Annotated in this window: 55 protein-coding genes, 2 tRNA genes, 3 pseudogenes and 1 riboswitch (1 of these 61 running past the window's edge); of the genes and pseudogenes, 17 read left to right on the forward strand and 43 right to left on the reverse strand. The window is 72.0% G+C overall.

Annotated features, from left to right (window positions below; all coding sequences use genetic code 11):
* On the reverse strand, positions 1 to 818 hold the 5' portion of the coding sequence (locus ACFWJX_RS19860; protein WP_383244601.1) for a serine hydrolase domain-containing protein. It extends 430 nt beyond the left edge of the window; 818 of the gene's 1248 nt are visible here — the first part of the coding sequence; it begins with the start codon at positions 816 to 818; the stop codon falls past the left edge of the window.
* A gap of 143 nt (positions 819 to 961) precedes the next feature.
* Here ACFWJX_RS19860 and ACFWJX_RS19865 point away from each other — a divergent pair.
* Positions 962 to 1393 (forward strand): annotated as a pseudogene (locus ACFWJX_RS19865) (GNAT family N-acetyltransferase); the annotation flags it as partial.
* Here ACFWJX_RS19865 and ACFWJX_RS19870 read toward each other — a convergent pair.
* From ACFWJX_RS19870 to ACFWJX_RS19885, 4 genes are read right to left on the reverse strand one after another with little or no spacing between them, the layout of a single operon-like run.
* Positions 1383 to 1961, reverse strand: a complete 579-nt coding sequence (locus ACFWJX_RS19870) for a GNAT family N-acetyltransferase (RefSeq protein WP_383244604.1) — start codon at positions 1959 to 1961, stop codon at positions 1383 to 1385. The pseudogene ACFWJX_RS19865 and the gene ACFWJX_RS19870 sit on opposite strands and share 11 nt — an antisense overlap.
* Positions 1962 to 1986: 25 nt before the next feature.
* Positions 1987 to 2901 carry an ATP-binding cassette domain-containing protein gene (locus tag ACFWJX_RS19875; RefSeq protein ID WP_383244607.1) on the reverse strand — a complete coding sequence of 305 codons (915 nt, stop codon included), beginning with the start codon at positions 2899 to 2901 and terminating at the stop codon, positions 1987 to 1989.
* Between the two features lie 5 nt (positions 2902 to 2906).
* Positions 2907 to 3983 carry an ABC transporter permease gene (locus ACFWJX_RS19880; protein WP_383244610.1) on the reverse strand — a complete coding sequence of 359 codons (1077 nt, stop codon included), beginning with the start codon at positions 3981 to 3983 and terminating at the stop codon, positions 2907 to 2909.
* Positions 3983 to 5002, reverse strand: a complete 1020-nt coding sequence (locus ACFWJX_RS19885; protein ID WP_383244613.1) for a sugar ABC transporter substrate-binding protein — start codon at positions 5000 to 5002, stop codon at positions 3983 to 3985. Before ACFWJX_RS19885 ends, ACFWJX_RS19880 begins: the two co-directional genes overlap by 1 nt.
* 302 nt (positions 5003 to 5304) lie before the next feature.
* Here ACFWJX_RS19885 and ACFWJX_RS19890 point away from each other — a divergent pair, with 302 nt between their 5' ends.
* Complete coding sequence (locus ACFWJX_RS19890) at positions 5305 to 6090, forward strand: GntR family transcriptional regulator (RefSeq protein ID WP_383245028.1); 786 nt, start codon at positions 5305 to 5307, stop codon at positions 6088 to 6090.
* A 37-nt stretch (positions 6091 to 6127) separates the two neighbouring features.
* On the opposite strand, the gene ACFWJX_RS19895 is transcribed toward ACFWJX_RS19890, so the two are convergent.
* The 4 genes from ACFWJX_RS19895 to ACFWJX_RS19910 all read right to left on the reverse strand — a co-directional run bounded on the left by ACFWJX_RS19895 (position 6128) and on the right by ACFWJX_RS19910 (position 8950).
* Entirely contained in the window at positions 6128 to 6886 is a 759-nt protein-coding gene (locus ACFWJX_RS19895; RefSeq protein WP_383245031.1) for an SDR family NAD(P)-dependent oxidoreductase, read from the reverse strand.
* 2 nt (positions 6887 to 6888) lie between these two features.
* The gene (locus tag ACFWJX_RS19900) at positions 6889 to 8067 is read right to left on the reverse strand and encodes an acyl-CoA dehydrogenase family protein (protein WP_383244615.1); all 1179 of its coding nucleotides are present in this window, start codon (positions 8065 to 8067) and stop codon (positions 6889 to 6891) included.
* 115 nt (positions 8068 to 8182) lie between these two features.
* Positions 8183 to 8755, reverse strand: a complete 573-nt coding sequence (locus tag ACFWJX_RS19905) for a TetR/AcrR family transcriptional regulator (RefSeq protein ID WP_383244618.1) — start codon at positions 8753 to 8755, stop codon at positions 8183 to 8185.
* Positions 8756 to 8873: 118 nt separating this feature from the next.
* Positions 8874 to 8950, reverse strand: a tRNA-Pro gene (locus tag ACFWJX_RS19910).
* Between the two features lie 97 nt (positions 8951 to 9047).
* Between ACFWJX_RS19910 and ACFWJX_RS19915 the strand changes: the two genes are divergently transcribed.
* The 4 genes from ACFWJX_RS19915 (at position 9048) to ACFWJX_RS19930 (ending at position 13008) form a co-directional block, all read left to right on the forward strand.
* Positions 9048 to 9554 carry a DUF309 domain-containing protein gene (locus tag ACFWJX_RS19915; protein ID WP_383244621.1) on the forward strand — a complete coding sequence of 169 codons (507 nt, stop codon included), beginning with the start codon at positions 9048 to 9050 and terminating at the stop codon, positions 9552 to 9554.
* Between the two features lie 45 nt (positions 9555 to 9599).
* A complete protein-coding gene (gene cobF, locus ACFWJX_RS19920; protein ID WP_383244624.1) occupies positions 9600 to 10373 on the forward strand; it encodes a precorrin-6A synthase (deacetylating) in 774 nt (257 codons plus the stop codon).
* Positions 10374 to 10444: 71 nt separating this feature from the next.
* Positions 10445 to 12544, forward strand: a complete 2100-nt coding sequence (locus ACFWJX_RS19925; RefSeq protein ID WP_383244627.1) for an MDR family MFS transporter — start codon at positions 10445 to 10447, stop codon at positions 12542 to 12544.
* Between the two features lie 44 nt (positions 12545 to 12588).
* Positions 12589 to 13008, forward strand: coding sequence for a hypothetical protein (locus tag ACFWJX_RS19930; RefSeq protein WP_383244630.1), 420 nt, complete (start codon positions 12589 to 12591; stop codon positions 13006 to 13008).
* Here ACFWJX_RS19930 and ACFWJX_RS19935 read toward each other — a convergent pair.
* The 3 genes from ACFWJX_RS19935 to ACFWJX_RS19945 all read right to left on the reverse strand — a co-directional run bounded on the left by ACFWJX_RS19935 (position 12995) and on the right by ACFWJX_RS19945 (position 15951).
* On the reverse strand, positions 12995 to 13741 hold the full coding sequence (locus ACFWJX_RS19935; protein WP_383244633.1) for a cobalt-precorrin-6A reductase: 747 nt from the start codon (positions 13739 to 13741) through the stop codon (positions 12995 to 12997). The two genes, ACFWJX_RS19930 and ACFWJX_RS19935, sit on opposite strands and share 14 nt — an antisense overlap.
* Before the next feature lie 73 nt (positions 13742 to 13814).
* Positions 13815 to 14588 (reverse strand): sulfite exporter TauE/SafE family protein, encoded by a 774-nt coding sequence (locus ACFWJX_RS19940; protein WP_383244636.1) that lies wholly within the window; start codon positions 14586 to 14588, stop codon positions 13815 to 13817.
* 175 nt (positions 14589 to 14763) lie between these two features.
* The gene (locus tag ACFWJX_RS19945) at positions 14764 to 15951 is read right to left on the reverse strand and encodes a thiolase family protein (protein ID WP_383244639.1); all 1188 of its coding nucleotides are present in this window, start codon (positions 15949 to 15951) and stop codon (positions 14764 to 14766) included.
* A 188-nt stretch (positions 15952 to 16139) separates the two neighbouring features.
* Between ACFWJX_RS19945 and ACFWJX_RS19950 the strand changes: the two genes are divergently transcribed.
* Genes ACFWJX_RS19950 through ACFWJX_RS19960 form a run of 3 tightly spaced genes read left to right on the forward strand, consistent with a single transcriptional unit; the run spans position 16140 to position 17241 of the window.
* A complete protein-coding gene (locus tag ACFWJX_RS19950; protein WP_383245034.1) occupies positions 16140 to 16397 on the forward strand; it encodes a WhiB family transcriptional regulator in 258 nt (85 codons plus the stop codon).
* On the forward strand, positions 16394 to 16876 hold the full coding sequence (locus tag ACFWJX_RS19955; RefSeq protein WP_383244642.1) for a Dps family protein: 483 nt from the start codon (positions 16394 to 16396) through the stop codon (positions 16874 to 16876). Before ACFWJX_RS19950 ends, ACFWJX_RS19955 begins: the two co-directional genes overlap by 4 nt.
* 32 nt (positions 16877 to 16908) lie before the next feature.
* On the forward strand, positions 16909 to 17241 hold the full coding sequence (locus tag ACFWJX_RS19960; protein ID WP_383244645.1) for a DUF3140 domain-containing protein: 333 nt from the start codon (positions 16909 to 16911) through the stop codon (positions 17239 to 17241).
* Between the two features lie 21 nt (positions 17242 to 17262).
* On the opposite strand, the gene ACFWJX_RS19965 is transcribed toward ACFWJX_RS19960, so the two are convergent.
* Together ACFWJX_RS19965 and ACFWJX_RS19970 are read right to left on the reverse strand one after the other, a co-directional pair.
* Positions 17263 to 17454 (reverse strand): hypothetical protein, encoded by a 192-nt coding sequence (locus tag ACFWJX_RS19965; RefSeq protein ID WP_383244648.1) that lies wholly within the window; start codon positions 17452 to 17454, stop codon positions 17263 to 17265.
* Between the two features lie 52 nt (positions 17455 to 17506).
* A complete protein-coding gene (locus ACFWJX_RS19970; RefSeq protein WP_383244651.1) occupies positions 17507 to 18376 on the reverse strand; it encodes a Cof-type HAD-IIB family hydrolase in 870 nt (289 codons plus the stop codon).
* Positions 18377 to 18851: 475 nt separating this feature from the next.
* On the opposite strand from ACFWJX_RS19970, the gene ACFWJX_RS19975 reads away from it, so the two are divergent.
* Positions 18852 to 19391, forward strand: coding sequence for an NUDIX hydrolase family protein (locus ACFWJX_RS19975; RefSeq protein WP_383244654.1), 540 nt, complete (start codon positions 18852 to 18854; stop codon positions 19389 to 19391).
* A 46-nt stretch (positions 19392 to 19437) separates the two neighbouring features.
* The gene (locus ACFWJX_RS19980) at positions 19438 to 19824 is read left to right on the forward strand and encodes a (2Fe-2S) ferredoxin domain-containing protein (RefSeq protein ID WP_383245036.1); all 387 of its coding nucleotides are present in this window, start codon (positions 19438 to 19440) and stop codon (positions 19822 to 19824) included.
* A gap of 177 nt (positions 19825 to 20001) precedes the next feature.
* Here ACFWJX_RS19980 and ACFWJX_RS19985 read toward each other — a convergent pair.
* Positions 20002 to 20400, reverse strand: a pseudogene (locus ACFWJX_RS19985) (ABC transporter ATP-binding protein); the annotation flags it as partial.
* Between the two features lie 239 nt (positions 20401 to 20639).
* Between ACFWJX_RS19985 and ACFWJX_RS19990 the strand changes: the two are divergent.
* Positions 20640 to 21278, forward strand: a complete 639-nt coding sequence (locus ACFWJX_RS19990) for a DedA family protein (protein ID WP_383245039.1) — start codon at positions 20640 to 20642, stop codon at positions 21276 to 21278.
* Positions 21279 to 21387: 109 nt separating this feature from the next.
* Positions 21388 to 22038 (forward strand): endonuclease, encoded by a 651-nt coding sequence (locus ACFWJX_RS19995; protein ID WP_383244657.1) that lies wholly within the window; start codon positions 21388 to 21390, stop codon positions 22036 to 22038.
* 113 nt (positions 22039 to 22151) lie between these two features.
* Here ACFWJX_RS19995 and ACFWJX_RS20000 read toward each other — a convergent pair.
* The 7 genes from ACFWJX_RS20000 to tdh form a co-directional block, all read right to left on the reverse strand.
* A tRNA-Pro gene (locus ACFWJX_RS20000) sits at positions 22152 to 22225 on the reverse strand.
* Positions 22226 to 22306: 81 nt separating this feature from the next.
* Complete coding sequence (locus tag ACFWJX_RS20005; protein WP_383244660.1) at positions 22307 to 22672, reverse strand: MmcQ/YjbR family DNA-binding protein; 366 nt, start codon at positions 22670 to 22672, stop codon at positions 22307 to 22309.
* A 30-nt stretch (positions 22673 to 22702) separates the two neighbouring features.
* Complete coding sequence (locus ACFWJX_RS20010) at positions 22703 to 23224, reverse strand: GNAT family N-acetyltransferase (RefSeq protein WP_383244663.1); 522 nt, start codon at positions 23222 to 23224, stop codon at positions 22703 to 22705.
* Positions 23221 to 23799, reverse strand: a complete 579-nt coding sequence (locus ACFWJX_RS20015) for a helix-turn-helix domain-containing protein (protein ID WP_383244666.1) — start codon at positions 23797 to 23799, stop codon at positions 23221 to 23223. Before ACFWJX_RS20015 ends, ACFWJX_RS20010 begins: the two co-directional genes overlap by 4 nt.
* 40 nt (positions 23800 to 23839) lie before the next feature.
* A complete protein-coding gene (locus tag ACFWJX_RS20020) occupies positions 23840 to 24742 on the reverse strand; it encodes a LysR family transcriptional regulator (RefSeq protein WP_383244670.1) in 903 nt (300 codons plus the stop codon).
* 36 nt (positions 24743 to 24778) lie between these two features.
* Positions 24779 to 25978: a glycine C-acetyltransferase gene (locus ACFWJX_RS20025; RefSeq protein WP_383244673.1), complete on the reverse strand. Its 1200-nt coding sequence runs from the start codon at positions 25976 to 25978 to the stop codon at positions 24779 to 24781.
* 35 nt (positions 25979 to 26013) lie between these two features.
* On the reverse strand, positions 26014 to 27042 hold the full coding sequence (gene tdh, locus ACFWJX_RS20030; protein WP_383244676.1) for an L-threonine 3-dehydrogenase: 1029 nt from the start codon (positions 27040 to 27042) through the stop codon (positions 26014 to 26016).
* Between the two features lie 202 nt (positions 27043 to 27244).
* Here tdh and ACFWJX_RS20035 point away from each other — a divergent pair, with 202 nt between their 5' ends.
* Entirely contained in the window at positions 27245 to 27850 is a 606-nt protein-coding gene (locus ACFWJX_RS20035; RefSeq protein ID WP_383244678.1) for a GPP34 family phosphoprotein, read from the forward strand.
* 18 nt (positions 27851 to 27868) lie between these two features.
* Here the strand turns inward: ACFWJX_RS20035 and ACFWJX_RS20040 are convergent, their stop codons facing one another.
* From ACFWJX_RS20040 to ACFWJX_RS20065, 6 genes are all read right to left on the reverse strand, one after another.
* Positions 27869 to 28438 (reverse strand): GAF domain-containing protein, encoded by a 570-nt coding sequence (locus tag ACFWJX_RS20040; RefSeq protein ID WP_383244681.1) that lies wholly within the window; start codon positions 28436 to 28438, stop codon positions 27869 to 27871.
* A gap of 61 nt (positions 28439 to 28499) precedes the next feature.
* The gene (locus ACFWJX_RS20045; RefSeq protein ID WP_383244684.1) at positions 28500 to 29120 is read right to left on the reverse strand and encodes an ATP/GTP-binding protein; all 621 of its coding nucleotides are present in this window, start codon (positions 29118 to 29120) and stop codon (positions 28500 to 28502) included.
* Positions 29098 to 29469: a DUF742 domain-containing protein gene (locus ACFWJX_RS20050; RefSeq protein WP_383244686.1), complete on the reverse strand. Its 372-nt coding sequence runs from the start codon at positions 29467 to 29469 to the stop codon at positions 29098 to 29100. The genes ACFWJX_RS20045 and ACFWJX_RS20050 overlap by 23 nt, the downstream gene beginning before the upstream one ends.
* 2 nt (positions 29470 to 29471) lie before the next feature.
* A complete protein-coding gene (locus ACFWJX_RS20055) occupies positions 29472 to 29906 on the reverse strand; it encodes a roadblock/LC7 domain-containing protein (RefSeq protein WP_073491709.1) in 435 nt (144 codons plus the stop codon).
* Between the two features lie 68 nt (positions 29907 to 29974).
* On the reverse strand, positions 29975 to 32092 hold the full coding sequence (locus ACFWJX_RS20060) for an ATP-binding protein (protein WP_383244689.1): 2118 nt from the start codon (positions 32090 to 32092) through the stop codon (positions 29975 to 29977).
* Positions 32093 to 32456: 364 nt separating this feature from the next.
* Positions 32457 to 33686, reverse strand: a complete 1230-nt coding sequence (locus tag ACFWJX_RS20065; protein ID WP_383244692.1) for an MBL fold metallo-hydrolase — start codon at positions 33684 to 33686, stop codon at positions 32457 to 32459.
* A gap of 163 nt (positions 33687 to 33849) precedes the next feature.
* Between ACFWJX_RS20065 and ACFWJX_RS20070 the strand changes: the two genes are divergently transcribed.
* Together ACFWJX_RS20070 and ACFWJX_RS20075 are read left to right on the forward strand one after the other, a co-directional pair.
* Entirely contained in the window at positions 33850 to 35028 is a 1179-nt protein-coding gene (locus ACFWJX_RS20070; RefSeq protein ID WP_383244695.1) for a Glu/Leu/Phe/Val dehydrogenase dimerization domain-containing protein, read from the forward strand.
* 41 nt (positions 35029 to 35069) lie between these two features.
* On the forward strand, positions 35070 to 35690 hold the full coding sequence (locus ACFWJX_RS20075; protein WP_383244697.1) for a TetR family transcriptional regulator C-terminal domain-containing protein: 621 nt from the start codon (positions 35070 to 35072) through the stop codon (positions 35688 to 35690).
* Positions 35691 to 36061: 371 nt separating this feature from the next.
* Here the strand turns inward: ACFWJX_RS20075 and ACFWJX_RS20080 are convergent, their stop codons facing one another.
* The 6 genes and pseudogenes from ACFWJX_RS20080 to ACFWJX_RS20105 all read right to left on the reverse strand — a co-directional run.
* Entirely contained in the window at positions 36062 to 36847 is a 786-nt protein-coding gene (locus tag ACFWJX_RS20080; protein WP_383245042.1) for an SGNH/GDSL hydrolase family protein, read from the reverse strand.
* A 145-nt stretch (positions 36848 to 36992) separates the two neighbouring features.
* Positions 36993 to 37706, reverse strand: coding sequence for a DUF6250 domain-containing protein (locus ACFWJX_RS20085; RefSeq protein ID WP_383244700.1), 714 nt, complete (start codon positions 37704 to 37706; stop codon positions 36993 to 36995).
* A 14-nt stretch (positions 37707 to 37720) separates the two neighbouring features.
* On the reverse strand, positions 37721 to 39643 hold the full coding sequence (locus ACFWJX_RS20090; RefSeq protein WP_383244703.1) for a hypothetical protein: 1923 nt from the start codon (positions 39641 to 39643) through the stop codon (positions 37721 to 37723).
* Positions 39644 to 39976: 333 nt separating this feature from the next.
* Positions 39977 to 40978: a peptidoglycan DD-metalloendopeptidase family protein gene (locus ACFWJX_RS20095; protein WP_383244706.1), complete on the reverse strand. Its 1002-nt coding sequence runs from the start codon at positions 40976 to 40978 to the stop codon at positions 39977 to 39979.
* Positions 40979 to 40982: 4 nt separating this feature from the next.
* Positions 40983 to 41140, reverse strand: a riboswitch (cyclic di-AMP (ydaO/yuaA leader).
* A 232-nt stretch (positions 41141 to 41372) separates the two neighbouring features.
* The gene (locus ACFWJX_RS20100) at positions 41373 to 42137 is read right to left on the reverse strand and encodes an alpha-galactosidase (protein WP_383244709.1); all 765 of its coding nucleotides are present in this window, start codon (positions 42135 to 42137) and stop codon (positions 41373 to 41375) included.
* A 91-nt stretch (positions 42138 to 42228) separates the two neighbouring features.
* Positions 42229 to 42393, reverse strand: a pseudogene (locus ACFWJX_RS20105) (alpha-galactosidase); the annotation flags it as partial.
* A gap of 650 nt (positions 42394 to 43043) precedes the next feature.
* On the opposite strand from ACFWJX_RS20105, the gene ACFWJX_RS20110 reads away from it, so the two are divergent.
* Positions 43044 to 43841 (forward strand): tyrosine-protein phosphatase, encoded by a 798-nt coding sequence (locus ACFWJX_RS20110; RefSeq protein ID WP_383244712.1) that lies wholly within the window; start codon positions 43044 to 43046, stop codon positions 43839 to 43841.
* Between the two features lie 24 nt (positions 43842 to 43865).
* Here the strand turns inward: ACFWJX_RS20110 and ACFWJX_RS20115 are convergent, their stop codons facing one another.
* The 9 genes from ACFWJX_RS20115 to ACFWJX_RS20155 form a co-directional block, all read right to left on the reverse strand.
* Positions 43866 to 43988 (reverse strand): DUF6126 family protein, encoded by a 123-nt coding sequence (locus ACFWJX_RS20115; RefSeq protein WP_383244714.1) that lies wholly within the window; start codon positions 43986 to 43988, stop codon positions 43866 to 43868.
* Positions 43985 to 44602 (reverse strand): helix-turn-helix domain-containing protein, encoded by a 618-nt coding sequence (locus tag ACFWJX_RS20120; protein ID WP_383244717.1) that lies wholly within the window; start codon positions 44600 to 44602, stop codon positions 43985 to 43987. The genes ACFWJX_RS20115 and ACFWJX_RS20120 overlap by 4 nt, the downstream gene beginning before the upstream one ends.
* An 86-nt stretch (positions 44603 to 44688) precedes the next feature.
* A complete protein-coding gene (locus ACFWJX_RS20125; RefSeq protein WP_383244720.1) occupies positions 44689 to 46074 on the reverse strand; it encodes an aspartate aminotransferase family protein in 1386 nt (461 codons plus the stop codon).
* On the reverse strand, positions 46071 to 48020 hold the full coding sequence (gene dxs / locus ACFWJX_RS20130) for a 1-deoxy-D-xylulose-5-phosphate synthase (RefSeq protein WP_383244723.1): 1950 nt from the start codon (positions 48018 to 48020) through the stop codon (positions 46071 to 46073). Before dxs ends, ACFWJX_RS20125 begins: the two co-directional genes overlap by 4 nt.
* A 28-nt stretch (positions 48021 to 48048) precedes the next feature.
* Entirely contained in the window at positions 48049 to 49206 is a 1158-nt protein-coding gene (gene ispG / locus ACFWJX_RS20135; RefSeq protein ID WP_383244725.1) for a flavodoxin-dependent (E)-4-hydroxy-3-methylbut-2-enyl-diphosphate synthase, read from the reverse strand.
* Positions 49207 to 49210: 4 nt separating this feature from the next.
* Positions 49211 to 50233, reverse strand: a complete 1023-nt coding sequence (gene hpnH, locus ACFWJX_RS20140; RefSeq protein ID WP_383244728.1) for an adenosyl-hopene transferase HpnH — start codon at positions 50231 to 50233, stop codon at positions 49211 to 49213.
* A gap of 5 nt (positions 50234 to 50238) precedes the next feature.
* Positions 50239 to 50880: a 1-hydroxy-2-methyl-2-butenyl 4-diphosphate reductase gene (locus ACFWJX_RS20145; protein ID WP_383244731.1), complete on the reverse strand. Its 642-nt coding sequence runs from the start codon at positions 50878 to 50880 to the stop codon at positions 50239 to 50241.
* Positions 50880 to 52892 (reverse strand): squalene--hopene cyclase, encoded by a 2013-nt coding sequence (shc, locus tag ACFWJX_RS20150; RefSeq protein WP_383244734.1) that lies wholly within the window; start codon positions 52890 to 52892, stop codon positions 50880 to 50882. Before shc ends, ACFWJX_RS20145 begins: the two co-directional genes overlap by 1 nt.
* Before the next feature lie 119 nt (positions 52893 to 53011).
* Complete coding sequence (locus ACFWJX_RS20155) at positions 53012 to 54076, reverse strand: polyprenyl synthetase family protein (RefSeq protein ID WP_383245045.1); 1065 nt, start codon at positions 54074 to 54076, stop codon at positions 53012 to 53014.
* Between the last annotated feature and the right edge of the window lie 46 nt (positions 54077 to 54122).

Below are 54122 nucleotides of genomic sequence, written 5' to 3' on the forward strand. Positions count from 1 at the left end.
CCGGTCGCGGTCTGGTTCGTGTAACCCTGCGCGTGCGGCTGCGGGAACTCGTTCCCGGCGGGGAAGCTCGTGTCGTCCAGGCCGGCCGGATCGAGGATGTGCTCCTGGATGTAGTCCGCGAGGGTCTGCCCGCTGATCTTCTCGACGACCATGCCGAGCAGGATCAGATTGGTGTTGGAGTAGAAGAACTCCGCGCCGGGCTGGAACATCACGGGGTGCTTGAAGGAGTAGTCGAGCAACTGCTGCGGGGCGAACGGCCGTTGCGGATCGGACGTCAGCGCCTTGAAGAAGTCCTCGTCCTGCGAGTAGTTGAACAGCCCGCTGCGCATGCCGGCCAGCTGCCGCAGGGTGATCCTGTCGCCGTTCGGTACACCGTCGACGTACTCGTCGATGGTGTCGTCGAGGCCGATCCTCTTCTCGTCGACCAGTTCCAGCACGGCCGTGACGGTGAACGTCTTGGTCTCGCTGCCGATCCGCATGAAGAGGTCCGGGGTCATCTTCCGGCCGGTGTCCTTGTCGGCGACGCCGAAGGACTTCACGTGCTCGCCCTTGTCGGGGGTCCAGACGCCGACGGAGACGCCGGGGACGTTCGCCTGTTCCATCACCCGCCGCACGGCCTGGTCGATCCGCTGCTTCACCTCCGGCGTGAGGTCGCGCACCTCGTCACCGGAGGGGGTCGGGGAGGGCGCCGCGGCGACGGTCGCCCCGGCGAGGGGCGCCGCCGCCCCCGCCGTACCGCCCAGGGCCGGCAGTACCAGGGCCCCCACCGCGGACGCGACGACGGCCCCTCTGCACAGGCGGACACACGGATGCGTCATGGCTCACTCCCACCAGGAGACTTCGCCGCGGGCCACAGCCGCACCAGGGGCACGGGCCGCGCGCGGCCCATCAGCACCAGCATAGGAGCGGGGGCGGACCGTCGCCTCTCGGCGGCACGGGGCCCGTGCGCCATGGTCGGCCCATGCAGGCGCAGATCCCTGCCGCCCGGGTGACCGGCATCCGGGAGGTCCTCGCCGACCACCCCGCTACCGGGGCGAGCGCGACCTTCGCGCCCTCCACCTCCGGCCCCTGGTGCGCGAGTTGGCTCCACCTGCCTGGTCGCGCGCTCCGCGGACGGCGTGCTCGGCCATCTCATGGGCTTCGTCACCCCCGACCGCACCGGCTGCGTCCACCTGTCGCCACCCGCGACGACGCCCGCGGCACGGGCCTCGGCCGCGCGCTGCACGACGCCTTCACGGACGCGGCCCGCGCCCAGGGAGCCGTCCGGCTCAAGGCCGTCACGAGGCCCGGCAACAAGGTCTCCGTCGCCTTCCACCGCAGCCTCGGCCTCGCCGTCCGGCTGGACGCGGAGTACAACGGTCCCGGTCAGGCCCGGGTGGTGTTCACGCGCGAGCCTGCCCGGTGGCGAACCGTACGTGGAGGTGGCCGTCGTTCGGGAACTCCGGTGGCGCGGCGGGCAGCACGGTGTCGAAGCCGTAGCCGGTCTTCTCCGCGACCCGGCAGGAGGCGGTGTTCTCGGCCTCGTGCATCAGCCGGAGCCGGGTCATCCCGGGGAAGGCGGTGAAGGCCCAGTCCGTCAGCGTGGCGAGCGCCCGCGGAGCCACGCCGCGGCCGCGCGCGTGTGCCGCGGTCCAGTAGCCGACCTCCGGCTCCGCGCCGTGCGGCGCCTTCAGCACGACGTGCCCCGCCAACCGCCCCTCGCCACCGCCCGGTCGCGCCTCCAGAACGGCGAAGGCGAGGCGCTCCTCCTTCGCCCACTGGTCGCCCTGGTGCCGCACCCAGCGCAGCGCCTCCGCCTCGTCCCGCACGGTCACGGCGGCCCAGCGGCGCAGTACCGGGTCCCGGTACGCCTCGGCCACGCCGGCGGCGTCCTCGGGACGCCACGGGCGCAGCAACAGCGCGGGCGCCGAGCCGGTGGCACCGGCCTCCAGTCGTACCTGTCGTACGGCGCTCTCGTCCATGCCCGTCAGCCTAGGTGACGCGCCCTCAGGCCTTGCCCCCACCCGACCCCGCCACGGGTGCGGTGAGGTCCTGCTCCTCGGGGAGCTTGTCGACGTCGACACCGCTGACCTGCGCCAACTCGTGCTTGAGGGCGGCGAGTTCGGTGCCGCCGGCCATGTGGTTGGTGAGTTCTTCGAGGCTGACCCGGTCGCGGTCGGCGGAGAGTTCCATGGTGCCGAGGCGCAGGACGCTGAAGTGGTCGCCGACCATGTAGGCGTGGTGGGGGTTGTGGGTGATGAAGATGACGCCGAGGCCGCGGTCGCGGGCGGCGGCGATGTACTTGAGGACGACGCCGGACTGTTTGACGCCGAGCGCCGCGGTGGGCTCGTCCAGGATGAGGACGCGGGCGCCGAAGTGGACGGCGCGGGCGATGGCGACGCACTGGCGCTGGCCGCCGGAGAGCGTGCCGATGGGCTGTTCGAGGTCGTCGAGGACGATGCCCATGTTGCGCAGTTCCTCGTCGGCGGTCCGCTTCATCGTCTCGATGTCGAGGCGCCGCACGGGCCAGGGGCCCTTGGTGATCTCGGAGCCGAGGAAGAAGTTGCGCCAGACGGGCATGAGGGGAACGGTGGCGAGGTCCTGGTAGACGGTCGCGATACCGCGGTCGAGGGCCTCGCGCGGGGTGGAGAAGCGCACCGGTTCGCCGTCGACGAGGAACTCGCCCTCGGTGTGCTGGTGCAGCCCCGAGACGATCTTGATGAGGGTGGACTTGCCGGCGCCGTTGTCGCCCAGCACGCAGGCGACCTTGCCGGGACGGACGGTCAGGTCCACGCCGTGCAGGGCGCGGATGTTGCCGTAGGACTTGCCCGCGTCGCGCAGTTCCACCAGCGGGCGGTCGGCGTCGGCCGGGGGGATGTCCGCGAGGACGGCACCGTGGGTGCCGGTGTTGTCGTTCGTCATGGGGGTCACCTCCGGGTGGCCGTGCGCTGGACCCACAGATTGATCAGGACGGCGCCCAGGAGCATGACGCCGAGGAAGGCCTTGAACCAGTCGGGGTTCCAGCCGGCGTAGACGATGCCCTGCTGGACCATGCCGAACATGAAGGCGCCGAAGACCGGGCCGATCGCCGAGCCGTAGCCGCCGGTCAGCAGACAGCCGCCGATGACCGCCGCCGCGATGTAGATCAGCTCCTGGCCGACGCCCTCGCCGGACTGCACCGTGTTGAACGTGAACAGCTGGTGCATGCCGACGAACCAGGCGCCGAAACCGACCAGCATGAACAGCGAGATCTTGGTGAACGTCACCGGGACACCGACGGCCCGCGCGGACTCCTTGTTGCCGCCGACGGCGAAGATCCAGTTGCCGTACTTGGTACGCAGCAGCACCCAGGTGGCGATGGCGGCGAAGACCAGCCACCACACGACCGTGATCTTCACCTGGACGCCGCCGACGTCGAAGGACGAGGCGAAGATCTTCTTCGCCTGGCCGAAGCCGTCCATGTTGCTGATGTCGTCGGTGGCGACGTTCCCGGTGACCAGCTTGGTCACAGCGAGGTTGACGCCCTGGAGGATCAGGAAGGTGCCGAGGGTGACCAGGAAGCTGGGCAGGCCGGTCTTGACCAGCATCCAGCCGTTCAACGCGCCGATCCCGAGGGACACGACCAGCGCGACGACCACACCGACCCAGATGTTCATGGTCAGTTGGTAGCTGAGCATGCTCGCCGTGAGCGCCGAGGTGATCACCGCGACACCGGCCGACAGGTCGAACTCGCCGCCGATCATCAGCAGCGCGACCGGCAGCGCCATGATCCCGATGGTCGAGGACTGGTACAGGACGTTCGCCATCGAGCTGCCGTCGCGCACCGGCGGAGCCGTGATCAGGAAGAAGACGAACACCGCGACGGCACCGAGGAAGACACCCACCTCGGGCCGGGCCAGCAGCCGCAGGGCCGGCGAGCGTCGGGAGGTCCGGCCGTCGGTCTCCTTACGGCCGGGGGCCGGCGGTGTGGTCACCGCCGGCTCGGCGTGCTGGGTCATGCTCATCACCGGGTGCCCTTCGCGGCGTACGCGGCGACCGCGTCGACGTTGGACTTGTCGACGAAGGCCGGACCGGTCAGCACCGGCTGCTCCCCGCCGCCCATGTAGTTGCCGTTGTTCTTGTAGAGCCACATCGAGTCGATCGCCAAGTAGCCCTGGAGGTAGGGCTGCTGGTCGACGGCGAACTGGATGGTGCCCTGGCTGATGGCGCCCGTCAGGTTCTTGTTCAGGTCGAAGGTGGCGATCTTCGCCTTGCTGCCCGCCTCCGACACCGACTGGACCGCGGTCAGCGCGTACGGGGCGCCCAGGGTCACGACGTAGTCGATGGCGCTGTCCTGCTTGAGCTTGGCGGTGATCGTCGACTTCACCGACGGCATGTCGGTGCCGTTGACGTACACGGTCTCCGTGGAGCCGGAGAAGGTCTTCTTCACCCCGTCGCAGCGCTGGGTGAGACCGATGTTGCCCTGCTCCTGGACCACACAGGCGACCTTCTTGGCGCCCTCGGAGTTCAGCCTGTTGCCGAGCGCTTCGCCGGCCACCGTCTCGTCCTGGCCGAAGAACTGCAGCAGACCGAGGTTCTTCCACTCGCTGACACCGGAGTTGAGGCCGACGACGGGTATGTTCGCGGCCTTCGCCTTGGCGATGACGTCCTTGAGGGCGTCCGGCTTGGCGAGGGTGACGGCGATGCCGTCGACCTTCTGGTCGATCGCGTTCTGCACCAGGGTGGACTGGTTTCCGGCGTTGGGGTCGGCGGAGTAGATCAGTTCGACGTTGTCCTTGGCGGCGGCGGCCTCGGCGCCCTTGCGGACGATGTCCCAGAAGGTGTCGCCGGGCGACTGGTGGGTCACCAGCGCGACGGTCATCCGGGGTGTCGTGGCCTTGCCGGCGGAGGCCTCACCCGCTCCGTCCTCGGACTTCTTGCCGCCGGAGCTGCTGGAGCAGCCCGCGAGGGTCAGGGCGACCGCCGCGGCCATGGCCACGACCGGGGCGATTCTGCGGGGACGGGAGGGAGAAGAGCTGTCCATCTTTCCTGCACCTCACTGTGCGACAGGGGAACGACGGGGAAAGGGGAGTCGATCACGAGGATCCGGGCCCGGACCTGGAGGTCGGGAACTGCGACGCTGCTGGGACGGGATCCAATCCCCCGGAGGCGCCCGCTGTCAATACTTTGTTAAGACATCATTTCACGATCAGGTCCGAATGTAAGAACAAATCATTGACACCGGGGCCGGGCGGGCCCTACACCTGAGGGGGCGATCTCTACCCCGCGTACAGGGGGGTCACCCCCCGCCCGAGGAGGTGCCCGATGCCGAGGACCGGTGACCGTTTGCCGAGGACCGGTGACCGTACCCGTGCCGCGTCGGGGTCGGCGCTGGACGCGCTGGACTTCACGCTGGACCGCACCAGCCCGGTGCCGCTCTACCACCAGCTCGCCCAGCAGCTCGAGGCGGCCGTCGAGCGCGGGGCACTCGCCCCCGGCAACCTGCTCGGCAACGAGATCGACCTGTCGACCCGGCTCGGCCTGTCCCGCCCGACGGTCCGTCAGGCCATCCAGTCACTGGTCGACAAGGGCCTGCTGGTGCGCCGCCGCGGCGTCGGCACCCAGGTGGTGCACAGCCAGGTGAAACGGCCGCTGGAACTGAGCAGCCTCTACGACGACCTGGAGGCGGCCGGGCAGGGACCGACCACGCACGTCGTCCGCAACGAACGCGTCCCGGCGACGGCCGATGTCGCCGCCGCGCTGGGGATACCGGAGGGCGCCGAGGTCACGCTCCTGGAGCGGCTGCGCTCGACGCACGGACAGCCGGTGGCGTTCCTGTGCAACTACCTGCCCCCGGCCCTGCTGGACCTCGACACGGCACGGCTGGAGGGGACCGGACTGTACCGGCTGCTGCGCGCGGCGGGCGTCACGCTGCACAGCGCCCGGCAGACCATCGGCGCCCGCTCCGCCACCGCCGAGGAGGCCGCCCTGCTCGCGGAGAGGGCGGGGGCGGCCCTGCTGACCATGCAGCGCACGGCGTACGACGACACGGGGCGCGCGGTCGAGTACGGGACGCACGTCTACCGTGCGTCCCGGTACGCGTTCGACTTCCGGCTGCTGGTCAGACCGTGAGGGCTACCGGCCCCTGAGAGCCACGGGCCCCTGAGAGCTACCGGGGCGCCATCCGCAGCGCGCCGTCCATGCGGATGGTCTCGCCGTTGAGGTAGTCGTGGTCGACGATCGCCAGGGCGAGCTTGGCGTACTCCTCGGGCTGGGCCAGTCGCTGCGGGAAGGGCACTCCGGCGGCGAGCGAGGCGCGGAACTCCTCGGAGACGGTGGCCAGCATCGGCGTCTCCACGATGCCCGGGGCGATGGTGCAGACCCGGATGCCGTACTGCGCGAGGTCGCGGGCGGCCGGCAGGGTCAGTCCGACGACGCCGCCCTTGGAGGAGGAGTAGGCGGCCTGGCCGATCTGGCCGTCGTAGGCGGCGATGGAGGCGGTGTTGACGATGACGCCCCGCTGGCCGTTCTCGTCGGCCTCGGTGCCGGCGATGGCCTCCGAGGCGAGCGCGAGGACGTTGAAGGTGCCGACCAGGTTGATCTGGATGACCTTCGCGTAGAGGGCGAGGTCGTGGACGCCCTTCTTGCCGAGGATCCGCATGGACGGGCCGATGCCCGCACAGTTGACGACCGTGCGCAGCGGCACGCCCGAGCCGGCCGCGGTGGCGACGGCGGCCCGCACCTGCTCGGGGTCGGTGACGTCGGCGGGCACCCAGGTCACGCCGGGGACCTCGGGCGCCTTGTCGATGCCGTCCTTGAGGTCGAGGGCGAAGACCCGCGCACCGCCCTCGGCGAGGGCCTTCGCGGTGGCCGCGCCGAGGCCGGACGCACCGCCGGTGACAAGGGCGGCGGTGTTCTCGAGCTGCATCATCACTCCTTGCCGAGGACGGTGAGCGCACCGCCCTCGTTCCGGTCCAGCGCACGGGAGATGATCACGCGCTGGATCTGATTGGTTCCTTCGAAGATCTGCATGACCTTCGCCTCGCGCATGTAGCGCTCGACGGGGAAGTCACGGGTGTATCCGTACCCGCCGAGGACCTGTACCGCGTCCGTGGTCACCTTCATCGCGTTGTCGGTGGCCACGAGCTTGGCGATGGAGGCCTCCCGGGTGAAGGGGAGACCGGCGTCCTTGAGCCGGGCGGCCGCGAGGGCCGTGGCGCGCGCCGACTCGGTCGCCGCGCCCATGTCGGCGAGGACGAAGGCCAGGCCCTGGTGTTCGATGATCGGCTTGCCGAAGGTCTCCCGCTCGCGGGCGTAGCGTACGGCGTGGTCCAGGGCGCCCTGGCCGAGGCCGGTGGCGACGGCGGCGATGCCGAGACGGCCGCAGTCCAGGGAGGCGAGCGCGATCCTCAAGCCCTGCCCCTCCTCCCCGATGCGCCGCTCGACGGGGACCCGCACGTCGTCGAGCCGCACGGTGGCCGTCGCCGAGCCGGTCAGCCCCATCTTCCGCTCCGGCGGGTCGACGCTGAGCCCCGGGGTGTCCGCCGGGACGAGGAAGCAGGAGATGCCGTGGGCACGGTCGTCGGAGGTGCGGGCCATCACCGTGTAGAAGTCGGCGTACCCGCCGTGCGTGGTCCAGGCCTTGGCGCCGTTCAGGACGTACTGGTCGCCTTCACGCACCGCACGCGTGAGCATGGCCGCCGGGTCGGAGCCGGCGTGCGGCTCGGAGAGGCAGTACGCGCCGAGCAGTTCCCCGCCCAGCATCTCGGGCAGCCACTTGCCCCGCTGCTCCTCGGTGCCGAAGCGGGCCAGCGGGAAGCAGGACAGCGCGTGCACCGAGATGCCCACGGCCACGCTGGCCCAGACGGCGGCGACCTCCTCGACGACCTGGAGGTACACCTCGTACGGCTGTCCCGCCCCGCCGTGCTCCTCGGCGAAGGGCAGTCCGAGCAGTCCGCTGCGCCCGAGGGTGCGGAAGACGTCCCGGGGGAACACCCCGTCCGCCTCCGCGTCGGCGACCCGGGGTGCGAGTTCCCTGGCGGCCAGGGTGCGCGTCAGCTGGATGAGGTCGACGGCTTCCTCGGTCGGCAGGGCGCGAGTGGCAGGCATGTCGACCTCCACGAAGTGATACTGGAAAGAGTACGAACGTATCATTCAGAGTACGGCATGCGGGCACGGCAAGGCATCCGCACGCTGGGGAGGATGCCGGGGCCGCGGGCCTCTCTCAGGAGGAAACGGCGTGCACGATGAGCGACGCGAGCTGCTCGTACGCCTCTGCGTCGGTCAGCCCGGTGCGCGCCTTCAGCTCGCCCTGCTGGATCTGGCGCATGGTGGCGGCGGCGACCTCGCCGACGAACGCGGTGTGCACCTCGCGGAAGGCGCCGTCGGAGACGCCCTCCGCGATCAGCCGCCGCACCCGCTCCGCCGCCATGCGCGTGTTGGCCTCGTACACCTCGCGCGCGGGCGGGAACTCGGCCACGTCGTCGAGGAAGCGGCGGGAGAGCGGCCGTAGCTGCTCGGCGACCGCCGTCAGGTAGACGCGGACACGGTCCGAGGGGTCGTCGGTCTGCGCCACCCGCTTCTCGACGGCCTCGGTGGCACCGCGGAAGTAGTGCTTGACGGCCTCCACGACCAGCCCCTGCTTGCTGCGGGCCAGCTGGTACAGCGTGGTCTTGGAACAGCGCAGCCGCTCGGCGAGATCATCCAGGGTGAGGTCGGAGAACCCCTCCGCCGTCAACAGCACGACAAGTCGCTCCAGCAGGTCGGCCTGTCGGGCGGTGCGGCGGGAGGACGGCATGATCCCAGAATATCCACGCCCACGCCCCCGCCCGGCCGCCCGGTGGCCGACCGCGCCCCGAACGCACCGAAGCCGCCCCCTCACGAGTGAGAAAGCGGCTTCCGACCTGCGATGACGCTGGTCGGGACGACAGGATTTGAACCTGCGACCCCTTGACCCCCAGTCAAGTGCGCTACCAAGCTGCGCCACGTCCCGGTGCGCTCCCGCGGATTTCCGCGTGATCGCGCGAACAGCACTTTACCCCACGCCGGGCGGTGCGCCGAAAGGGGCACCGGCGCGGGAGAATCGCCCCATGAGCAGCACGAGGAGCGGCGAGGACGCGCGGGACCGGGACGAGGAAGGGCGGGCACGCAGCGCACGGCCGCGGGACGGGCTGGGGCGGCCCCTGCCGTACGGGACGGCCGGGGTGGAGCGCCAGCCCGAGGGGGTCGTACGGCGCCCGCAGGACAGTGTCACCGAGGCGCAGGCGCTGCTGGACGCCGGGAAGCCGTTCCACGCGCACGAGGTGTTCGAGGACGCCTGGAAGTCGGGTCCGGAGGAGGAGCGCGCGCTGTGGCGGGGGCTGGCCCAGCTCGCGGTGGGTCTCACCCATGCCGCCCGCGGCAACCTCACGGGCGGGCCGCGGCTGCTGGGGCGCGGAGCGGCGGCCGTGGAGGAGTGGGCCGGCGACACCGGGCGGTGGCGGCCGTACGGGATGGACCTCGCCGGGCTGGCCGGCTGGGCGCGGCGGCTGGCCGCGGAGGTGGAGGAGTCGGGTACGGCGGTGGACGCGGGGGCCGCGGCGCCGAGACTGCGCTGACACCCGCCACCGTCACTGTCAGTGGCGTACGGCAGACTCGTGGTCGTGCGAGAGATTCATGTCATCGGTATCGGCGCGGGCGACCCCGACCAGCTGACCCTTCAGGCGGTCCGGGCGCTGCGGAGCACGGACGTGTTCTTCGTCCTGGACAAGGGCGAGGTGAAGAGCGACCTCACGCAACTGCGCCGGGACATGCTGGACACGCACGTACCGGAGGGCGGCTACCGGGTGGTGGAGGCCCGCGACCCGGAGCGGGACCGCCGCGCGGGCGGCGCCGCCTACTCCCCCGCCGTAGGCGACTGGCGCAGCGCCCGCGCCGGGATCTACGAGCGGCTGATCGCCGAGGAACTCGGTGAGGACGAGAGCGGCGCGTTCCTGGTGTGGGGCGACCCCGCGCTGTACGACAGCACGCTCGGCATCCTGGAGGAGGTGCTGGCGCGGGGCACGGTGGCCTTCGAGTACGACGTGGTGCCCGGCATCAGCAGCGTCTCGGCGCTCGTCGCCCGGCACCGCACGGGCCTGAACCGGGTGGCCCGGCCGGTGCAGATCACCACCGGGCGGCGGCTCGCCGAGGGCTTCCCGGAGGGGGTGGACGACGTGGTGGTGATGCTCGACGCCCACCAGACCTTCCGGCAGTACGCCGGTCAGGACGTCGACATCTACTGGGGCGCCTACATCGGCACCCCGGACGAGATCCTCGTCTCGGGCCCGCTCGCCGAGGCCGGCCCCCGCATCGAGCGCCTGCGCGCCGAGGCCCGCGAGCGCAAGGGCTGGATCATGGACACGTATCTGCTGCGCCGCAACCCCCGGGACGCGTAGGGCGGGTCGCCCCGCACCCGGCCGGACCGCATCCACATGCGGGGCGGGGCGGCCGGTGTGATCGTGACCTCGTGACAGTCACCGAAGGATCGGCGGGGTCCGGGGGATCCACGGGGTCCGTGCCGGCCGCGACACAGCCACCCGTGCTCGACCCGCGCCGGCGGAACATCGTCTTCGTGACGATCGTGCTGGGCATGCTGCTGGCGGCGCTGGACCAGACGATCGTGGGCACCGCGCTGCCGACGATCGTGTCGGACCTCGGCGGCGCCGAGCACATGTCGTGGGTGGTCACCGCCTATCTCCTCGCGGAGACCGTCGCGACCGTCCTGGTCGGCAAGTTCGGCGACCTGTTCGGCCGCAAGGTGGTCTTCCAGGTCTCCGCGATCGTCTTCATCACCGGGTCGTTCCTGTGCGGCCTGGCCACCGACATGACGCTGCTGATCCTCTGGCGGGCGATGCAGGGCATCGGCGCGGGCGGCCTGATGGTGACCTCGATGGCCCTGATCGCCGACGTCATCCCGCTGCGCGAGCGCGGCAAGTACCAGGGCGCGATCGGCGCCGTGTTCGGTGTGGCCACCGTCATCGGGCCGCTGCTGGGCGGCCTGTTCACCGACCACCTGTCGTGGCGGTGGGCGTTCTACATCAACGTCCCCATCGCGGTCGTCGTCGTGTTCGCGGCCGCCCGCACCATCCCGGTGGTGAAGTCGGCGGCCCGCCCGGTCATCGACTATCTGGGCATCGCGCTGATCGCGGTCGGCGCGAGCGCCCTGATCCTGGCGACGAGTTGGGGCGGCAACGAGTACGCGTGGGGTTCGGGCGTCATCGTCGGCCTGTTCGTCGGCGGCCTGCTCGCCCTCGCCGGATTCTGCTGGGTGGAGACCCGGGCGAAGCAGCCGATGCTGCCGATGCGGCTGTTCCTCAGCCCGGTCTTCACGGTCTGCTCGATCCTCAGTTTCATCGTCGGCTTCGCGATGCTCGGCGCCCTGACGTACCTGCCGACCTATCTCCAGTACGTCGACGGCGACTCGGCGACCGTGTCCGGCGTGCGCACCCTGCCGATGGTGCTGGGGCTGCTGATCGCGTCGGTGTTCAGCGGCAACATGGTCAGCAGGACGGGCAGGTACCGCCTGTTCCCGATCATCGGCTCGCTGGTGATGGGCGTCGGGCTGTACCTGATGTCCCTCATGGACCCGTCCACGGGCGCCTGGCTGGAGTCGCTGTACATGTTCGTGCTCGGCACCGGCATCGGTCTGTGCATGCAGGTGCTGACGATCGCCGTGCAGAACACCGTCGAATACGCCGACCTGGGCACCGCCACCTCCGGCGTCACCTTCTTCCGCACCCTGGGCAGTGCCTTCGGCACAGCCGTCTTCGGCACGATCTACGCCAACGCACTCGCCCCCAACCTCGAGGACGGCATCGCGTCCGCCACGGCGGCCGGCGGCGCCGACCCGGCGACCGTCTCCCGGGCCGCGACCAGCCCGGAGGGCCTGCACCGACTGCCCCCGGACACCGCCGCCCCGCTCGTCGAGGCGTACGCCGACACCATCCAGACGGTGTTCCTGTGGACCGTGCCGGTCGCCGTCCTCGGCTTCCTCGTCGCGCTGTTCCTCAAGCAGGTCCCGCTGCGCGACAGCGCCCGCAGGACCTCCACCGACCTCGGTGAGGGGTTCGGCTCGCCGCACGACGCGAACGCGCAGCGGCTGCTGGAGACAGCCGTGGCGAAGATCATCGGCAGGACGGACGTGGACACCGCACGCCGGATCGTGGCGGAGTCCGACACCCGGCTCGACGTGGCCGGGGCGTGGGCGGTGATGCAGGTCGAGCTGTTCGACCGGCTGGTCGGCCACGCGAGCCTCGGGCTGATCGCCGCCCGCCGTCACATGCCGCCGGAGGTGCTGCTGCCCGTGTTCGACCGCATGGTCGACGAGGGGTTCCTGACCCGTCACGGTTCGCTGATCGGCCACACGGAGGCGGGGGCGCGCGAGGCCCGCGTGATCACCCGGGCGTGGGGCGACTGGCTGGAGGAGCGGGTCCGGCAGGACTTCGGCCGCCCGGCCGGCAGCGACCTGCGGGCCGCCGTGGACACCATCGCCAAGCGGCTCGTGGTGGAGGACCTCAGCGCCGGCCTGACCCAGCGGTCGCCGGCGCTCGCCCCGGCCGCCCCCTGAAAACGGGATGCCCGCCGGGGTCCGCGGACCGCATACTCGACGCCATGTCGCCCGCCCCGGTCCGCTTCCGCGATCCCGCCACCACCCTCGGCGACCACGCCGCGTCGGCGCTGGTCAGGTGCCCGCGCTGCGCGCGCCTCGCCCACTACGAGCGGCGGGCGGGGCACACGCCCGTACACCGGCTGGTGTGCCGCTCGTGCGGCCTGTCCCGGCCCGCGGGGAGGCCGGCGCTGTGGCTGTCGACCCGTACCCGGCACGGCGAGGTGTGGGCGTACAACCTCGAACACCTCGATCTGCTCCGGCGGTTCGTGGCCGCCTCCCTGCGAGAGCGGGACCCCTGGTACGAGCACGGCCGCAAGATGACCTATATCGCCCGGCTGCCCGCCTGGATCAAGAGCGCCAAGAACCGCACCGAGGTGCTCCGCGCGATCGACCGGCTGCGCGCCTCCGTCACGGTTCGCTGAACCCCAGCCGTTCCAGCGCCCCCGCCACGTCCGGGACCGCCGTCACGCCGTCCGGCAGCGGCGGCCGCCGCACGACCACGACGGGCAGGCCGAGCCGGCGGGCGGCCGCCAGTTTCGCGGCCGTGGCCTCTCCCCCGCTGTCCTTGGTGACCAGCACGTCGATGCGGTGCTCCCGCAGCAGCGCCAGCTCGTCGGTGACGGTGAACGGGCCGCGCGCCAGGACGAGTTCGGTGTCCGGCGGCATCGGCGGATCGGGCGGCTCCACCGAACGGACGACGAAGTGCGGACCGGCGAGGTGCGCGAAGGCCGCCAGGCCCAGGCGTCCCGTCGTCAGGAACACGCGCCGGCCCACACCGGGCAGCAGTTCCGCCGCCTCGGCCAGGGAGCCGACCGGGTGCCAGCGGTCCCCGGGTCCGGGCCGCCAGCCGGGCCGGCGCAGCACGACCAGGGGCCGTCCGGCGGCCGTCGCGGCCCGCGCCGCGTTCGCGGTGATGCCGGAGGCGAAGGGATGGGTGGCGTCGACCACGGCGTCCACACCGTGCTCGCCCACCCAGGCCGCGAGCCCTTCCGCCCCGCCGAACCCGCCGATGCGTACGTCCCCCGCGAGGGCCCCCGGCCGGGACACCCGCCCCGCCAGCGACGAGGTCACCCGGACACCGGGGCGTGCCGCCAGGACGGCGGCCAGTTCACGGGCCTCGGCGGTGCCACCGAGGACCAGCACATGGGGGGACATGCCGTCGAGCGTACGAGGTGGGCGGGCCGGGGGGGCGGGGGGACCGGTGTTGTCGTCCCCGTACGGAGGGCGGTCAGCGCACCAGCAGCTGGACGCCGCCCACCACCGTCGCCGCGATGACGAGCCGTTCGAACAGCCGCTGGTTGATGCGGTGCACCGCCCACCGGCCGAGCAGCGCGCCGGGGACGACGAACGCGACGAGCGCGGCGTCCAGGAGCAGCGAGCTGCCGTCGATCAGGCCGAGGCCCACGCTGAACGGCACCTTCGAGACGTTCACGATGAGGAAGAAGAACGCTGAGGTGCCGAGGAAGCCGAGTTTGCGGAAGCCGGCCGAGAGCAGGTACATCGACATCACCGGGCCGCCCGCGTTGGCGACCATCGTGGTGAAGCCGCCGAGGACGCCGTAGGAGCGGGCCTTCAGGCGGCCGGCGCGGGTGACCACGGCGTCGGGGTCGTCGGCCGCCTCCGCGGTGCGCCGCCGCCACACCGTGACCCCGGCCATGAACAGCAGGATCGCGCCGATCGAGGTGCGGACGGCCGCGTCGTCGGCCCACATCAGGAACAGCGTGCCGACGACGACACCGGCCGCGACCGCCGGGAACAGCCGCCACAACGTGGGCCAGTGGGCGTGCCGGCGGTAGGTGAGGACGGCCAGCACGTCCCCGGCGATCAGGATCGGCAGCAGGACGCCGGTGGAGGCGCGGGCGGGCAGGACCGCGGCGAAGATCGCCAGGCTGACCGTGTTGGCCCCGCTGACGGCCGTCTTGGAGAAGCCGACCAGCAGGGCCGCGAGGGCGAGGACGGCGAACTCCCAGCCGGTGATGTGCCACAACGTCATCGTGTTCATGCGGGAACCGATGCTACGCACACCTAACGGGCCCCGGTGAGGCGGTCTCGCCTGATGGCTCCGCGAACGCCGCTGCGGTCCCGGCGTCCTGGGGGCTGTCGTCACGTTCCCGTCCGCCCAGCGACGCCTGCACCTCCCCGCCCTCCGGGCGGACGACGGGAAGGTGCGCCAGACCCTAGTGCCGCTCCACCAGCACCGCGCTCCCCTGCCCCACGCCGACGCACATCGTCGCCAGGCCCCGCTCCGCCCCTGTGCGCCGCATCCGGTGCAGCAGGGTGGTGAGGATGCGGGCCCCGGAGCAGCCGAGCGGATGGCCGAGGGCGATCGCGCCGCCGCTGGGGTTGACCAGCTCGGGGTCGATGCCCAGCTGGTCCACGCAGGCCAGCGCCTGCGCGGCGAACGCCTCGTTGAACTCCGCCTCCTGGAGGTCGCCGACGCTCCACCCGGCGCGGTCGAGCGCCTTGCGGGTCGCGGGGACCGGGCCGATGCCCATCACGTCGGGGTGGACACCGGCGGAGGCGCCGGCGACGTAACGGCCGAGGGATTCCAGGCCCAGGGCGTTCAGGGCCTCCTCGCTGACCAGGAGGAGACCGGCGGCGCCGTCGTTCATCGGGGAGGCGTTGCCCGCGGTGACCGTGCCGCCCTGCCGGAAGACGGGTTTCAGCGCGGCGAGCCTGTCGTGGGAGGTGTCGTCACGGATGCACTCGTCGGCGTCGACGACCACGCCGTCCGGGCGCCGTACGGGCAGGAGTTCGTCGTCGAAGTGGCCGTTCTTGCGGGCCAGCGCGGCGCGTCGGTGGCTGCGGAGCGCGAAGTCGTCCTGGCGCTCGCGGGGGATGCCGTACCGCTCGGCGACCTCCTCGGCGGTCTCGCCCATCGACAGCAGGCCGTGGAGGTCCTGCATGGCGGGGTTGACCAGGCGCCAGCCGAGCCGGGTGTCGACGGTCTCCACGCGGTGCGGGAGGGCCTCGTCGGGGCGGGCGAGCACGAAGGGGGCGCGGCTCATCGACTCGGAGCCGCCCGCGAGCACGATCTCGGCCTCGCCCGCGGCGATCGTGCGGGCCGCGGCGGTGACGGCCTCCATGCCCGAGGCGCACAGCCGGTTCACCGTGGCGCCGGGCACGGTCTCGGGGAGTCCGGCGAGCAGGGCGGCCATGCGGGCGACGTTGCGGTTGTCCTCGCCTGCCTGGTTGGCGGCGCCCCAGTACACGTCGTCGATCAGGGCGGGGTCGAGCGCGGGCAGGTCGGCGACCAGGCCGCGGATGACGGCGGCGGCGAGGTCGTCGGGACGGACGGCGGACAGGGCGCCGCGCAGCTTTCCGATGGGGGTGCGGCGGGCGGCCGCGAAGTGGACGGGACGCACGACTGGGGTCTCCTGACCGACGACGACGCTGTGGACCGGAAGATCAGCTGGGGATCGACAGATTAATTAGCACTGCTAGTTTCGGACTATAGACCGCGGCCAGGTCCCCTGGGAAGGTCCCCGGAGCCGTGTCCCCACCCCGCCGCGAGCCGTGTTTGCGGCGATTCGAGCTGGGCACCCGCGCCCCCATGGAGTGGTTGCGCAGTGCCGCCTGCGTCGGTGAGGATCCCGAACTGTTCTTCCCGGTGGGCACGTCCGGACCGGCCCTGCGGGAGATCGCGGACGCGAAGCGGGTGTGCGCCCGCTGCCCGGTGACCGCCGACTGCCTGGACTACGCCCTCGTCAGCGGGCAGACGTCCGGGGTGTGGGGCGGGACCGGTGAGGCGGAACGTGCCGGCCTGCTCCGTACCGCACGAGATGACGTGAGAAGGAGGACCTCCGTATGACAGTCGTGAAGAGTCCGCTCCCCGAACCGGCCCGTCAGGTCACCTTCGACGCCCTCCAGAACACCCTGGTCGATCTGCTGGGGATCTCCCTGATCGGGAAGCAGGCGCACTGGAACATCGTCGGCCCCCGCTTCCGCTCGATCCATCTCCAGCTCGACGAGGTGGTCTCCATGGCCCGCTCGTACGCCGACACGGTCGCCGAGCGCGCCGCCGCCCTCGGCCTGCCGCCGGACGGCCGACCGGAGACGATCGCCTCGGCGTTCACGCTGCCCGCCCCGAAGGACGGCTGGCTGCGCGACGAGGACGTGGTCGAGGTGATCGCGGAGACACTGGGCGCGGCCATCGGCCGGCTGCGGGAACGCATCGACGCGACCGCGCAGCCCGACCCGGTCACCCAGGACCTGCTGATCGGCATCACCGCCGAGCTGGAGAAGCAGCGGTGGATGTTCGAGGCGGAGAACTGGCCGCGCGAGAGCTGACCGCCTGCACGACAACGACGGAAGGGCATGCCATGACCGACGCCCTCGAACTCGACGCGCTCTGGGAGGACTTCCACCGCGTGGTGAACATGACCTCGCAGGAGCTGGCCGCCTGGCTCCGGGTGCGCGACGCCGACGAGACCACCGAGGCACTGCCCGACGAGGCGGGCTCCCCGACCGGCCGGCATGTGCTGGCCATCCTCCAGAAACGGCGCACCGACCTCACGGAGGACGACCTCCGCGTGATGCGGCAGGTGGTGGACACGGTCGCCGACCGGACCGACATGGCGGACGAGCCCGCGGCCGAGGACACCGCCCTGCGCCACCGGCTGATGACGCTGGGCCACGATCCGCTCAAGCCCTGAGCCCGGTCAGCCCGGTCTCGCTCAGGCCTTGGGCCTGACCCCCGCGCGGCGGCGGCTCAGGGCCGCGGCCACGAGCGTCCGCACACCCGTCACGACCACCGACAGGTCCGGGGCGGACAGCGGGCTGTGGTCGCCGGGCACCGCATCGATCTTCGTCCGCGCCAGTGCCTGGCCCGGCGACGCCTCCCACACCTCGGCCGGCGTCGAGGTCACGTACCAGTAGTCGCAGTGCGGCCACGTCCGGCCGGCGTCCTGAGGACGCCGGTCAGAGTCCGGTCACCGGCAGGTCGAGGAGGCGGACCAGGGTGCGCAGGACCCCGTTGTCGTTGTTGGAGGGGGCCCGGTGGCGGGCCCGCCGGACGACCTCGGGATGGGCGTTGGCCATGGCGAAGGACCAGTCGGCGGCGTCCAGCATCTCCAGGTCGTTCAGGTAGTCGCCGAACACGACGGTCTGCGCGGGCGTGATGCCCAGCTCCCGCTGGAGCCGGCGCAGGGCGGCACCCTTGTTTGCGGTGCGGTTCATGACGTCGACCCAGTGTTCGCCGGAGACGACGACCTGGTGGGTGTCCGCGAACGGCGCGAGGGCCGGCGCGGTGCTCTCCTCGACCGACCCGAAGTCGAACAGGGCGACCTTGATGACGTCGTCCTCGACGGCGGCGGCGTCCTCGACGACCTGGTGGCTCAGGTAGTAGCGGCCGACCTCGGCCAGGAAGGCCTCGTCGGCCCGCTCGACGTAGGCGGACCGCTTCCCGCAGACGACGGCCCCGACGTCGGCACCGCCCGCCACGAGCCTCCGTACGGCCTCGACGACGCGGGTGACCACGGCGGGGTCCAGCGGGTCGGAGCTGAGTTCCTCGCCGTCGCGGACGACGTAGGTGCCGTTCTCCGCTATGAAGACCATGCCGTCGGCGACCTCGGCGAACTCCCGCGCCAGCGTGGCGTACTGCCGGCCGCTGGCGGGGCTGAACAGCACGCCCCGCTCCCGCAGCAGCGCGAGGACCTCCCAGAGCCCGTCGGGTGTCCGCTTGTCGTCGTCGAGCAGCGTGCCGTCCATGTCGGTGACGACGAGACGGATGTCGGCACTGCCGGCCGACGGCTCGGGAGCGGTCAGCTGAGGGGCGTGGGAGTAGGGCATGTCCTGCTTCCTGTACGGGGGTGACCGGATTGTCACCCTACCGGGGGCCCCGGAGCCGGCCTCGGGCCCGGGGGCGCGTCCCGCCCGTTCCACGTCGCCGGGGCGGCCGCCGGGCAGGGGATCGGCAAGGGCGGTCACATCGGCCTCCAGGGGCGCGTCCCGCACGCGTGGGCCGCGCCGGTCAGGGACGTCCCCGGCGCAGCCCACGGTGTACCCGGGCGCCCGTCGACCGGATCAGCCGCACACCGGCTGCGGCGGCAACGGCATCCGCCCGCACCGGGTGGGTCCGGCCCGTCCGGCGGACTGGCCGGCCCTCACCGCGGGAACGATCCTTCTGCACTGCCGGCGCGGACGGTCCTGGAGGAGACGCTGGAGATCACACCGTTCCGCGAACCGCTCCACGGCTCCGACGCCTGCGGTGCCGACGCCCGCCGGGTCTACCGGCTTCCCGACGGACTGAAAGTATGATCAAGCAATGTCTGACTTGACCGATACCACGCCCGGCTGGCTGAGCCAGGACGAACTCGAATCCGCTCGCTCCCGCATGCCGATCCTGTACGTCGAGGCCGTGCCCGTGCGCGTCGACGACAGCGGCGAAGTCACCAAGATCGGCCTGCTGCTCCGGATAGGACCGGACGGCAACGTCAGCCGGACCCTGGTCTCGGGCCGCGTCCTGCACCACGAGCGGGTCCGCGACGCGCTGCTGCGGCACCTGGAGAAGGACCTCGGCCCCATGGCGCTGCCCCGCGTCCCGGCGTCCCTCCAGCCCTTCACGGTCGCGGAGTACTTCCCGACACAGGGCATCACGCCGTACCACGACCCGCGTCAGCACGCGGTGTCGCTGGCGTACATCGTGCCGGTGACCGGTGACTGCCGGCCCCGGCAGGACGCCCTGGACCTGGTGTGGTTCGACCCGCAGGAGGCGGTCTCGCCCGAGGTGCAGACCGAGATGCCGGGCGGACACGGCTTCCTGGTACGGCAGGCGCTGGCCCACGTCGGCCAGTCGGCGTCCTGACGGCGTGGGACGCCGTACCGCCCTGCCGGCCCAGCGCGTGGTGTCGATCGGCGCCGCCGCACGCAGGCCCTGCACCCTCGTGGTCTGCCGGGGCTGCTGCTGCGGCGACGCCCGCAAGCACCCCGGCTACGACCACGCCTGGCAACTGGAGCGCCTGCGCGCGGCGGCCGCCGCGTCGGCGGGCGGCTTCGAGGTCCGTACGACCGACTGTCTGGGCCCGTGCGACCAGGCGAACGTGATCGTCGTCCAGCCGTCCGGCGCGGGCCGCCGGGCGGGCGGCCGTGCCACCTGGGTCGGTTTCGCCATGGACGACGACTGCACCGAGGACATCCTGTCCTGGGCGGCGGCGGGCGGTCCGGGCGTCGCCGCGCCGTCGGCCACCCTGGAACTCCAGTTCATCAACCCACCCCGCCCGGCCCGCACCCGCAGGTGATCAGTCGGCCGGGCGGGTGGTCCGGAGCGCCCGCCGCTCAGAGCAGGCCGGCCGCCCGCGTCGGGCTGTCGTCGAGGAAGCCGCCCGACTGGTGCTGCCACGGCTCGGCGTAGGCGCCCCGCGACGCCGGCAGTTCCTGGTGGCTGCCCTGCTCGACGATCCGTCCGCGGTCCAGGGCGACCCGGCGAAGTCGTCGTGGAAGGAGCGGCTTCCTTGGCGAACAGCCCGTCCATGCCGATCACGTACGGATGCTCGATGCCGAGCGCGTCGAGACGGTTCGGACAGTGCGGCCCGGCCCGCCACAGCGCCTCCGCGGCCAGCAGCACACCGGCGAGGCCGAGCACATACGGCAACGCCGGGCCGACCCCGATGTCCGGGTCACCCGCGAGCCGCCCGACGAGCTTGGCGACGACCGGCGGAGCGAGGTGGTTGATGCCGCTGTTGCCGAGCGCCGGCAACAGCATGGCGGGAACGGTCAGCCACCGGAAGGCGGGCCGACTCCCGTCCGTAGCAACCAAGTGCGAGCAGTACGGAGCCCTTGCCGGGCATGACCTCGCGCGATGCAGACGGTCCCATCCCCAGCCCGTGCGGTCGTCCGGCAACCGGCCGGGCCGGCCTTCGCACTGTCCCGCGACGGCTCCGACGGAGTCCGAGGATGTACGCACCGGACGGCACGGGTACGCCTGTGCGCTCCCCGAAAATCTCCGGCAGCGCCACGTCCACTGGATGTGCGAGGACAGGGAACCCGGTCGGCGGGACCGGTGACAACGGCTCGACGACGACGGCTCGACGCGAACGGCCGGGAGGCGATGACCGTGATCGCCGTCAATCCGATGGACAGCGCCTCGCTGCTGGCCGCCTTCGGCGCCCTGGGCGTGCTGGTGGTGATCTTCGCGGAGTCGGGCCTGCTGGTGATCGGCTTCTTCCTGCCCGGTGACGCGCTGCTCCTCCCGGCCGGCGTGCTGTGCGCGGGGAGCGGCCACCAGGCGCCACGGCTGGAGCTGTGGCAGGTGCTGGTGTGCGCGGCCGTCGGCGCCGTGGCGGGCGCGCAGATCGGGTTCCTGCTCGGGCGGCGCGGCGGGCGGGCGCTGCTGGCCCGCACCTCGAACCGGCGCCTGGAAGAGGGCATGACACGGGCGGAGAAGCTCCTGGCCCGCTACGGCTACGGCAAGGCCCTCGTGATCGGCCGCTTCGTCCCGATGCTGCGGACGGTGCTGCACCCGGCGGCCGGTGCGCTCGGTGTGCCCACGCGAACCTTCACCGTCTGGCAGGCCGTCGGCGGCCTGCTCTGGTCGCAGAGTCTCGTCCTGGCCGGGTACACCCTCGGCTCGTCCGTTCCCCACATCGAGGCCTATCTGCTGCCGCTCGTCGCCGTGGTCGTCGCGCTCTCCCTGCTGCCCGTGCTGGTGGAGGCTCGCCGCGCACGGCGCGACCGGCGGTCGCCCTCGCGGTGAGCAGGGGCCCACCCCGGCTTTGTACGGTTTCTTCCCGTTTACCGCGGGCACTCGTCACGCAGAGGGGCTCTGAGGGCTCTCACTCCCAGGCCGAGGACGGGCTCGCACCATGAGCGACAAGCAGCAGCACGTCATCAAGGAACTCGTCTCCTCTTACGGCCGCACCTACGCGGAGGAGGCGGGCATCCGGCTGACGAACACCCCGCAGCCGCTGTACCGCACCCTGGTCCTGGCCCACCTGCTCAGCGCACGTATCCGCGCCTCCACCGCCGTCGCGGCAACCCGCGCCCTGTACGACGCGGGCATGCGCGACCCCCGAAGCATGGCCGAAGCGACCTGGCAGCAGCGGGTCGACGCCCTGGGCCGCGGCGGCTACCGGCGCTACGACGAACGCACGGCGGCCCAACTGGGCGAGGCGGCCGAGCTGTTGATCGAGCGGTGGGGCAGTGACCTGCGACGCCTGCGGGAGGAAGCCGACGGGGACGTCTCCCGCCTGCGCCGCCTGCTCCAGGAGGTGACGGGGATCGGGCCCACCGGAGCGGACATCTTCCTGCGCGAGGTCCAGAGCGTCTGGCCGGAGGCGGCACCGTACATCGACGCGAAGGCCCTGGACGGCGCGCGCCGGCTCGGCCTCCCGGACGAGCCGGACCAACTGGTGAAGGGAGCAGGGCCCATCGAACCGGCCGAACTCGCCGCGGCGTTGGTGCGGGCCGCACTGGACAAGAAGCTGGTCGACGAGGTGCTCGCCAAGGCCGGCTGACCCCGCACGACGACCGGCCGCCGGCCGGCCTCGCGCCATGGCCGCCGCTCGGACACGACAGAGACCGCCTCCTCATCGCTGAGAAGGACGGCCTCTGATCCGACTTCGTAAAGTCGGGACGACAGGATTTGAACCTGCGACCCCTTGACCCCCAGTCAAGTGCGCTACCAAGCTGCGCCACGTCCCGCTGCCCGTCTGACCTGGGGTTTCGCCCGGCCGGACCCGCAGGGAAACAATACCGCACTCGGGTCGGTGATCGCGCACGCCTTTACGGCGCTCCCTCCCCCGGCACCCCCAGTCCCGGATGCGTCTCCAGCAGGTGGGCCGGGGCGGCCTGGCGCCAGGAGTCGGCGAGGATGTCCCTCAGCTCGGCCTCGTCCTCCAGGGCGGCCAGCCGGACCCGGACCCAGGCGAACTGGGCCTCGTGGTCGGCGATCCAGAACTTCCGCGGTTCGGCGAGGGCCAGCTCGTCGCGCTCCTCCTTGGGGCAGCGCACCGCGAGGGAGGTCTCGTCCTCGGGCAGGGTGGCGAACATCTTTCCCGCGACCCGGAACGTGGGCATGCTCCAGGCGGTCTTCTCCGTCGTGTCCGGCAGGGACAGGGCGACACGGCGTACGTCTTCGGCGTCCGGCATGCTTCGCACGGTAGCGGCAGACACTGACAGTCACCGCGCGGCGAGGTGTTTGTAGTAGAGGGTCGTCGGGCGCAGGACACCGGACGGGTCGGCTGCGTAGTCGGGGATGATGCCCGCTCTCGTCCATCCAGCCGTGCGGTAGAGGTGTTCGGCTGGGCTGTCGGTCTCGGTGTCGAGGTGCAGCAGGGTGACACCGGCCGCGGCGGCGGCCTCCTCGGCCGTGGTCAGGAGCCGACGGCCCAGGCCCTGCCCCCGGGCGTCCCGGTGGACCATGAGCTTGACGAGTTCGGCGCGGTGGCGACTGTTGGGCTTGTCGGGGAACGCCAGGGTGACGGTCCCGGTGACCCGGTCGCCGTCCAGGGCCACCCAGACCGCCAGGTGCCCGGCGGCGACCCCGGCCGCGCGCCCCTCCCACCAGGCAAGGGCGTCCGTACGGTCGAGCGGGGTGAGGAAGCCGACGGAGGCACCGCCGGCCACCGTGTCGACCAGCAGGTCGGCCAGCTCCCCCGCGCGGCCGAGGAGTCCGGCGGCGTCGAGCCCGGTCGCCGTCATGGCAGCACCACCGCCAGCACGTACCGCGCCTCCTCGGCCCCCGCGCACCGGAACCTCGTCGGTCCCCACACCCGCAGCCGCAGGCAGTCACCGGCGTCCAGGCGGTGCTCCACGTCCTGCGCCGTGACCGCGAGGGCGCCCTCCAGGACCCAGATGTGCTGTTCCAGGCCGGGCACGGGCGGCCGGTCGTAGGCGAGGTCGGCGCCCACGGCGAGCCGGCCCTCGACGAGTTCGCCGCGCAGTCCCGGGTGCGGCGGCGACACGGACCGCCGGACGAACCCGGAGGCGCGGTCCTCCCAGACGCCCTGCTCACCGGCCCGCACCAGCGGGACCGGCCCGGCATCCGCCTCGACCTCGCTGAGCAGCCGGGACATGGTCCGGCCGTAGACATGGCACAGGCGGTTGAGCAGGGCGGCGGTCGGGCTGATCTCGGCGCGCTCGGCGCGGGACAGGGTGGAGCGGCTCACCCCGCTGCGCTCGGCCAGCTCCCCCAGCGACCAGCCGCGCTCGGCGCGCAGCTCGGCCAGGCGGGCGGCCAGCCGGGCGTCGACCTCGTCCTCGACAGACTGTTTCATATTCGGGATGTTATCCCAGATATGAAACAGCATCGGAGGCTCAGGTCGGCGTGACCTCTTCCAGCGCGTCCAGCACCGGGCGGATCAGTGGATGCTCCTCCGCCCCGCGGCGTACGGCCGCGAAGACGCGGCGGGTAGGGGCCGCCCCGTCGACCGGGCGGACGACCACGCCGGTCAGGTCCATGCCGCGCAGCGCCGAGCGCGGCACCAGCGCCACGCCCGCGTCGGCCGAGGCCAGCGCCACGACGGCGCGGAAGTCGTCCGAGGAGTGCTCCAGGCGGGGCTGGAAGCCGGCGTGCTCGCAGGCCAGGACGACCACGTCGTGGCAGGGGTTGCCGGGATAGGGACCGATCCACGGATCCTTGGCCAGCTCGGCCAGCGGCACCTCGGCGCACCCGGCGAGGCGGTGGGTGACCGGGACGACCGCGTCGAAGGGCTCGGCGTAGAGCGGGACGTGCGCGAGGCGCGGGTCGTCGGCGGCGGGTGCCCCGCGGTACTCGACGGCCACGGCGATGTCGACCTGCCGGTCGAGGACCATCGGCAGGCTGGCGTCGCCCTCGGCGTCCTGGACACGGATCCGGATCCCCGGGTCGGTGCCGGCGAGCCGGGCCACGGCGGGCGCGACGACCAGGGCGATGCCGGTCGCGAAGGCGGCGACGGTGACCGTGCCTGCCGTGCCCGCGTCGTAGGCGGCGAGTTCCGCCTCCGCCCGCTCCAGCTGGGCGAGGACCGCGTGGGTGTGGGTGAGCAGGATCTCGCCGGCCGGGGTGAGGCGTACCCCCCTGGCCCCGCGCTCCACCAGGCGGTGGCCGGTCTCCTGTTCCAGGGCGGTGAGCTGCTGGGAGACCGCGGACGGGGTGAGGTACAGCGCGGCGGCAGCCGCCGTCACCGTGCGGTGGTCGGCCACCGCACGGAGGATGTGGAGCCGCCGCGCTTCGATCATGGGATCGATTATCGCAATATGTCCGGGGTGGCCGGCTCAGGCCTCCAGTTCCGCCCGCGCCGCCACGAAGGCGTCCACGGCACGGTCGACGTCGGCCGTGGAGTGCGCGGCGGACAGCTGGACCCGGATGCGGGCCCGGCCCTGCGGGACGACCGGGTAGGAGAAGCCGATCACGTACACCCCGCGCTCCAGCAGCAGCTCCGCCATCCGGCTCGCCCGCGCCGCGTCACCGATCATCACGGGCGCGATGGCGTGGTCGCCGGGGAGGACGTCGAAGCCCTCGTCCGTCATCCGGCGGCGGAACAGGGCGGTGTTCTCGGCCAGCCGGAGCCGCAGGTCGTCGGCCGACTCCAGCAGGTCGAGGACCTTGAGGGAGGCGGCGGCGATGACCGGCGCGAGGGTGTTGGAGAACAGGTAGGGGCGGGAGCGCTGGCGCAGGAGCGCCACGATCTCGGCGCGGGCGGCGACATAGCCGCCGGACGCCCCGCCCAGCGCCTTGCCGAGGGTGCCGGTGATGATGTCGACGCGGTCCATCACGCCGTGCAGCTCGGGGGTGCCTCGGCCGCCGGGGCCGACGAAGCCGACGGCGTGGGAGTCGTCGACCATGACCATCGCGTCGTAGCGGTCGGCGAGGTCGCAGATCTCGGCGAGGGGGGCGACGTAGCCGTCCATGGAGAAGACGCCGTCGGTGACGACCAGCCGGCGGCGGGCGCCCCCTTCGACGGCCTCCTTCAACTGCCGTTCCAGGTCTGCCAGATCACGGTTGGCGTAGCGGAAGCGGCGGGCCTTGGACAGCCGGATGCCGTCGATGATGGAGGCGTGGTTGAGGGCGTCGGAGATCACCGCGTCCTCGGGGCCGAGCAGCGTCTCGAAGACACCGCCGTTGGCGTCGAAGCAGGAGGAGTACAGGATCGTGTCCTCCTGGCCGAGGAACGCCGACAGCCGCGCCTCCAGCTCCTTGTGGACCTCCTGGGTGCCGCAGATGAACCGCACGGACGCCATGCCGTAGCCCCAGCGGTCCAGGGCCTCGTGGGCGGCGGCGATCACCTCGGGGTGGTCGGCGAGGCCCAGGTAGTTGTTGGCGCAGAAGTTGAGGACCTCGCCGGGCCGGCCGCCCGCGGTGACGGCGACGGCCCTGGACTGCGGGCTGCCGATGACCCGCTCGGGCTTGTGCAGGCCGGCGGCGCGGATCTCGTCGAGGGTGGCGCGCAGGTCGTCGCGCACGGAGTCGAACATGGGGAAGCTCCTAGAGTGCTTGCGCCGAAAGGGAGTTACGCGGTCCAGTCGAGGATGACCTTGCCGCCGGTGCCGCTCGCCGCGTCGGCGAACGCCGCCTCGAAGTCGCGGTAGCCGTAGCGGCCGGTGATCACGGGGGCGAGGTCGAGGCCGCCCTCCAGCAGGACCGACATCGCGTACCAGGTCTCGAACATCTCGCGGCCGTAGATGCCCTTGATGGTGATCATCGAGGTGACGATGCGGGCCCAGTCGACCGGGAACTCCTCGGCGGGCAGGCCGAGCATGGCGATCCGGCCGCCGTGCGTCATGTTGGCGATCATGTCGCGCATCGCCTCGGGGCGGCCGGACATCTCCAGGCCGATGTCGAAGCCCTCGCGCAGGCCCAGTTCACGCTGTCCGTCGGCGATGGTCGCGCGGGAGACGTTCAGGGCGAGGCTCGCGCCGATCTTGCGGGCGAGTTCCAGGCGCTCCTCGCTGACATCGGTGACGACCACGTTGCGGGCGCCCGCGTGCCGGGCGACGGCGGCGGCCATCAGGCCGATCGGGCCGGCCCCGGTGATCAGCACGTCCTCCCCGACCAGCGGGAAGGACAGCGCGGTGTGGACGGCGTTGCCGAACGGGTCGAAGATCGCCGCCACGTCGAGGTCCACCGGGACACGGTGCACCCAGACGTTGGCGGCGGGCAGTGTCACGTACTCGGCGAACGCGCCGTCGCGGCCGACGCCCAGCCCGACGGTGGCCCGGCACAGGTGGCGTCGCCCGGCGAGGCAGTTGCGGCACCTGCCGCAGACCAGGTGTCCCTCGCCGCTCACCCGGTCACCGGCCTTGATGTCGCCGACGTCCCGGCCGGTCTCGACGACCTCGCCCACGAACTCGTGCCCGAGGACGAGGGGGGTGCGGATCGTCTGCCGCGCCCAGCCGTCCCAGGACCGGATGTGCAGATCGGTGCCGCAGATGCCGGTATGCAGCACCTTGATCAGTACGTCACCGGGTCCGACGGCGGGCTCCGGCACGTCCGCGAGCCACAGTCCTGGCTCCGCCTTCTCCTTGACCAGCGCCTTCACGCTACGGCTCCTGACGGTGAGACCCCCGCGCCGGGCATGCCGGAGCGGCCCGCGGCGGGGGAAGGGGGGTGGAATCCGGTAGCAATCTGCCGTACGGCGGCGCCGCGGTCCATCGAGACTTTCTTAAGCGGCGCCACAGCTCCGCTTCACGCCCCGGCCCGACGTGCCACTCTGGAGGGGGACCGACGACGGGAAGCCGCTCATGACCACAGCGCAGGACCTCATGATCGTCTCGCTGGACGTGGCGCCCCCGCGCCCCGTCGAGCAGGGTGAACTCTCCCTCGCTCTCGCGGGGGCCGAGCTGATCGACCTGACGGAGGCCGGCGTGGTCGTCCTCGACGGCGAGCGGGTGACGCCCGGCCGGGCCTCGGCTCCGGCCGACCGCCTGCTGGCGGACGCGGCGTCCTCGCTGGTACGGCGGGAGCCGTACGAGTCGGTCGAGGAGTGGCTGTGGCGCCGCGGCCGTGGCCTCGCGTCGGCCTACACCGCCCGGATGGAGGCCGACGGGCTGCTGACCCACCCGCGCGGCCGCTGGCTCGCCGCGCGGTCCGACCGGAGCGAGGCCGTGGACTCACCGGCCCGGCGCCGCGCCGCCGAACGCTGGGCGTCGGCCGAGCCCGTCCTCGCCGGCCTGGCCACCACGGCCGGTCTGCGCGAGGAACCGGGCGACGGCTTCCCGGGTCCCCTCACCGACCCGGTGGCGACGGTTCTGGCCGCGGTCGGCGACGCGGTGACGGAACTGACGGCCGTACAGCAGCGGCGGTCCGTCGAGGACTCCGCCTTCGACAACGTCTGGCGGGGCCTGTGACGGACGCGCGACGTCGGGTCACAGGGGCGGCCCGCCGGCCTCCCGGTGCTCCAGCCGCCCGGCGAGATCCGCCGCGGTCGCCTTGATGGTCTCCAGTCCCGCCTTCCCCCACGGCCGGGGCGCCAGATCGGCCACCGACACCGTGCCGAGGACCAGGCCGGCCGTGTCGATCAGCGGGGCGCCGAGGTACGCGTGGATGCCGTACTCGTCGACGACCGGGTTGCCCGCGAACCGCGGGTAGTCGCGGACGTCCTCCAGCACCAGCGCCTTGCGCCGCACGACGACGTACGGGCAGTAGCCGTACTCACGGGGCAGCCGGCGGCCCACCTCCGGCTTGCCGCCGCGGACGGCCCGGCCGCCGGGCGGGGTGTGCAGCCCGGCGAAGAACTGCCGCTCCTCGCCGATGAAGTTGACCATCGCGTACGGCGCGTCGGTCACCTCGGCGAGGCGGTCCGCGAAGGCGTCCAGGGAGGGCTCCGCCCGCTCCCCGAGGCCGAGTCGGCGCAGCCTCCGGGTGCGGGCGGGAGCTTCCTTGTCCTCGGGGGTGAGCAACAGTCGACCGGCCGTGCGGGGCGGGTCGTAGCTCATGGGCGGACTCCGTCGCTGTGGGCGTACGGCATGTGCGGCTCCGGTGTGTGGTGTGCGGGGATCACATGTGGGCGCCGCGGCTCGGCCGGGGTGCCGCCGGTGCGTGGGCGATGAGGTGGCGGACGAGGGTGAGCAGGGTCTGCACGCCCGACGCGGAGATGCGGGCGTCGCAGCGGACGATGGGGACGGCCGGGTCCAGGTCGATGGCGGCGCGCACCTCCTCCGGGTCGTAGCGGTGGGCGCCGTCGAACTCGTTGATCGCCACGATGAAGCCGAGGCCGCGTTCCTCGAAGAAGTCGACGGCCGCGAAGCACTCCTCCAGGCGGCGCGTGTCGGCGATGACGACCGCGCCGAGGGCGCCCTCGGACAGTTCGTCCCACATGAACCAGAACCGTTCCTGTCCGGGGGTGCCGAACAGGTACAGCACATGCTGCGGGTCGAGGCTGATGCGGCCGAAGTCCATGGCCACGGTCGTCTCGACCTTGTTCTCGATGCCGTCGAGGTTGTCGGTCGCGGCGCCGACGGTGGTGAGCAGCTCCTCGGTACTCAGGGGCGCGATCTCGCTGACCGCGCCGACGAACGTGGTCTTGCCGACCCCGAACCCGCCCGCGACCAGGATCTTCAGCGCGGTCGGGAAGGCGGCCTGGCCGTCGTCGTGTTCAGAGCTGTCGTCGTAGTCCATCGAGCACTGCCTCCAGTAGGGCCCGGTCGGTGGGGTTGTGGTGGAGCTCGGGGGGCTTGGTGGTCAGCGCCCCGCAGTCCACGAGGTCCGCCAGCAGCACCTTGGTGACGGCTGCCGGCAACCTCAGATGGGCGGCGACCTCGGCGACCGGGACGGGGGCACGGCACAGGTCCAGTGCCTGCGCGTGCTCGGGGCCGAGATAGCCGAGGGGGGTGGACCCGGTCGCCCGCACCTGTGACATGAGGTCGAGGGCGACGGTGGGCTTGGTGCGGCCGTTGCTGACCGTGAACGGGCGCACCAGCCGTCCGGCCGCGTCGTCGAGCCAGGGTCCGTCGCCGGCCGCCGCCACCCTCAAGGCCCCATCACCGAGGGTTCGACGGCGTGCTGCCGGGGCGCGGTGACCAGGTACGGCCGCACACTCTTGACGAGCATCGCCATCTCGTAGCCGAGTACGGCGGCGTCGGCCTCGCGCCCGGCCAGCACCGCGAGACAGGTGCCCGAGCCCGCGGTGGTGACGAACAGCAGCGTCGAGTCGAGTTCGACGACGACCTGCCGTACGTCCCCGCCGTCGCCGAAGCGGAGACCGGCGCTGCGGCCGAGGGAGTACAGCCCGGAGGCCAGGGCCGCCATGTGGTCGGCGCTGTCGTGGTCGAGGCCGTGGACGGACTTCACGAGGCCGTCGCAGGAGAGGAGGACCGCGCTGGTGGTGTGCGGTACGCGCTGCACGAGGCCGCTCATCAGCCAGTCGAGATCGGATACCTGGCCGGTCGGCGCATCGCTCGCCATGGTGGATCGACTCCTTGGGGTACGAAGGTCAGCGGGAGCGGGTGCGGTGGGGGTGGTGAGGGGGGTGCTCATCCGGCTGGTGTGCTCCCGTCGTGCCGGGTGGTGGACTGGTGGTCGAGGCCGCCGGACAGGCCGTACACGGTGCGGGCCTCGGATATGGGGGACACCGGCATGACGGGCGGTACGTCCGCGGCGGCCGGTTCGGCCGGGTCCGGATGGGCGTCCTGCTCCAGGTTCTGCTGGGCCTCGGCGAGGCCGACGCCGCGCTGGAACGCGGCCATCAGACCGGGGTCGTGCCCGGCGGGCTGCTCGCCGTCCGGGCGGGGGGCCGGGCCGCCGCGCAACTGGGGTGCGAGGTGCTCGTGGGCGCGGCGGCGGGGCAGCTGGGGTTTGCCCATGGTGCCGCGCACCGCGCCCGCGCGCGGGGTGGGCACGAGGCCCGCGATCTCCTCCACGGCGGGCCGGTCACCGGGCCGGACACCGGGCACGGCCTCGGCCGGATTGGGCCGTTCCTCGTGCGCGCCGCGGACGGGGAGGGGGGCCGGGCGGCCGCCGTCCGGGCGGGGGGTGTCGTGCTGGACGGGGGGCGGGGCGGTGGCCGGGGCGGGGGCGCCGCCGTGCGGATGCCCTTCCGGGGCGGGCCGGGGGGACGTGTTCCGCGGTGGGACCGGAGAGTGGAGCTGGGGCTGAAGCGGCGGCTGGAGATGGGGCTGATGGGGCGTCGGCGACGGTGCCTGCGGCTGGAGCTGGGTCAAGGGCTGAAGCTGCGGCTGCGGCTGCGCGCCGGACGTGGGCTGGGCCTGATGCTGCGGCTGCGGTTCCATGCGGGGCTGGGGCTGGAGGTGGGCCTGCCCCTGGGACTGCACGCGGGCCTGAGGAGCCAGTTCCGGCCTCCCCCCTCCCCGCGCCACCTGTCCGCCCGCCGACCCCGCCGCCCCCACGCCCGCGCCGCTCTCCTCGGCCTGCGGCAACGGCAGCCCGGCCGACCCCAGCAGAGCCTGCGGTACGACGAGTACGGCCTGGACGCCGCCGTAGATGTTGTTCTGGAGCCGGACCCGGATGCCGTGGCGGCGGGCCAGCTGGGACACGACGTAGAGGCCGATGCGGCCGTCGGCGAGCAGGCGGCCGACGTTGACCTGGTCGGGGTCCGCGAGCAGGGCGTTCATCCGGCTCTGTTCCTCGACGGGCATGCCGAGGCCGCGGTCCTCGACCTCGACGGCGAGCCCGGAGGTGACCAGGTTGGCGCGCAGCAGGACCTGGGTGTGCGGGGCGGAGAACACCGTGGCGTTCTCGACGAGTTCGGCGAGCAGGTGGATGACGTCGGCGACGGCGTGCCCACGGAGTTCGCCCTCGACCGGCGGGACGAGTTTGACCCGCGAGTACTGCTCCACCTCGGCGATGGCGGAGCGCAGCACCTCGGTCATGGAGACGGGGTGGCTCCACTGCCGCCGGGAGACGGCGCCGCCGAGGACGGCGAGGTTCTCGGCGTGGCGACGGATACGGGTGGCGAGGTGGTCGACGTGGAAGAGGCCCTTGAGGAGGTCGGGGTCCTCGATCTCGTTCTCCAGCTCGTCCAGGGTGGAGATCCCCCGGTGCACGAGGGACTGAAGCCGCCGCGCGAGGTTGACGAAGACCTCGAGTTTCTGTTCGCTGCCCGTCTGGCTGGAGAGCTGGGTGGCCTGGACGACGGCGGTGACGGCCCCGTCGTGGGCGCGGGACAGATCGGCGGCGAGCAGCTCGAACTCGTCGGCGTCGCCGGGCGGGCCGCCGCGCGGTGTGCGCTGCGGCGGGGGCTCGCCGCGGCGCAGCGCCTCGAGCAGGGCGCGCAGGTCGGCCTCGCCGCGCGCGCTGTTGCGGCGCAGGGCGGTGATGCGGTCGCTGACGGAGCGGGCGGCCCGGTCGGCGGCCACGGCCGCGACGACGATGCCGACGCCGGTCACCGCGACGGCTCCGGCGAGGACGGCCCACAGGACCGGTCCCGGCCGGGCGCCGGTGGAGCGCACGGTGAACAGGACGGCCGCGCAGGCGCTGAGGGCGACGGCGGTCGGGGGCAGCACGGCGAGCCGCAGCAGCTGCGGCCGTATGTGCGTCTCGGCCGGCGCGGGGGCGGGGCGGGAGACCGGCCGTCCGTGCCGTCCGCCCTCACGGCGGTCTGCGCGTGCGGCCGGTGCGCGGAGGTGAGACATCGGTGTCCTCGTACTGTCCGTCGGGCCTGGGGCTCGCGTGGGGTGCGCTCCTCGGGCTCGCGCCATCGCGGTGTCGGTCGGGAGAGCGAGAGTTCGGTGAACCCTTCTCGCCCCACGGCCACTCACAGTAGTTGCCAAGCCGTCATGTGCGATGCGCAGTTGACAAAGTCCCCCGGTGAGCGTCCCGCTCTGGTATGAGGCTTCGTACGACAGACCGATGAACCCGTGAGGTGTCCGGACAGATGAGGTGCGGAAGTCGATCAGACCTGGTCAGAGGTGTTCGGAAACGGACGACGGGGGCCGGGAAGCTGTTCGCTCCCCGGCCCCCGTCGTCGGGTGGTCCGGCCCGATCCGGCTGCCCCGGCTAACCCGCCGGAACGGCCTCCGGGGCGTCCCCACCCTCGGCCACACTCTTCGGAATGTCACGCACCGTATCGGCCATGGCCTTGACTTCCGGCAGCAGTTCGGGCCACCCGCCCGCCGGAGCGAGCGCCACACCGCGCCACCACGGCTCGGCGGGCACGGTCTCGGCGGTCGGTTCGAAGGGCTCGCCGGGGCGGGGCAGCGCGATCCGGGTGCCGGCCGCGCGCGCGGCGGCCAGGGTGCCCTCCCCCGGGTCGGACCACGCGTGCGTGGCGAGATTGAAGGTGGCCCAGTGGATGGGCAGGATCGCCCCGCTCGGACCGCCCTGGAGGTCGAGGTGGGCGCGCAGCCCCTCCTCGGGGGTCATGTGGATGTCCGGCCACAGCTCCGAGTACGCGCCGATCTGGATCATCGTCGCGTCGAACGGGCCGTACTCGGCGCCGATGTCCTTGAAACCGTCGAAGTAACCGGTGTCGCCGCTGTGGAAGATCCGGTGCTCGTCGCCGGCGACGGACCAGGAGGCCCACAGGGTGTGCTGGGTGTTGCGCAGGCCGCGGCCGCAGAAGTGGCGGGCCGGGGTGGCGGTGAGGGTGAGGCCGCCGACCCGCGTCGCCTCGTGCCAGTCCAGCTCGCGCAGCCGGTCCGCGGACACGCCCCAGTGCTCGAGATGGGCGCCGACGCCGAGCGGCACCGCGAACAGGGTGTCCGTGCCGGCCAGCGCCTTGATCGTGGGCAGGTCCAGGTGGTCGTAGTGGTCGTGCGAGATGACGACGACGTCGACCGGGCCGAGGGCGGCCAGCGGCAGCGGGGCCGGGTGCAGCCGCTTGGGACCCGCGAAGGGGAAGGGGGAGCAGCGCTCGCCCCAGACCGGGTCGAACAGCACCCGGTGCCCGTCGATCTCCGCGAGCACGCTGGAGTGCCCCATCCAGGTCAGGCGCAGGCCCGTGGCGGGCGGCCGGGCCAGGTCGGCGAGGGTGGTGGGGTGCACCGGGACGGGGCCGGAGGGGGAGCGGCGGGGGCGGGTGTCCTTGTCGAAGAAGGCCTTGGCGAAGTCGAGCCCGGTGCCCGAGGGCCGGATCCGCGCGCCGATGCCGCCGGGGTTCTGGAACACCCCGTTCTTGAAGTGTGGTGATCTGCGGATACGCGCCAGGCGCTCACCGCTCGGGTCCGCGCCGAAGGCCTCGGGCTGCAGTGCGCGGAGCCCGGGGCTCAGGGAACGGAATCCGGCCACGGTACCTCCAGGTGGGGTCGCTGAGGATTCCCATTATGGTCGGCCGGTCCGACAAACCTCGGGCCGCCCTGGTCCGCGGGCAGGCCGCGGCGCGTTGACACGGCGCCTCCGGGCTCTCGATACTGACCCACTGTTCAGTAAAGGTTCCTGGCGAGGAGTCCGCTTGACCGCCCCCCTGCTGTCCCTCACCTGGACCGACCATCTCACCGGCCGCCGGGGCTACCTGGTCGTCGACCGGGTCGTGCGCGGCGTGTGCAGCGGCGGCCTGCGGATGCGGGAGGGCTGCACCCTCGACGAGGTGACCGGCCTGGCCCGCGGCATGAGCCTCAAGGAGGCCCTGCACTACGACCCGGCGGCGCGCTACGTCCCCCTGGGCGGGGCGAAGGGCGGCATCGACTGCGATCCCCGGGACCCGGAGTCGTACGGGCTGCTGGTGCGGTACCTGCGGGCGGTACGGCCCTACGTCGAGAGCTGCTGGGCCACCGGTGAGGACCTGGGGCTCAGCCGGGACGTCGTCGACCGGGCCGTCGCGGAGGCCGGGCTCGTGTCGTCGGTCCAGGCCGTCCATCCGCTGCTCGACGACGAGAGCGCGGCCCGCCGACGGCTCGCGGACGCCTTCGCCGTCGAGGTGGACGGCATCGGCCTGGACGAGCTGGTCGGCGGCTGCGGGGTCGCCGAGTCCGTCCTCACCGCCCTGGACCGGGCCGGGGTGCCGCACGCCGGCACCCGGGTCGCCCTCCAGGGGCTCGGCACCATGGGCGGGGCCACGGCGCGCTTCCTCACGCGCGCGGGGCTGTCGGTCGTGGCCGTCGCCGACGTCAAGGGCACGATCGCCAACCCGGCCGGCCTCGAGGTGGAGGCGCTGCCGGCGGCGCGGGACGCCCACGGCACCGTCGAGCGCCGCGCGTTGCGCCCCGACGACCGCGAACTGCCGGGAGACGCCTGGCTGTCGGCCGAGGCGGAGGTGCTGGTGCCGGCCGCCGTGTCGTACGCGATCGGGCCGGACGAGCAGGCGCGGATCGCCGCCCGCTGGATCGCCGAGGCGGCCAACATGCCCGTCCTGCCCGAGGCGGAGGAGCTGCTGCACGCGCGCGGGGTGAGCGTGCTGCCGGACGTGGTCGTCAACTCCGGGACCAACGCCTGGTGGTGGTGGACGCTGTTCGGCGACATCGGCGCGGACGCCGGGGAGGCGTTCGCCCACACGCGCCGCTCGATGCGCGCTCTGGTGGAACTGGTGCTGGCGCGCGCGGAGGCCGACGGAACGACCCCGCGCCGGGCCGCGCACGCGATCGCCGACCAGCGGCTGCCGGTCGTCGCGGAACGGTTCGGGCAGCACCGCTGAGGGCGTCGGCGCAGGTCGCGGGCGCTGTGTAGGGTGACGGCGTGGCAAGGGTCCGGTTGAGTGTGGCGGAGCGGCGCGAGGAGTTGCTGCGGGCGGCCATCGAGCAGATCGAGGCGCGGGGCGTGGCCGCGGTGAGGATCGCCGACGTGGCCTCGGCTCTCGGTGTGAGCAACGCGCTGGTGCTCTACCACTTCTCCACCAAGGAGCGGCTCGTCGCCGACGCGTTCGCCTTCGCCGCCGACGGCGACCTGGCCCATCTGCGCAAACTGCTCGGCCGCCGGACGACCGCACTGCGCCGGCTGCGGTCGGCGGTGCGCTGGTACGCCCCCACGGGACCGGCCAAGGGCTGGCGGCTGTGGATCGAGGGCTGGGCGGCGTCGCTGCGCGAACCCGCCCTGCGGGACGTCGCCCGCGACCTGGACCGGCGGTGGAAGGCGGCGCTCGCCGAGGTGATCGCGGAGGGGGTGGCCGCGGGTGAGTTCCGCTGTCCCGACCCGGCCGGGACTGCCCTGCGTCTGACGGCCCTCCTCGACGGTCTCGCCGTACAGCTCACGTCCTACGACGGTGCGGTGTCCCGGGCCCGTGCGCAGGAATGGGTGGAGGAGGCACTGGACCGGGAACTCGGGCTGGGGGCGCAGACGTTGGGCGCCCAGGAGCGCTGAGGCCGGATCAGTCGATTTTGTACACGGCTCAGTCGAGTTCGTACACGGCCGTCACCGTCGCCGTCGCGCGGATGACGCCCGGCGCCACGGGGACTCCGCCGGAGGCGGCGTCGGCGGCCGGGGGCACCGGGCGCGGATAGCCGGTCGCGTTGCGGCCGGCCGTACCTCGGGAACGGCCGGCCGCGTCCCCCCGGGCTAGGGCGTGTTTCGAAAGCAGCGTCGTCTGCCCGAAGGACAGGCCGGGCGGCGTCTGGTGCGTGCGATCGCAAGGCGGAGGGGCGTCCCGACACTGGTTGTATCGGGACGACCCCGACACGCGGCGAGCGTGCGCGTCAGGCGTCGCCCGGCAGTCGGGACTTCCGAAACACGCCCTAGGCCACGGACGCGATCCGCAGCTTGATGTCGTCGGGTGAGAGCGTGCCCTTCGCGGTCACGTGGTCGCCCGAGGACTCCCCGCGCAGCCGGCGCCCGATCCAGGGCACCAGATACTCGCGCGCCCATTGCACGTCGTCGCGCCGGATCTCGAGGGTGCCGCGCGGCGGGAGCTGCGGCCAGGGCTGCTCCGGGTCGGCGGGTACCTCGAGGCCGAGGACCTGACCGGCGCGCAGCGCCACGCGCGTGTGGCCCTCCGCGCCGAGATGGAGCCGGTCACCGTCCCATGCCCGTCGGTCCTGGATGGACTTCAGCGACCACAGGTCGAGGACCGGACAGCCGTACCGGTCCGCGACCGCGCGCACGTGCCCGTTGTAGGTGGCGATCTTGCCGCGCAGATGCCTGAGCACGGGGACGCCACGGGTGTCGAAACCGGTTGTCACCATGACGGTGCCGGCCACGGAGGTGAGGGCCGCGATCGCTCGCTCGAAGCGTTCGGCGACCTCGTCGGGGTCGGTGCCCGGTCGGAGGATGTCGTTGCCGCCCGCACAGAAGGAGACCAGGTCCGGCGCGAGCTCGACCGCCCGGGGAAGCTGGTCCTCCACGATCTGGTCGAGCAGCTTGCCGCGCACCGCGAGGTTCACGTACCTGAAGTCGCCTTCGGGCCGGCGGTCCGCGAGCAGTACCGCGAACCGGTCGGCCCAGCCGACGAACGCCCCGTCGGGGCCGGGGTCGCCGACGCCTTCGGTGAAGCTGTCCCCCACCGCCACGTACGACCCGATCACTGAACTGTCGTCATTCTTCGAATCGTCTGCCACAACCGTTCATGATTCACCTTCGAATGTGACTTACGCGACCGTAGGCAGGGGTTGACGGACGGTGAGATAAGCCACTCCTAAAGACTTGGCCAATGCGGGAATAAGGTTTTCCTCAGGCGCGTCGGTGCAACGACCACACCCGGAAGTCGCTGATCCGGAAATGGCTCCAGGTGGTGCGGAAGGCGAAATGCCCTGCGGTGTACGGCTCCGGGTCCGTGTGGTCGAAGACGAGCCGCCCGTTGTTCCACCACCGGACGGTGGAACCGTCGGAGACGATGCGGACATGATGCGGCGCGTTCGCCACCAGCAGCGGCTCGGTGTAGTCGAAGATCAGCGGCCGCACTCCCGCCTGCCCGACGTAACGGCGCAGCCGGGTCGTGGTGTTGGTGTTGGCGCCGTAGCCGGCGTAGTACGTCCTGAGGTGGTCGTACTCGGCGAGGGCGCCGCCGCGCGGGGTGGCGAAGAGGTCGTCCGGAGAACGGGCGTCGACGGCGTTCCAGAAGTTGTTGAGGTCCGAGACGCGGTCGTTGACGCCGCCCGCGGAGACCGGGATGGCCGTGTACTCCAGGACGTACGGCCCTTCGAGCCGCTTCTTGAACCAGATCGTCGCGCCGGCCGGCACGTCGACCTCCAGGGTGCCGCGGGAGGCGGTGACGGAGCCGCCCTTCTCCAGCTCGACGGCCCACCGGCCGAGGCCGTGGCGGAAGTCGTCGTGGGCGATCAGGCGGCGGTGGCGGGGCGTGGCGCTCGCCGCGGTCGCGGGGGCGAGTGCGGCCAGGGCGGCACCGGCGGCCAGGGCGCCGAAGGCTCTGCGGGTGGTGGTCATGGGAAGCGGCTCCTTCAGGGCGTGGTGAGGAGGGTGGGCGTGGTGGCGCTGGGCGTGGTGATGAGCGGCTCGGGGACACGGCGGGTCTCGGTGCCGAGGTAGTAGTCGGTGTACGTGGACTGGAGGTAGCCGCGCACGGTCCAGCCGAGCCGGTACGCCGGGTTCTGCGCGAGGGTGTAGACGCGGGTCTTCGTCGGCTCGGTGGTGGTGTAGAGGCGCAGGGCGGTGTGGTCGGCGGTCTCGGCGAGGATCTCCTCGCGCCAGTCGCCGACGAGGTCGCCGTAGAAGGGGGTGGCGTTGCGGGCGCCGGAGACCACGCCCGCGGGTTCGAAGAGGGTGGTGGCGGTCTCGGTGACGGGGTCCCACTTCTCGACGTGGGTGAGGTCGAGCAGCTCCGACGCCTTGTCCCCGTCCCACCAGACGCGGAAGTTGACGCTCGGTGTGGTGCCGGAGACCTTGCCGTCCCGCACGTTGAAGACGCCCGCGCCGGGCCGGGTGACGTCGGCCGTGGAGGTCCAGTACTCGTAGCCGGGGTGGCCCGGGTCGATGTCGGCGGCGCTGCCGCGGCCCACGTCGAGGTCGGCGTCGCTCACCGGGTTCGCCGGGTGGGCGCCGGTCACCAGTCGTTCGCCCGTGTCGGCGTCGTAGTAGTACCAGGGGAAGTTCGAGACGATGCCCAGTTCGGACTGCTGGATGGCGAAGCCCTCCAGGCCGGGGCGGGCGGGGTCGAGGTCGGCGATGTGGAAGCGGTCGCCGTGGATGGCGCGGTCGACGACATAGCGCAGGGTGCCGTCGCTGTCGACGACGTAGTTGCCGTCGGCGATCTCGTCCTTGCCGTCCTGGTCGACGTCCACGGTGCGGATCTGGTGGAAGCTGGTCGCGCCGGAGGCCGGGTCCACGACGTACTTCCAACGGCGGGTGAGATCGGTGCCGTCGAAGTCCCAGGTCTGGAACAGGGTGCGGAACGCGCCGCGCCGGGCGCCGACGCGGGTCACCGACTTGGTGACGAGGCTGGGGTGTTCGCCGTCGAGGTGGGCGATGCCGAAGTGGCCGCCGGAGGGGCCGTCGGCGACGAAGTCGTCGGGGACGGGCTGCCGGGTGCGTTCGGCGCCGGTCGCGCCGTCGATCACCGAGACGAACTGGTCCGCGGGCGAGTCGGCGGTGACGCGGGCGCCGTCCGCGAAGGTGGTCCCGGCGGCCGTGTGCACCAGCACCTCGGCCTTCCCGTCGCTGTCGAGGTCGTACACGGTGACGTTGTCGTCGTTGCGGTAGCCGCCGATCGCGGTGGAGCCGCTGATCGCGGCGGGCGCGGGGTCGTTGGCGCCGTTCCCGCCGGCCTGGGTGTAGGAGCCGGGGCCGAGGTCGACCCGCCAGAGCCGCTCGCCGGTGAGGGTGTACGCCTCCAGCAGGTCGGGGCGGTCCCGGGTCCGGGAGAGCCGGCTGACGACGAGTTCGTAGCGTCCGTCGCCGTCGAGGTCGCCGGGCCACGCGTGCTGGACGGTGTAGCCGTCGGCGGCGGAGAGGGGGATCTCGGCGTAGCCGTCGGCGAAGTCGAGGGCGGGGGAATCCGCCTCGGCCTCCCGCCCGTCGACGACCGCGCGGACGGTGTACCTGCCCTTGCCGGGGCTGTCGTCACGGTAGGTCGTCGACTTCCTGACCGGTTCGCGGTTGAGCCGGCGGCCGTTCTTGTACACGTTGAAGGCGATCGCGTCGCCGTGACGGGCGTACTCGGTGCCGAGCAGCCGCCAACTGAGGAAGGTGCCCTCGGCGGAGGGGACGGCGACCAGTCCGCGGTCGAGGTCCTCGACGACGCGGCGCGGCTGTTCGGCGTGGGCGGACGCCGCCCGGCCGGTGGCCGGCGCGGTGAACAGCCCGGCCAGCAGGGCCGCCGCGGTCGCGGTGACGGTGACGGTTCTTCGGCGCGGGGTGGCGTGCACCAGGGCTCCTTCACGGCACAGGATTGCGTGAGACGGACGGGCGCGATGCGGGGAAGCGCTTGCCGCTCTTTTCGATCACTGTGTCCCCGCCCTGCTCCGCCTGTCGACACCTCCGGCACTCCTGCCACAAGACCGCAATGGAACGATCATGAACGCGCAAACTCGAACAGGCGCGGATCGGTTGCGGGGGGGCGTCGATGCGAGCGTGGGTGCAGGAGCAGGAGCAGGTGCGGGCACCGGTGTGCGGGCAGACGGAAACACCGAAGGCCGGACCCCGGGATCGGGGTCCGGCCTTCGGTGGCGTGTCTGTCAGGCGGGAGGTCGAGCGGTACGTCAGCCGACGGAGACGCCGTGCGAGCGCAGGTAGGCGACCGGGTCGATGTCCGAGCCGTAGTCGGGACCGGTACGGATCTCGAAGTGCAGGTGAGGGCCGGTCACGTTGCCGGTCGCACCGGACAGGCCGATCTGCTGACCGCCGGAGACGGACTGGCCGGCCGAGACGGAGAGCGAGGACAGGTGGGCGTACTGGGCGTAGTAGCCGTCGGCGAGCTTGATGACGACCTGGTTGCCGTACGCGCCGCCCCAGCCCGCGGAGACGACCGTGCCCGCGCCGACGGCCTTGAGCGAGGTGCCGGTCGGGACGACGAAGTCGACACCGGTGTGGTAACCGCTGGACCACATGCTGCCGGACATCTTGTACGGGGTGCCGACGGTCGCACCCGCCACCGGGAGGGTGAAGCCACTGGAGGCGGTGGCCTTCTCGGCCGCCTGCGTGGTGGACGCCTTCGACGAGGAGGACTTCGCGGAGTCCGAGGAGTCCGAGGAGGACGACTTCGCGGAGGAGCCCGAGGACTGCTTCGACGAGGTCGACGAATCGGATGAACCGGACGAAGTGGACGGCGACTTGGTCGTGCCGGTCGCGGCCTTCTTGCCGATCGACAGCTTCAGCCCCGGGTGGATCAGCGACGGGTCCTCGCCGACGGCCTCACGGTTGTCCGCGTAGAGCCGGCTCCAGCCGCCGCTGACGTTCTGCTCGTCCGCGATCTTCGAGAGGTAGTCGCCGGACTGCACCGTGTAGGTCTTGGCGCCCGTGGCGGACTTCGCGGACTTCTGTGCCACGGAAACAGTCTCGACAGCCTTTTCCGAAACAGAGGAAAGGGCGGAAGCGGCGGAGACGGCGGAAACCGACTGCGGCGCCGACTGGGACGGTGCGGCCTGCGCGCCGGTGGCCCCCATGAGCGGCAGGGCGAGCGCGGCGCCGCCGGTTCCGGCGACGGCGATGGAACGGGTGAAGCGCTGGGACTTCGGACGGCGGTGCTTACCCTTTGCGGGCATGACGAATTCCTCTCCGGCGCCTGCGAGGTGAGCTGTCGGGTGCGGACTGGAGATGTCCGGCCGCGCCGAGGCGCGGCTTTACCCCTAGCCGTTCCGGAGACCGGAACAGGCGGTACTGCCTGTGGGTCCCCCGCTCCTGCCGTTCACGGGTGAGTGTGCGGTCTCCGGGCGGCGGCAGGATTGGGCGTCCGTCCGGATTGGTGTGGAACGTAAGCGACCAAGACGCACAGGTACAAGCGAAGGTTGCACTCCTCGCGCCATTCTCTTGATCCCCTGTGAGAATTTCCGGTCACCCTCCGTGCATCGAGAGGCCGGTTTTCCCATAAACACCCTTGGAAAACAGCCGTATTACGTGAACATGACGGGCGACTCAACGTCACGAATATGACGCTGCTCACGTGACATGACCCCAGAGCCCCTTATTCCAGAGCGAGTTGGAATGAAGAATCCAATTCGGACAGAACTCCCAGATGCGACGCAGCCGGATAACCGACACATCAAGGCCACCACGCATCCCGGTACACGACCCGTGGTGCAGCAGCACCGCATTCCGGTGAACTTCGACCCTTTCACGGCATTCGTACACCGCTGCCGGGTCGACGGCGCACCGCCGCAGCGCGGGCGCGGGCTCGCCGAAGCGCTGCCCCTGGAGCCAGACGAGGACGACGCTCTGGTTCTCGCGGACGTACTGGACGGTGCTCGGTCGGCCCTCCGGGGGGCCGCAGCCGGTGGAGGTCGCCGTGCCGCACCAGGGGACTGCTCCCCTTGTGGAGACCGATCCACTCCCGCGCCTGGGCCGACTCCCCGCCGTCCGCCCGGAGAGGTCACCGCCGACGCCGAGCACCCCGGCCATGGCGCTCACGAACCGGAGGCGCAGCGAGCCGACCCGGCCGTCGAGCCGGGTGTCGGAGCTGCCGGTGACCCAGGCGGCCATCACGCGCGCGGAGCGGCTCCGGCTGAAGCCGTGCCGGACGGCCAGCCGGTCCCGCGGGTCGGTGTCGTCGGAGGTCCACACCTGGTCGGCACGGCTCAGGATGCCGGGGCCGATCCATCCGCAGCCGCCGCCCGAGCAGGACTCGAAGGCCACGCCGGGGTGGGCGGCGCACAGCCGGTCCGACAGGGCGTACAGGACGTAAAGGGTGCAAAAGGGCGCACACATGATCCACCCAGAACCGCCGCGGGTAGGGGTCGTCCGGCCGGCCGGCGTCGGCGAAGACGTGGCCGCAGTCCCACTTGACGTAGTCGATGGCCGTGCCGGGCAGGAGTGCGTGGAGCTGCCGCCAGAAGTACTCCTGGGCGTCCTCCCGCCCGAGGTTCAGTACGAGTTGATTGCAGAGTTCCGTCCGCTTTCGTCCGGGCCAGAACTGCACCCGGACGGAGTGGGCCCGGTACAGCTCGCTGTCCGGGTTGGCCATCACCGCCCAGGCGACTCACCAACCTGGCCGAGCCCCGCTCGGGCAACTCCCTCTTGAAGGCCGCCACTCGGGCAACCCGGCCGGCCGGGCCATCGCCCAACCCCTCCCTGCCTGATCCAGAACCGCCGCCCAGGCGTCTCCCCTCCCCACAGACCACCTCTCCCCCAACCCGCAACCCCGATCTCCCACCCCCCTGGCCGGAGCCGCAGCCGGCACTCCCCCGACCGAGGGCCTCGCGCAGCCAAGGCGCCGCCACTCAAGCCCCCGGCCGAAAGCCTCGCTCAGCCCAGATGACCCCCATCACGCATCCCGCCCGGACGAGTCCACAGGTCCGACAACTCCCCGTCTGGCAAGGAGCCCGTCACCGCGGCGCCCTTCCCCCACGGCCCGCCACCCAGGCACCCCACCACGCTCACCCACCACCCCCTCCCCGGCGACCGTCACTCACGGCACTCCCGCCCCAGCCACCCACCCGAGCCGCCCCCTCCCCACCCACCCGGAACCGGCGTCCACGCCAGGCGTCGCACCACCGCCGGAGGCCCCTGTCGACAACCCGTTTGCCCCGGCCGTCCATGTCGTATGGTCAATGAGGTGTTCCGGTGGCCATCTCGAGCCGCGCCGGCCGGGACCGACGACCGGGAGGAGCCCCCGTGACGCAGCAGATCCCGTCGACCGAGCCCGAGCTGGCAGGAGTGCGCAACTTCCGGGACGTGGGCGGTCTGCCGACCGTCGACGGCCGGCGCGTCCGCCACGGCGTGCTGTTCCGCAGCGGCCATCTCGCGCACGCCACCGACGAGGACGCCGCGTTCCTCTCCTCGCTGGGCCTGCACACGGTCTTCGACTTCCGTAACGCGGCGGACCAGAAGCTGGAGGGCCCGGACGTCGAGCTGCCGGGCGTGCGCAATGTGAACCTGCCGCTCTCCGACCCGGCGGACGGCTCGGAGTTCTGGAAGATGGTCCGCGAAGGCGACATCGACCAGCTGCGCGAGATCCTCGGCGACGGCAAGGCGGCCGGCCGGATGATCGCCTCCTACCGCTCGATCATGAAGGAGCGCACGGGCGAGCACTCCCGCGTGCTGCACTCCCTCGCGGAGGACAGCGTCCCGGCGCTGATGCACTGCGCGGCGGGCAAGGACCGCGCCGGCCTGTCCATCGCCGTGACACTGCTCGCCCTGGGCGTGGAGCGCGACGCGATCCTGGCCGACTACCTGGAGTCCAACGCCAAGCACCGCCGTTACAAGGTGCGCCGCAGCGGCACCTCCGCCGACGCGTACTCCCCCGAGATCATGGAGCTGCTCGGCCCCCTCTTCGACGCCCGCGCCGAGTACCTGACGGCCGCGTTCGAGACCATCGAGGAGACCTGGGGCGGGGTCGACGCCTACCTGGAACAGGGCCTCGGCCTGACCCCGCAGACCCGCGAGCGGCTCCGCGAGCGGCTGCTCGACTGAGCCCCCGCTGTCCGGGGCCGCCGACTACTGCCTGGCGCCGACCTCGAACAGCAGCCACAGGAACCCGGCGAAGACATGCCCCACCGCGATGTAGATGATCAGCCGGATCCACAGGCTCCGGGGGAACTTCTCCTCGATGTCGGTCATGGCGTCACTCCAGGGGTGGGGCCGAGGCACAGCGCGGCCGTCGGGCTCTGCAGCAGGGTGTGGACGAACAGCAGGTCGACCCCGTCGGGGTCCTGGGCGGCGATACGGTGCGGGGTCAGCGAGTCGAAGTGCGCGCTGTCCCCCGCACCGAGCAGGTGCGTGGTGTCCCCGAGGCGCAGCCGCAGCCGTCCCCGCAGGACGTGCAGCCACTCCTCGCCGGGATGCACCCGCACGATGTCGCCCTGCGAGCCGTACGGCACCTGCACGCGCAGCGCCTGCATGCCCCGCCCGGAGGCGCCGGACTGCCAGTAGGTCCAGCCGCCCGCGTGGGTCGGTTCCATGTCGGCGGCGCGCACCACGGCGTCCCGGTCGGTGACCGTCTCGCCGAGCAGTTCGGAGACGGTCGTACCGTAGATACGGGCCAGTGCGAGCAGCATCGGCAGCGAGGGCTGGCGCTGCCCGGTCTCCAGCCGGGAGAGGTGGGCCGGTGACAGCCCGGCGGCGCGGGCCGCGGCCTCCAGGGTGAGGGAGGCGCGTCGGCGCAGGGCGCGGAGCTGGGGTGCGACGGCGCCCAGGTCGTGCACCGGCCCGGACTCGGAGGCGGGGTGGCTCATGACTTCATTCAGCCGGAACTTTGCCTCCGCGGCAAATTCGTTGCCTCAGAGGCAAAGGGGTTCCGGACGTGCAGGCCCGCAGAGACCTACCGGTTGGCCACCGCCTGCTTGATCAGCGTCCTGCCGAAGTCCCAGACCAGCCCGCCCCCGTTGTGCGCGTCGTCCATCACCTCGGTGAAGGCGTCCACGAACCGGTTTACCTCCGCCTCGCCCACCACCAGCGGCGGAATCAGTTTGATCACCTCCAGGTGGTCGCCGGAGACCTGGGTGAGGATGCGGTGCCGCTGGAGCAGCGGGACGACGACCATCTGCGCGAACAGGCCCTTGCGGGCCGCCTGGAGCATGGTCCAGCGACTGCGCAGTTTCAGGGAACGGGGCCTTCCGAACTCGATGCCGATCATCAGGCCCCGGCCGCGGACGTCGGCGAGCAGTTCGTACTTGTCGATCAGCGCCGTGAGCCGGGACTTCAGCAGGTCCCCGGTCAGGCGGGCGCCCGCCACGATCTGCTCGTTCTCCATGACGGACAGCACGGCGAGCCCGGCCGCCATGGCCTGCGCGTTGGACCCGAAGCTGGCCGAGTGGACCAGCACCCGGTCCATGGACGAGTAGACCTTCTTGAAGATCCAGTCCTTCCCCAGCGTGGCGCCGACCGGCACATAGCCGCCGGAGAGCGCCTTGGCGACGCACACCAGGTCCGGCTCGACGCCCTCCTCGTGCTGGTAGGCGTAGAAGTCGCCGGTCCGGCCGAGGCCGGTCTGCACCTCGTCTGCGATGAGCAGCGCCTTGTGCCGGTGCAGCAGTTCCTGGGCGGCGCGCAGATAGCCGGGCGGGGCCTCGTGCACGCCCTTGCCCTGGATCGGCTCGACGATCAGGCCGGCCACGTCGCCCTTCTTCAACTCCCGCGCCAGCGCGTCGAGATCACCGAGGGGTACGGCGGTGTCGGGCAGCAGCGGCGCGAAGCCGTCCCGGAACCCGCCCTCGCCGTTGACCGACAGGGAGCCCGTGGTGAGGCCGTGGAAGGCGTGGTCGCAGTACAGGACCCTCGGCTTCCCGGTGGCGTACCGGGCGAACTTCAAGGCGGTCTCGACGGCCTCCGTACCGCTGTTGCCGAAGAACACCCGGTCCAGGTGCGGACTGTGGGTGAGGAGCTTCTCGGCCAGCAGTCCGGGCAGCGGCTGGCAGTCGAAGCGGGTGAGGTCCGCGAGCGAGGCGTCCAGGACGTCGTGCAGCGCCTTGCGGACGACGGGGTGGTGGCGGCCCAGGCCCATCACCCCGAACCCGGCGAGCATGTCCAGGTAGTCGTTGCCGTCCGCGTCCCAGAAGTAGGCGCCCTCGCCCCGCTCGTAGACCTTGTCGAAGCCGATGGTGTGCAGCATGCGCGGCAGTTGGTGGTTGAGGTACCTGCCGTGCAACTCGTAGCGTTCGGCTCCGCGCTCGGCCAGCAGCGCGCCGAGGTCGAACTCCGTACTCATTCCGCTGTCTCCTTGACCGGGCCACCGGTTGTCTCCGTGACGCGCCCGCCGGCGGTCTTCCTCACGGGGCCGTCGACGTCGCGGACGGCCAGGCTCGCGCTGATCCGTCCGGCGATCTCGACGGGCGTCAGGCCGATGTCGGCGAGCACCTCGGCCCGCTTGGCGTGGGCGAGAAACTGCTCCGGGATGCCGAACCGCCGCACGGGCACGTCGACTTCGGCGTCCCCCAGGGCCAGGGCGACGGCCGAGCCGACGCCCGCCGCACGGCTGTTGTCCTCGACGACGGCCACCAGACGGTGTTCGGCGGCCAGGCCGGGCAGGGCCGGGTCGACGGGTTTCACCCAGCGGGGGTCCACCACCGTGCAGTCGATTCCCCGGGCCTCCAGCAGTTCGGCGGCCCTGAGGCAGGCCGGTGCCATGACGCCGACGGCGACCAGGAGGACCTCCGGCGCCGCGCCGCGGTGCAGCACGTCCATGCCGCCGACGTGGCCGACGGCCGGGATCCGCGGGCCGACCGACTCCTTCGGGAAGCGGATCAGGGTGGGCGCGTCGTCCACGGCAACCGCTTCCCGGAGTTGCGCGCGCAGTTGGTCGGCGTCGCGCGGAGCCGCGATCCTGAGGCCGGGGACGACCTGGAGCACGGACATGTCCCACATGCCGTTGTGGGAGGCGCCGTCGACCCCGGTCACCCCCGCGCGGTCGAGGACGAACGTGACCCCGCAGCGGTGCAGGGCCACGTCCATCAGCAGTTGGTCGAAGGCCCGGTTGAGGAAGGTGGCGTAGACGGCGACGACGGGATGCAGGCCCCCGGTCGCCAGCCCGGCCGCGGACACCACCGCGTGCTGTTCGGCGATCCCGACGTCCCACACCCGGCCGGGGAAGCGGGCGGCGAACTCGGCGAGGCCGACCGGGTGCAGCATGGCGGCGGTGATCGCCACGACGTCGTCGCGTTCCGCACCGATCCGCACGATCTCGTCGCCGAACACGGACGTCCAGGAGGGGGCGCCGGCCGGGGCGAGCGGCGCGCAGGTCAGCGGGTCCATCACCCCGACGGTGTGGAAGTGGTCCTCCTCGTGCGCGAGAGCCGGCTCGTAGCCGCGGCCCTTCTCGGTGAGGCAGTGCACCAGCACCGGCCCGTGGAAGCGCTTGGCCCGCCGCAGCGCCGACTCGACGGCCCCGATGTCATGCCCGTCGATGGGACCGACGTACTTCAGGCCGAGGTCCTCGAACATGCCCTGCGGGGCGAAGGCGTCCTTGAAGCCCTTCTTCGCGCCGTGCAGCGACTCGTAGACGGTGTGGCCGACGACGGGCGTGCGCAGCAGTACGTCCTTCCCCCAGGCCAGCACCTTCTCGTAGCCGTCGGTGGTGCGCAGGGTGGCCAGGTGGTTGGCGAGGCCGCCGATGGTCGGGGCGTAGGAGCGTTCGTTGTCGTTGACGACGATGATCAGCGGCCGGTCCTTGGCGGCCGCGATGTTGTTCAGCGCCTCCCAGGCCATGCCGCCGGTGAGCGCGCCGTCGCCGATGACCGCGACGACGTGGCCCTTCTCGCCCTGCACCTGGCGGGCCTTGGCGAGGCCGTCGGCCCAGCCGAGGGCGGTGGAGGCGTGGCTGTTCTCGATGACGTCGTGCTCGGACTCCGCGCGTGAGGGATAGCCCGACAGGCCGCCCTTGCCCCGCAGCTTGGAGAAGTCCTGACGTCCCGTCAGAAGCTTGTGCACATAACTCTGATGGCCGGTGTCCCACAGGATGCGGTCGACCGGCGACTCGAAGACCCGGTGCAGGGCGACGGTCAGTTCCACCACCCCCAGATTGGGTCCGAGGTGTCCGCCGGTCCTGGCGACGGCGTGCACCAGGAACTCCCTGATCTCGCCGGACAGTTCGCCGAGTTCCGCCTCGGACAGCGCCTTCAGGTCGCGCGGTTGCCGAATGCTCTCCAGGATCGTCACGCTCGGGCCCCCTCTCGGTCCGTGCTGTTCAACTCACGGTGACGGCCGGCTCCCCCGACGCGACGCCGTCCTGTTCCATCTGCTCGGCGAGCTTCATCGCCTCCTCGATGAGGGTCTCCACGATCTTCGACTCGGGGACGGTCCTGACGACCTCGCCCTTCACGAAGATCTGCCCCTTGCCGTTGCCGGAGGCGACTCCCAGGTCCGCCTCCCGTGCCTCGCCGGGGCCGTTGACCACACACCCCATGACCGCGACGCGGAGCGGGACCTCCATGCCCTCCAGCCCCGCGGTGACCTCGTCGGCCAGCTTGTACACGTCGACCTGGGCGCGGCCGCAGGACGGGCAGGAGACGATCTCCAGCCCGCGCCGCCTGAGGTTGAGCGACTCCAGGATCTGGATGCCGACCTTGACCTCCTCCGCGGGCGGCGCGCTCAACGACACCCGGATCGTGTCCCCGATGCCCTGCGAGAGCAGCGCCCCGAAGGCCACGGCCGACTTGATCGTCCCCTGGAACGCCGGACCGGCCTCGGTCACCCCGAGATGCAGCGGGTAGTCGCTCCGGGCCGCCAGCTGCCGGTAGGCCTCGACCATCACGACCGGGTCGTTGTGCTTGACGGAGATCTTGATGTCCCGGAAGTCGTGCTCCTCGAAGAGGGACGCCTCCCACAGGGCGCTCTCGACGAGCGCCTCCGGGGTGGCCTTGCCGTACTTCTGGAGCAGCCGCCGGTCCAGCGACCCGGCGTTGACCCCGATCCGGATCGGCGTGCCGTGCTCCCTCGCGGCCCGCGCGATCTCCTTCACCTTGTCGTCGAACTGCTTGATGTTGCCCGGGTTGACGCGGACGGCCGCACAGCCCGCCTCGATCGCGGCGAACACGTACTTCGGCTGGAAGTGGATGTCGGCGATCACCGGGATCTGCGACTTGCGGGCGATGGTGGCGAGGGCGTCCGCGTCGTCCTGCGTGGGGCAGGCGACGCGGACGATCTGGCAGCCGGACGCGGTGAGTTCGGCGATCTGCTGAAGGGTCGCGCCGATGTCGGACGTACGGGTCGTCGTCATCGACTGCACCGACACCGGGGCCCCGCCCCCGACCGCCACCGGCCCGACCTGGATCTGCCGCGACACGCGCCGCGTGGCGATCGGCCGGACCGGTACCTCGGGGAGGCCCAAGGAAATGGCGGTCATGGCGCTACTCGCGGTTTCCGGAGACGGTCTCGCGCATGGCGCGCAGCGACTCCTTGAGCGAGCCCATGGTGGCGAGGACGGCGGTCGGCTCGTAGCCGCAGTGCGCCATGCAGTTGGCGCAGCGCGGGTCCTTGCCACGGCCGTACTTGTCCCAGTCGGTCTCCTCGATCAGTTCCCGGTACGTCGGCACATAGCCGTCGCTCATCAGGTAGCAGGGCCGCTGCCAGCCGAAGAGGGAGTAGTTCGGGATGGCCCAGGCCGTGCACGGGAAGTCGACCTTGCCCTCCAGGAAGTCCAGGAAGAGCGGGGAGTGGTTGAGCCGCCAGCGGCGCCGGTTGCCGCCGGAGAAGGCCTTCTTGAACAGCTCACGGGTCTGCTCCACGCCGAGGAAGTGCTCCTGGTCGGGGGCCTTCTCGTAGGCGTAGGCGGGCGAGATCATCATCTCGTCGACCTTGAGGTCGTCGTTGAGGAAGTTGAGCACCTCGATGATGGTCTGCGGGGTGTCGGTGTTGAAGAAGGTCGAGTTGGTGGTGACCCGGAAGCCGCGCCGCTTGGCCTCCTTGATCGCCTCCACCGCCTCGTCGAACACGCCCTCCTTGGCCACGGACTCGTCGTGCCGCTCACGCAGCCCGTCGATGTGCACGGCGAACGCGAAGTAGGGCGAGGGCGTGAACTTGTCCATCTTCTTGCGCATCAGCATGGCGTTGGTGCAGAGGAAGACGTACTTCTTCTTCGCCACCAACTGCCGCACGATCTCGTCGATCTGAGGGTGCATCAGCGGCTCGCCGCCGGCGATGGAGACCATCGGCGCACCGGATTCGAGCACCGCGCCCACGGCCTGGGCGACGGGCATGCGCTGCTTCAGCACACCGGCCGGGTGCTGGATCTTGCCGCAGCCCTCGCACGCCAGGTTGCAGGCGAAGAGGGGTTCCAACTCGACGATCAGCGGGAACTTGTCCCGCTTGCGGAGCTTCTGTTCAGCCAAGTATGTAGCGACCTTGACGGACTGGCGCAGCGGCATGGCCATCTGGCTCACCTCCGGGGGAGCAGCACATTGCGGTGCCATTCGAAGAATGCAGGCAGGACGGAACGAAGGACGCGGAAAGCCGATATTCCACCGCGCACCGTGCCGATCCGGACGAGTTCATGTTCAGGAGCGTCCACGACCACCCGGACGGCCGCAACCGGGCGCATGCCCGCGCGGACGGCGCTCAGGAGCGTGGCCGCCGACTCCATGTCGACCGCGATCGCGCCGGTGGCGAGCAGGTCGGACCGCTCCGGGCCGCGCACCACGTGGTCGGAGCCGGTCAGGGGGCCGGTGTGGACGGTGCGTCCGGGCAGGGTGCGCACGAGTTCCTTGACGAGCAGGTCGGTGTTCACACACGGCACGGTGCCGAGCGGGTCGCGGGTCTCCTCGGCGACGACGAGATCACCGGGGTGCATGCCGGGGGCCAGTCCCGCGCAGAAGCCGGTGGCGAGCACGGCCGCCCCGCCGAGCACCGGGTCGGCGAGGACCCGGGTGACGGAGCGCTCGGCCGCCTTCGGCCCCATGCCGGTGCGCAGAACGGTCACCGGCCCGCCGGCCCCGCCGCGGTCGCCCATGCGCAGCGCGAGGTGCTCGATGCCGAGCGCGCAGGCGATCAGCAGCGGGGCGGAGGCGGGCTGGGCCTTCATCAGCGTCCCTCGGCCTCGGCGGGAACCGGTGCCTTCGCGGCGAGGGGCTCACCGTGGACGTACCGCCCGAGCGCGGTCAGCGGGAAGACCTGCCGGTACAGGTGGTAGTTGATGGAGAAGTCCCAGGGGAAACCGGTGCCGGTGAACTGGGGCTCGTCCCAGGAGCCGTCCTCGCGCTGGTTCTCGGCGAGCCAGGCGATGCCCCGTTCGACGGCCTTGGAGTCCTTCTCCCCGGCCGCCAGCAGTGCCATCAGCGCCCAGGCGGTCTGTGAGGCGGTGGAGGCGCCCCGGCCGCTCCAGCGTGTCGAGTCCTGGTAGGAGCGCAGGTCCTCGCCCCAGCCGCCGTCCTCGTTCTGTACGCGCTTCAGCCAGCCGACCGCCCGCCGGATCGCCGGGTGCCGGGCGGGCAGTCCGGCGGCGGTGAGCGCGGGCACCACCGAGCCGGTGCCGTAGATGTAGTTGACGCCCCAGCGCCCGAACCACGAGCCGTCCGGCTCCTGTTCGGCGAGCAGCCAGGTGATGCCGCGCCGGGTGCGCGGATCGTGGGAGAGGCCCTCGAACGCGAGCATCTCGACGACGTGCGCGGTGACGTCCGCGGACGGCGGGTCGATGACCTCGCCGAAGTCGCAGAACGGCAGCCGGTTGGGGAAGGGGCTGGTGTTGTCGACGTCGAACGCGCCCCAGGCGCCGTTCTTGGACTGCATGCCGAGGTTCCAGCGCACCCCGCGCCCGATCGCGCTCTCCACCCGGTCCGGGTCGTGATGGCGTACCCGGCGCAGCGCGAGGACCACCTCGGCGGTGTCGTCGATGTCGGGGTAGTTGTCGTTGTGGAACTCGAACGCCCATCCACCGGGCGGAAGTTGGGGCCTCCGTACGGACCAGTCGCCGGGCCGCACGATCTGCTCGCCCAGCATCCAGTCGGCCGCCTTGACCAGTTGGGGGTGGTCGGCCGGCACCCCCGCGTCGGCCAGCGCGATGGTGGCGAGGCAGGTGTCCCACACGGGTGACTGGCAGGCCTCGATCATCCGGGCCCCGTCCTCGCGCCACACCGCGTACCGGTCCAGCGACTTCAGGCCCTCCCGCATCACGGGGTGTTCGAGGTCGTAGCCGAGCAGGTACAGGGCGATGACCGAGTACACGGCCGGTGGCTGGATGCCGCCCCAGCAGCCGTCGTTCTCCTGCCGCTCGATGATCCAGCGGGCGGCGGAGTTCAGGGCTGCCTTGCGCAGTCTGCGCACCGCGACCGTGCGGTAGCCGCGCACGACCTTGTCCAGCCGCTGGAACAGTCCGTCCCAGCTGACCACCGGTGCCAGTGGCCTCGGCGGGTTGGGATCGGCCGGGTCGGTGTGCAGTTCGTCGAGCGGGAAGGGCGCCGGACGCACCGGGCGCTTCGCCGAGACGACGGTGAGCGGCACGATGGTCTGCCGGGCCCAGCAGCCGAAGTTGTAGATGCTGAGCGGGAACCACTTCGGGAAGTAGAGGAGCTCCGGCGGGAGTTCGGGCAGGTCCTCCCACTTCCACCAGCCGAACAGCGCCAGCCAGATCCGGGTGAAGACGCGGGCGGCGGCGATCCCGCCCTGCTCGCGGACCCAGGCGGAGGCCTTCGCCATGTGCGGCGCGCCCGGCTCGTCCCCGGCCAGCCGCAGGGCGACGTACGCCTCGACGGTGGCGGAGAGGTCGCCGGGGCCGCCGTGGAAGGTGGCCCAGGTGCCGTCCGCGCGCTGTTCGCCGCGGATGAAGAGGGCGGCGGCGCGGGTCGTCGACTCCTCCTGGATGCCCAGGAACTGACGGAGCAGCAGGTCCTCGGCGTCCATGGTGACGTTCGTCTCGAGGTCGCCCTTCCACCAGCCCTCGACGTCCTGCCGGGCGAGCAGGAAGTCGGTCGCGCGCTGCACCGCGCGCACGGCGGCTTCTTGTACCCCGGCCGCCGCGGGGATGTCGATACGGGTTTCGCTGGCCGCGGCAGCGCGGGGCGGGAGGGCCCCGGTGCTTCCGTCGGTCGTCGCTGTCATGGCTTCCCCTTCGTGCAGTGTGCATGGCGTTGCGTCTGCTGTGGGTCCGCCGTCGGCCGGTGCGTCTCTTCCCGCGACACCGGCCGGCGACTACGCGAGGGTTATTCGACCGATAGTGATCATCTCTTTCGTACGACGACGAAGTCGGCGAGAGCCGTGAACTGGTCCCGCACCTGCTCGGGCATGTCGATGGCGTTCAGGGCTTCGATGGCGATGGTGTGCTGACGGCGCGCCTCCCCGGCGGTCCACTCGCGGCCGCCGGCCTCCTCGATGAGCGCGGCGCGGGCCGCGAACTCCTCCTCGGAGAAGTTCTCGAAGTCGCTGCGCTTGGCGTCGGCGGCGAGCATCTCCCCGAGCTGTTCGGAGGCGGGGCCGCCGGCGTCGAGGGCGGCCACGACCGGGAGGGACTTCTTGCGCTGGCGCAGATCGCTCCAGGTCTGCTTGCCGGTGGCCTCCGGGTCGCCCCAGATGCCGAGGAGGTCGTCGACGGCCTGGAAGGCCAGGCCGAGGTGGTGGCCGTAGCGCTCCAGGGTGTCGGCGGTGCGCACGTCCGCGCCGCCGAGCACGGCGCCGATCGAGCTGGCGCAGGCCAGCAGGGCGCCGGTCTTGTTGCCCTCCATCTCCAGGCACTCCTCGACGCTGACGCGGTCGCGGTGTTCGTAGGAGATGTCCTGGGCCTGGCCGTCGATCAGGGCCCGGGAGGCGGTGGTCAGCCGCCGGGCGGCCCGGCCCGCCTCGACCGTCCCGAGTTCGAGGAGGACCTCGCCCGCGAGGGCGAACAGGGCGTCGCCGACCAGGATGGCCTGGGCGGGGCCGTGCACCTTCCAGACGGTGTCGCGGTGGCGGCGCTGCTCGTCGCCGTCCATCAGGTCGTCGTGCAGGAGCGAGAAGTTGTGGACCAGTTCGACGGCGACCGCACCGGGCACGCCCACCTCGGGCGCTGCGCCGGTGACCTGGGCGGAGAGCACCGCGAGCGCGGGACGTACGGCCTTTCCGCCGTCCCCGTCGGTCGGGTTGCCCTGGGCGTCGATCCAGCCGAAGTGGTAGGCGGCGACCGTGTCCATGGGAGACACCAGGCGGTCCACGGCCGCGCGCAGCACCGGTGTGGCCAGGGTCCGGCCGCGCTCCAGCAGCGCGGTCACGTCCACCGCGGTCCTCCTGGCGGCCTTCTCGGCCGGGGGCACAGTGGGCACAGTTTCTCCTCTTGTCGCGGTACCGGAGGGGGTGCGG

The organism is Streptomyces sp. NPDC058335, from assembly GCF_042723915.1.
GTDB lineage: Bacteria > Actinomycetota > Actinomycetes > Streptomycetales > Streptomycetaceae > Streptomyces.

What these genes read in the sequence shown, in the direction of transcription:
- ACFWJX_RS19875 (WP_383244607.1), bottom strand. Translation starts at nt 2,901, where the DNA reads ATGACGAACGACAACACCGGCACCCACGGTGCCGTCCTCGCGGACATC.
- ACFWJX_RS19905 (WP_383244618.1), bottom strand. Translation starts at nt 8,755, where the DNA reads ATGCCGTCCTCCCGCCGCACCGCCCGACAGGCCGACCTGCTGGAGCGA.
- ispG (WP_383244725.1), bottom strand. Translation starts at nt 49,206, where the DNA reads ATGACCGCCATTTCCTTGGGCCTCCCCGAGGTACCGGTCCGGCCGATC.
- shc (WP_383244734.1), bottom strand. Translation starts at nt 52,892, where the DNA reads ATGACAGCGACGACCGACGGAAGCACCGGGGCCCTCCCGCCCCGCGCT.
- ACFWJX_RS19870 (WP_383244604.1), bottom strand. Translation starts at nt 1,961, where the DNA reads ATGGACGAGAGCGCCGTACGACAGGTACGACTGGAGGCCGGTGCCACC.
- ACFWJX_RS20120 (WP_383244717.1), bottom strand. Translation starts at nt 44,602, where the DNA reads ATGAGCCACCCCGCCTCCGAGTCCGGGCCGGTGCACGACCTGGGCGCC.
- ACFWJX_RS19935 (WP_383244633.1), bottom strand. Translation starts at nt 13,741, where the DNA reads ATGTCCCCCCATGTGCTGGTCCTCGGTGGCACCGCCGAGGCCCGTGAA.
- ACFWJX_RS20025 (WP_383244673.1), bottom strand. Translation starts at nt 25,978, where the DNA reads ATGTTCGACTCCGTGCGCGACGACCTGCGCGCCACCCTCGACGAGATC.
- ACFWJX_RS19975 (WP_383244654.1), top strand. Translation starts at nt 18,852, where the DNA reads ATGTCTGACTTGACCGATACCACGCCCGGCTGGCTGAGCCAGGACGAA.
- ACFWJX_RS19960 (WP_383244645.1), top strand. Translation starts at nt 16,909, where the DNA reads ATGACCGACGCCCTCGAACTCGACGCGCTCTGGGAGGACTTCCACCGC.
- ACFWJX_RS19970 (WP_383244651.1), bottom strand. Translation starts at nt 18,376, where the DNA reads ATGCCCTACTCCCACGCCCCTCAGCTGACCGCTCCCGAGCCGTCGGCC.
- ACFWJX_RS20045 (WP_383244684.1), bottom strand. Translation starts at nt 29,120, where the DNA reads ATGGACTACGACGACAGCTCTGAACACGACGACGGCCAGGCCGCCTTC.
- ACFWJX_RS19900 (WP_383244615.1), bottom strand. Translation starts at nt 8,067, where the DNA reads ATGCCTGCCACTCGCGCCCTGCCGACCGAGGAAGCCGTCGACCTCATC.
- hpnH (WP_383244728.1), bottom strand. Translation starts at nt 50,233, where the DNA reads ATGGCCATGCCGCTGCGCCAGTCCGTCAAGGTCGCTACATACTTGGCT.
- ACFWJX_RS19950 (WP_383245034.1), top strand. Translation starts at nt 16,140, where the DNA reads ATGGAGTGGTTGCGCAGTGCCGCCTGCGTCGGTGAGGATCCCGAACTG.
- ACFWJX_RS20095 (WP_383244706.1), bottom strand. Translation starts at nt 40,978, where the DNA reads ATGCCCGCAAAGGGTAAGCACCGCCGTCCGAAGTCCCAGCGCTTCACC.
- ACFWJX_RS20020 (WP_383244670.1), bottom strand. Translation starts at nt 24,742, where the DNA reads ATGATCGAAGCGCGGCGGCTCCACATCCTCCGTGCGGTGGCCGACCAC.
- ACFWJX_RS20100 (WP_383244709.1), bottom strand. Translation starts at nt 42,137, where the DNA reads ATGTGTGCGCCCTTTTGCACCCTTTACGTCCTGTACGCCCTGTCGGAC.
- ACFWJX_RS19915 (WP_383244621.1), top strand. Translation starts at nt 9,048, where the DNA reads ATGAGCAGCACGAGGAGCGGCGAGGACGCGCGGGACCGGGACGAGGAA.
- ACFWJX_RS19955 (WP_383244642.1), top strand. Translation starts at nt 16,394, where the DNA reads ATGACAGTCGTGAAGAGTCCGCTCCCCGAACCGGCCCGTCAGGTCACC.
- ACFWJX_RS19885 (WP_383244613.1), bottom strand. Translation starts at nt 5,002, where the DNA reads ATGGACAGCTCTTCTCCCTCCCGTCCCCGCAGAATCGCCCCGGTCGTG.
- ACFWJX_RS19930 (WP_383244630.1), top strand. Translation starts at nt 12,589, where the DNA reads ATGTCGCCCGCCCCGGTCCGCTTCCGCGATCCCGCCACCACCCTCGGC.
- ACFWJX_RS20040 (WP_383244681.1), bottom strand. Translation starts at nt 28,438, where the DNA reads ATGAGCTACGACCCGCCCCGCACGGCCGGTCGACTGTTGCTCACCCCC.
- ACFWJX_RS20125 (WP_383244720.1), bottom strand. Translation starts at nt 46,074, where the DNA reads ATGAGTACGGAGTTCGACCTCGGCGCGCTGCTGGCCGAGCGCGGAGCC.
- ACFWJX_RS20035 (WP_383244678.1), top strand. Translation starts at nt 27,245, where the DNA reads ATGACCACAGCGCAGGACCTCATGATCGTCTCGCTGGACGTGGCGCCC.
- ACFWJX_RS20145 (WP_383244731.1), bottom strand. Translation starts at nt 50,880, where the DNA reads ATGAAGGCCCAGCCCGCCTCCGCCCCGCTGCTGATCGCCTGCGCGCTC.
- ACFWJX_RS20015 (WP_383244666.1), bottom strand. Translation starts at nt 23,799, where the DNA reads ATGAAACAGTCTGTCGAGGACGAGGTCGACGCCCGGCTGGCCGCCCGC.
- ACFWJX_RS19940 (WP_383244636.1), bottom strand. Translation starts at nt 14,588, where the DNA reads ATGAACACGATGACGTTGTGGCACATCACCGGCTGGGAGTTCGCCGTC.
- ACFWJX_RS19895 (WP_383245031.1), bottom strand. Translation starts at nt 6,886, where the DNA reads ATGCAGCTCGAGAACACCGCCGCCCTTGTCACCGGCGGTGCGTCCGGC.
- ACFWJX_RS20055 (WP_073491709.1), bottom strand. Translation starts at nt 29,906, where the DNA reads ATGGCGAGCGATGCGCCGACCGGCCAGGTATCCGATCTCGACTGGCTG.
- ACFWJX_RS20010 (WP_383244663.1), bottom strand. Translation starts at nt 23,224, where the DNA reads ATGACGGCGACCGGGCTCGACGCCGCCGGACTCCTCGGCCGCGCGGGG.
- ACFWJX_RS20005 (WP_383244660.1), bottom strand. Translation starts at nt 22,672, where the DNA reads ATGCCGGACGCCGAAGACGTACGCCGTGTCGCCCTGTCCCTGCCGGAC.
- ACFWJX_RS20060 (WP_383244689.1), bottom strand. Translation starts at nt 32,092, where the DNA reads ATGTCTCACCTCCGCGCACCGGCCGCACGCGCAGACCGCCGTGAGGGC.
- ACFWJX_RS20115 (WP_383244714.1), bottom strand. Translation starts at nt 43,988, where the DNA reads ATGACCGACATCGAGGAGAAGTTCCCCCGGAGCCTGTGGATCCGGCTG.
- ACFWJX_RS19880 (WP_383244610.1), bottom strand. Translation starts at nt 3,983, where the DNA reads ATGAGCATGACCCAGCACGCCGAGCCGGCGGTGACCACACCGCCGGCC.
- ACFWJX_RS20085 (WP_383244700.1), bottom strand. Translation starts at nt 37,706, where the DNA reads ATGACCACCACCCGCAGAGCCTTCGGCGCCCTGGCCGCCGGTGCCGCC.
- ACFWJX_RS19995 (WP_383244657.1), top strand. Translation starts at nt 21,388, where the DNA reads ATGAGCGACAAGCAGCAGCACGTCATCAAGGAACTCGTCTCCTCTTAC.